The organism is Arthrobacter sp. MYb23, from assembly GCF_002979775.1.
Lineage (GTDB): Bacteria > Actinomycetota > Actinomycetes > Actinomycetales > Micrococcaceae > Arthrobacter.
The window spans coordinates 57672-111997 of sequence record NZ_PCPR01000018.1; the positions used below are offsets into that span (position 1 = coordinate 57672).

The 54326-nt window shown below is 60.0% G+C and carries 42 protein-coding genes and 1 pseudogene (1 of these 43 only partly in view); 19 read left to right on the plus strand and 24 right to left on the minus strand.

The window, feature by feature from the left end; genetic code table 11:
• From CQ020_RS17065 to CQ020_RS17115, 11 genes are all read right to left on the minus strand, one after another.
• Positions 1 to 2046 carry the 5' portion of an alpha-L-rhamnosidase gene (locus CQ020_RS17065; RefSeq protein WP_105692936.1) on the minus strand. Its footprint begins 246 nt before the window's first position, so only the first 2046 of its 2292 coding nucleotides appear in the window; its start codon is at positions 2044 to 2046; its stop codon lies off the left edge, out of view.
• A 59-nt stretch (positions 2047 to 2105) separates the two neighbouring features.
• A complete protein-coding gene (locus CQ020_RS17070; protein ID WP_105692937.1) occupies positions 2106 to 2780 on the minus strand; it encodes a TetR/AcrR family transcriptional regulator in 675 nt (224 codons plus the stop codon).
• Between the two features lie 11 nt (positions 2781 to 2791).
• On the minus strand, positions 2792 to 4090 hold the full coding sequence (locus tag CQ020_RS17075) for an MFS transporter (RefSeq protein ID WP_105692938.1): 1299 nt from the start codon (positions 4088 to 4090) through the stop codon (positions 2792 to 2794).
• A 243-nt stretch (positions 4091 to 4333) separates the two neighbouring features.
• Positions 4334 to 5674 (minus strand): MFS transporter, encoded by a 1341-nt coding sequence (locus CQ020_RS17080; protein WP_105692939.1) that lies wholly within the window; start codon positions 5672 to 5674, stop codon positions 4334 to 4336.
• Between the two features lie 2 nt (positions 5675 to 5676).
• Positions 5677 to 6903, minus strand: coding sequence for a cytochrome P450 (locus tag CQ020_RS17085; protein ID WP_105692940.1), 1227 nt, complete (start codon positions 6901 to 6903; stop codon positions 5677 to 5679).
• 29 nt (positions 6904 to 6932) lie between these two features.
• The gene (locus tag CQ020_RS17090; RefSeq protein WP_105692941.1) at positions 6933 to 7904 is read right to left on the minus strand and encodes a PDR/VanB family oxidoreductase; all 972 of its coding nucleotides are present in this window, start codon (positions 7902 to 7904) and stop codon (positions 6933 to 6935) included.
• A gap of 98 nt (positions 7905 to 8002) precedes the next feature.
• Positions 8003 to 8767, minus strand: a complete 765-nt coding sequence (locus CQ020_RS17095) for an IclR family transcriptional regulator (protein WP_105692942.1) — start codon at positions 8765 to 8767, stop codon at positions 8003 to 8005.
• A 137-nt stretch (positions 8768 to 8904) separates the two neighbouring features.
• Positions 8905 to 11502, minus strand: a complete 2598-nt coding sequence (locus tag CQ020_RS17100) for a glycoside hydrolase family 78 protein (RefSeq protein WP_105692943.1) — start codon at positions 11500 to 11502, stop codon at positions 8905 to 8907.
• Between the two features lie 49 nt (positions 11503 to 11551).
• Positions 11552 to 12382: a carbohydrate ABC transporter permease gene (locus CQ020_RS17105; protein ID WP_105692944.1), complete on the minus strand. Its 831-nt coding sequence runs from the start codon at positions 12380 to 12382 to the stop codon at positions 11552 to 11554.
• A complete protein-coding gene (locus CQ020_RS17110; RefSeq protein WP_105692945.1) occupies positions 12379 to 13308 on the minus strand; it encodes a carbohydrate ABC transporter permease in 930 nt (309 codons plus the stop codon). Before CQ020_RS17110 ends, CQ020_RS17105 begins: the two co-directional genes overlap by 4 nt.
• Positions 13309 to 13368: 60 nt before the next feature.
• Positions 13369 to 14685 (minus strand): ABC transporter substrate-binding protein, encoded by a 1317-nt coding sequence (locus CQ020_RS17115; RefSeq protein ID WP_105692946.1) that lies wholly within the window; start codon positions 14683 to 14685, stop codon positions 13369 to 13371.
• A gap of 197 nt (positions 14686 to 14882) precedes the next feature.
• On the opposite strand from CQ020_RS17115, the gene CQ020_RS17120 reads away from it, so the two are divergent.
• Entirely contained in the window at positions 14883 to 15911 is a 1029-nt protein-coding gene (locus tag CQ020_RS17120; protein WP_105692947.1) for a LacI family DNA-binding transcriptional regulator, read from the plus strand.
• Positions 15912 to 16064: 153 nt separating this feature from the next.
• Here CQ020_RS17120 and CQ020_RS17125 read toward each other — a convergent pair whose 3' ends face one another.
• The 5 genes from CQ020_RS17125 to CQ020_RS17145 form a co-directional block, all read right to left on the minus strand.
• On the minus strand, positions 16065 to 17303 hold the full coding sequence (locus CQ020_RS17125) for a M20 family metallo-hydrolase (protein WP_181151923.1): 1239 nt from the start codon (positions 17301 to 17303) through the stop codon (positions 16065 to 16067).
• Positions 17300 to 18676, minus strand: a complete 1377-nt coding sequence (gene allB / locus CQ020_RS17130; protein ID WP_146116621.1) for an allantoinase AllB — start codon at positions 18674 to 18676, stop codon at positions 17300 to 17302. The genes CQ020_RS17125 and allB overlap by 4 nt, the downstream gene beginning before the upstream one ends.
• A 19-nt stretch (positions 18677 to 18695) precedes the next feature.
• Positions 18696 to 19406, minus strand: a complete 711-nt coding sequence (locus CQ020_RS17135) for an aspartate/glutamate racemase family protein (RefSeq protein ID WP_181151924.1) — start codon at positions 19404 to 19406, stop codon at positions 18696 to 18698.
• A gap of 114 nt (positions 19407 to 19520) precedes the next feature.
• Complete coding sequence (locus CQ020_RS17140) at positions 19521 to 19724, minus strand: hypothetical protein (RefSeq protein ID WP_105692951.1); 204 nt, start codon at positions 19722 to 19724, stop codon at positions 19521 to 19523.
• A 33-nt stretch (positions 19725 to 19757) separates the two neighbouring features.
• Positions 19758 to 20966: a cytosine permease gene (locus tag CQ020_RS17145; protein ID WP_181151925.1), complete on the minus strand. Its 1209-nt coding sequence runs from the start codon at positions 20964 to 20966 to the stop codon at positions 19758 to 19760.
• Positions 20967 to 21207: 241 nt separating this feature from the next.
• Between CQ020_RS17145 and CQ020_RS17150 the strand changes: the two genes are divergently transcribed.
• The 4 genes from CQ020_RS17150 to CQ020_RS17165 are packed head-to-tail and all read left to right on the plus strand — an operon-like array spanning position 21208 to position 25287.
• Entirely contained in the window at positions 21208 to 21429 is a 222-nt protein-coding gene (locus CQ020_RS17150) for a ferredoxin (RefSeq protein ID WP_105692953.1), read from the plus strand.
• Between the two features lie 8 nt (positions 21430 to 21437).
• Entirely contained in the window at positions 21438 to 22844 is a 1407-nt protein-coding gene (locus tag CQ020_RS17155) for a cytosine permease (RefSeq protein ID WP_105692954.1), read from the plus strand.
• Positions 22841 to 24064, plus strand: a complete 1224-nt coding sequence (locus CQ020_RS17160) for a cytochrome P450 (RefSeq protein ID WP_105692955.1) — start codon at positions 22841 to 22843, stop codon at positions 24062 to 24064. The genes CQ020_RS17155 and CQ020_RS17160 overlap by 4 nt, the downstream gene beginning before the upstream one ends.
• Entirely contained in the window at positions 24064 to 25287 is a 1224-nt protein-coding gene (locus CQ020_RS17165) for an NAD(P)/FAD-dependent oxidoreductase (protein ID WP_105692956.1), read from the plus strand. The genes CQ020_RS17160 and CQ020_RS17165 overlap by 1 nt, the downstream gene beginning before the upstream one ends.
• A gap of 1 nt (position 25288) precedes the next feature.
• Here the strand turns inward: CQ020_RS17165 and CQ020_RS17170 are convergent, their stop codons facing one another.
• Positions 25289 to 26812 carry a PucR family transcriptional regulator ligand-binding domain-containing protein gene (locus tag CQ020_RS17170; RefSeq protein ID WP_181151926.1) on the minus strand — a complete coding sequence of 508 codons (1524 nt, stop codon included), beginning with the start codon at positions 26810 to 26812 and terminating at the stop codon, positions 25289 to 25291.
• A 298-nt stretch (positions 26813 to 27110) separates the two neighbouring features.
• Positions 27111 to 28052: a LysR family transcriptional regulator gene (locus tag CQ020_RS17175; protein WP_105692958.1), complete on the minus strand. Its 942-nt coding sequence runs from the start codon at positions 28050 to 28052 to the stop codon at positions 27111 to 27113.
• Positions 28053 to 28172: 120 nt separating this feature from the next.
• Here CQ020_RS17175 and CQ020_RS17180 point away from each other — a divergent pair, with 120 nt between their 5' ends.
• The 5 genes from CQ020_RS17180 to CQ020_RS17200 all read left to right on the plus strand — a co-directional run bounded on the left by CQ020_RS17180 (position 28173) and on the right by CQ020_RS17200 (position 32432).
• Positions 28173 to 29165: a DUF1852 domain-containing protein gene (locus tag CQ020_RS17180; protein WP_105692979.1), complete on the plus strand. Its 993-nt coding sequence runs from the start codon at positions 28173 to 28175 to the stop codon at positions 29163 to 29165.
• 20 nt (positions 29166 to 29185) lie between these two features.
• The gene (locus CQ020_RS17185; RefSeq protein WP_105692959.1) at positions 29186 to 30232 is read left to right on the plus strand and encodes a methionine synthase; all 1047 of its coding nucleotides are present in this window, start codon (positions 29186 to 29188) and stop codon (positions 30230 to 30232) included.
• A 2-nt stretch (positions 30233 to 30234) separates the two neighbouring features.
• Positions 30235 to 30807, plus strand: a complete 573-nt coding sequence (locus CQ020_RS17190; protein WP_105692960.1) for a flavin reductase family protein — start codon at positions 30235 to 30237, stop codon at positions 30805 to 30807.
• A 149-nt stretch (positions 30808 to 30956) separates the two neighbouring features.
• Positions 30957 to 31157: a hypothetical protein gene (locus tag CQ020_RS17195; protein WP_181151927.1), complete on the plus strand. Its 201-nt coding sequence runs from the start codon at positions 30957 to 30959 to the stop codon at positions 31155 to 31157.
• Between the two features lie 78 nt (positions 31158 to 31235).
• On the plus strand, positions 31236 to 32432 hold the full coding sequence (locus tag CQ020_RS17200) for a low temperature requirement protein A (RefSeq protein WP_105692961.1): 1197 nt from the start codon (positions 31236 to 31238) through the stop codon (positions 32430 to 32432).
• Positions 32433 to 32447: 15 nt separating this feature from the next.
• Here the strand turns inward: CQ020_RS17200 and CQ020_RS24795 are convergent, their stop codons facing one another.
• Together CQ020_RS24795 and CQ020_RS24800 are read right to left on the minus strand one after the other, a co-directional pair.
• Positions 32448 to 32702 (minus strand): IclR family transcriptional regulator C-terminal domain-containing protein, encoded by a 255-nt coding sequence (locus tag CQ020_RS24795; protein WP_374955181.1) that lies wholly within the window; start codon positions 32700 to 32702, stop codon positions 32448 to 32450.
• 185 nt (positions 32703 to 32887) lie between these two features.
• Complete coding sequence (locus tag CQ020_RS24800; protein WP_374955182.1) at positions 32888 to 33106, minus strand: helix-turn-helix domain-containing protein; 219 nt, start codon at positions 33104 to 33106, stop codon at positions 32888 to 32890.
• 1067 nt (positions 33107 to 34173) lie between these two features.
• Here CQ020_RS24800 and CQ020_RS17215 point away from each other — a divergent pair.
• The 3 genes from CQ020_RS17215 (at position 34174) to CQ020_RS24050 (ending at position 39055) form a co-directional block, all read left to right on the plus strand.
• Positions 34174 to 35703, plus strand: coding sequence for a PIN domain-containing protein (locus CQ020_RS17215; RefSeq protein WP_105692962.1), 1530 nt, complete (start codon positions 34174 to 34176; stop codon positions 35701 to 35703).
• A 1019-nt stretch (positions 35704 to 36722) separates the two neighbouring features.
• Entirely contained in the window at positions 36723 to 38240 is a 1518-nt protein-coding gene (locus CQ020_RS17220) for an AAA family ATPase (protein WP_146116622.1), read from the plus strand.
• A 20-nt stretch (positions 38241 to 38260) separates the two neighbouring features.
• Positions 38261 to 39055, plus strand: coding sequence for an HNH endonuclease (locus CQ020_RS24050; protein WP_146116623.1), 795 nt, complete (start codon positions 38261 to 38263; stop codon positions 39053 to 39055).
• A gap of 266 nt (positions 39056 to 39321) precedes the next feature.
• On the opposite strand, the gene CQ020_RS17230 is transcribed toward CQ020_RS24050, so the two are convergent.
• Entirely contained in the window at positions 39322 to 39621 is a 300-nt protein-coding gene (locus tag CQ020_RS17230) for a hypothetical protein (RefSeq protein ID WP_105692965.1), read from the minus strand.
• 614 nt (positions 39622 to 40235) lie between these two features.
• Between CQ020_RS17230 and CQ020_RS17235 the strand changes: the two genes are divergently transcribed.
• The 4 genes from CQ020_RS17235 to CQ020_RS17250 all read left to right on the plus strand — a co-directional run bounded on the left by CQ020_RS17235 (position 40236) and on the right by CQ020_RS17250 (position 49248).
• A complete protein-coding gene (locus tag CQ020_RS17235) occupies positions 40236 to 43577 on the plus strand; it encodes a TerB N-terminal domain-containing protein (protein WP_105692966.1) in 3342 nt (1113 codons plus the stop codon).
• Positions 43574 to 44971, plus strand: coding sequence for an ATP-binding protein (locus tag CQ020_RS17240; protein WP_105692967.1), 1398 nt, complete (start codon positions 43574 to 43576; stop codon positions 44969 to 44971). Before CQ020_RS17235 ends, CQ020_RS17240 begins: the two co-directional genes overlap by 4 nt.
• Entirely contained in the window at positions 44943 to 47786 is a 2844-nt protein-coding gene (locus CQ020_RS17245; RefSeq protein WP_105692968.1) for a DEAD/DEAH box helicase, read from the plus strand. Before CQ020_RS17240 ends, CQ020_RS17245 begins: the two co-directional genes overlap by 29 nt.
• Before the next feature lie 430 nt (positions 47787 to 48216).
• The gene (locus CQ020_RS17250) at positions 48217 to 49248 is read left to right on the plus strand and encodes a DUF4192 domain-containing protein (RefSeq protein ID WP_105692969.1); all 1032 of its coding nucleotides are present in this window, start codon (positions 48217 to 48219) and stop codon (positions 49246 to 49248) included.
• A 597-nt stretch (positions 49249 to 49845) separates the two neighbouring features.
• Here the strand turns inward: CQ020_RS17250 and CQ020_RS17255 are convergent.
• Positions 49846 to 50319 (minus strand): Lrp/AsnC family transcriptional regulator, encoded by a 474-nt coding sequence (locus tag CQ020_RS17255; protein WP_374955183.1) that lies wholly within the window; start codon positions 50317 to 50319, stop codon positions 49846 to 49848.
• A gap of 145 nt (positions 50320 to 50464) precedes the next feature.
• Here CQ020_RS17255 and ald point away from each other — a divergent pair, with 145 nt between their 5' ends.
• Entirely contained in the window at positions 50465 to 51580 is a 1116-nt protein-coding gene (ald, locus tag CQ020_RS17260; protein ID WP_105692971.1) for an alanine dehydrogenase, read from the plus strand.
• An 889-nt stretch (positions 51581 to 52469) separates the two neighbouring features.
• The gene (locus CQ020_RS24555; protein WP_258142015.1) at positions 52470 to 52598 is read left to right on the plus strand and encodes a hypothetical protein; all 129 of its coding nucleotides are present in this window, start codon (positions 52470 to 52472) and stop codon (positions 52596 to 52598) included.
• Between the two features lie 279 nt (positions 52599 to 52877).
• On the opposite strand, the gene CQ020_RS17270 is transcribed toward CQ020_RS24555, so the two are convergent.
• Both CQ020_RS17270 and CQ020_RS24345 read right to left on the minus strand, forming a co-directional pair.
• A complete protein-coding gene (locus CQ020_RS17270) occupies positions 52878 to 54014 on the minus strand; it encodes a bifunctional 2-methylcitrate synthase/citrate synthase (protein ID WP_105692973.1) in 1137 nt (378 codons plus the stop codon).
• 45 nt (positions 54015 to 54059) lie between these two features.
• Positions 54060 to 54326: pseudogene (locus CQ020_RS24345) on the minus strand (methylisocitrate lyase); the annotation flags it as partial.

Genomic DNA, 54326 nt, shown 5'->3' on the forward strand with positions numbered 1-54326 from the left:
GGCATAGCCGGGCTCAAGTGGCCTGATGCCGCCCACCACTTTGTGCAGCCAATCCACAACGGCGCCCAGCGCATAGTGATTGAAGCTGGTCATTTCGCCTTGATTGATTGATCCGTCCGGCAGCATTGAGTCCCAACGTTCCCAGACAGTGGTCGCCCCCATGGTTACCGGGTAGAGCCAGGAAGGGCATTGCTCCTCCAGCAGGAGGCGATACGCATCCTCAAGGTGTCCCGATTCGGAGAGCGCCCACGTGATGAAGGGAGTCCCGGCGAAACCGGTGGACACCCGGTATCCGTTGCGCGAGACGAGTTCAGCGAGGCGGTTCCCCGCAAACGTTCGTTCATCACCGCCGTCGAGCACGTCAAAGGCGATGGCCAGCGCGTAGACGGTGGTGCAGTCGCTGAGGATGGTACCGTCCGAACCAACGTAGTGAGTGTTGAAGGCGGAACGAACCCGGTCCGCGAGCGCACTGAAGTGCTTCGCGTCCTCAGTGCGCCCCAGGATCGACGCTGTTTCCGACGTGATCCGGGCAGTGCGGTAGAGGCAGGCGGTGGCGACCACACCTTTATCCGCTTTGGAGTTCCACGGCTGATCCGGTGCGGCGTCGGGATCCAGCCAGTCGCCGAACTGGAAACCTTGGTCCCACAGGCCGGTCTCGGAGAGCAAACCCTCAACCCGTCGGGTGTGGGCAGTAATTGACTCGTATTGGCGGCTGAGCACGTCCTTATCTCCGTAGGCTTCCCACAGCGCCCAGGGAACCCAAACGGCGGCTTCACTCCATAGGGCCGTGGATTCGGGTGCCGGGAATTCCTTGGGGTGTTCCTCGTACTTGAGGATGTCCGGCACGGTAAACGGGACCATCCCGTCGGCGGCTTTCTGCTCGGCCGCAAGGTCCAGGAGCCAGTCCTGCAGGAAGTCCTTGACGTCGTAAAGGTAAGCAGCGGTGGGCGCGAACACCGCGATGTCACCAGTCCAGCCAAGCCGCTCGTTGCGTTGCGGGCAATCCGTGGGCAGGTCCAGGAAGTTGCCCTTCAAGCCCCAAACGATATTCCGGTGCAGCTGGTTCACCAGTGGATTGGAGCACTCGAACGTGCCGGTCCGCTCAAGCGCGGAATGTACGACGACGGCCTCCAGAGAATCCGCTGTCAGCTCACCCGGCCAGCCGCTCACCTCGGCGTAACGGAAGCCGTGGAAGGTGAACGTTGGCTCAAAAAAGTCCTGCCCACCGGAAAGAATGATGCTGTCCGTGGCTTGGGCCGTACGCAGTGGACGGACACCAAGTTCACCGTCCTCGAGCACTTCGGCATGCCGCACAGTGACGGTCTCACCGCGTTTGCCATGCACCGTAAACCGGAGCCATCCAACCAGGTTCTGCCCAAAGTCCACGAGTGTCTTCCCGCTGGGGGACGTGAAAATATCCACGGGCTTGAGGGCTTCGGTCCGAACCACAGGCGGGCTGATCGGCTCAGTCAGGCGCGCAGTGTCAAACTCCAGAGCATGGACCCCACCCCAGGACTTCGTGTCAAAACCGTGCTTGGTCCAGGTGTCCGCGGTGAGCCTGGCGTCAATGGTCTGCCCGTTGTAAAGGTCGTTGGCAAGGGTGGCTGAGGGGCCGGACTGCCAGGACGTATCACTGCTAACGGTCTGGATGAAGCCATCGGCGTACTCGATGTCCAGCTGGCCGAAGAAGCCCAATTCAGATCCGTAAAATGCTGAGTTGCCGTTCCAGGACAAGTTGCCCCGGTACCAGCCGTTGCCAAGGGCGGCGCCGATGACATTGACGGGCTCCAGCAAGTGGGTGACGTCGTAGCTGCGGTAGCGAAGCCGCCACTCGTAGGAGCTCCAGCCCGGGCTCAAGACATCTTCGCTGACCGGACGGCCATTGATGGAGGCCTCGAAAACGCCGAAGGACGTGGCGCGAAGGATCGCCTTGACCGGTATGCCGTGGCCGCCTGCCAAGGCGAATTCCTTCCGCAGCAGCGGCGCTCCATTGAAGTCCTCGTTGGGCGCAATCATCGTCGCGGACCACGGGAGTAGTGCTGTCATGAGCTTCTTTCTCTAATGAGTGAGGAGTAGGTGGCCGGCAGGACCGGCGGGCGACGACGTCAGTCCCCGAGCCCGCGGCCGTCAGTGGTGACTGACCGCGAAAGCCGGTCAAGGTAGTTGAAGACAGTGCTGTGCAACGACGTGTTCGTTTTATCCAGGGCCCACTGGATGGTGAATCCATCCACGACTGCCAGGATTTCAGCGGCGATCTGACGCACATCCGTGCCTTCTCGAAGGGTTCCAGCAGTGATCATCGGCGCCATAAAACCGGAACTTGCGTCGACGATGCTTTTGTATCTCCGCTGGAAGTACTCGTGGGCGGGATGTTCTTCGTTGGACGATTCAGCTGCCAGCACGCTGAACATTTGAGTCAGTCCTGGCTGGCTTTCGTTGAATGCCGTTTGGGCAGCCACTTGTCCGAAGTACCTGACCGGATCATTGCCGAAGTCTTCCGCGTAGAAGGCGCTGAATGCCCGCTGGTCACGCAGTTCAAGAACTGCTGAGAGGAGTTCTTCCTTGCTGCTGAAATGGTGCATGAGACCGGCCTTGGTCAGCCCCACATCGGCAGCGATCTTTGGCATGGAAGAGTTGAAGTAACCCCACTGGGCAAAGTGCTCTATAGCCGATTCAAGGATGGCCTGGCGCCGCGCATCCGCTGCCTTGTACGGACCAGTCCGGCGAACGCGCTTGGGGCGCTCTGTGGACTTCTGGCTTACCTCGGTTTGCATCGTCATAACTTAGCCGCCTAGCCTGCCACGTTCTGCCGTGCGTCCTGGGTGACCGTCACGCCGTCGTCACCCTTAAGGAAGGTGCGCATCCGGAAGATCCAGAAGATGCCGATCAGATACGCCGCGCCGGAGGTGATGATCAGGAAGACAAAGAGCAGCGCAGGGCCTGCGGAGATGATCAGCGGGGTCACCAAGGCGGCGCCTGCAGCAACGAGGCGGGCGAAGGCGATGGTGATGCCTTGAGCTGTGCTTCGGTGGCTGGTGGGAAAGAGCTCCTGCGACCAGATCTTGTACATGGGTTCACCGGCGATCGCACCGCCAAGGGCACCCAGGACTCCCATGACCACAAGTGTCACGGCGGTGATGCCGAAGACCAGCGGCACTGCCAACCCCGCAAGGGCGAGGATGGCCGCGATGACGAACGAGCGGTGACGCTTTGAGGTATCCACGATTTTCATCATGACGAACAGGCCTGCCACGCTGAGCAGGAGGATGCCAAGGCCCAACATCGAGGCCGTGGCAACATCCGTGCCGGCTACGTTTACGAAGAGGTACGTGGAGAATTGTCCGTTGGTGTTGGCCGCGATGTTGACCAGGGCATAGAAGAGGCCGGTTGCTACGAGTGGCGCGAGAAGCTTGGGCGCAAAAAGGGCACGCAAAGAACTCAAATCCACGCGCTCGCCATCGACGGCGTCGTCGCGTACCGCGGAGCTGCGCGTTTCGGTCCACAAACGCGATTCCTTGATACCCCAGCGCAGCGCGACTGCAAGCAATGCGACAACGGCCAAGTGGCCGTAAATAATCTGCGCACCCAACATACCTGCGTTACCGAAGAAGATGCTGATGATAATGACGCCCAGAATGCCCGCCATCCAGAGCACATGGGTGAACGTCACCATCTTTCCGCGCTTATCCTCCGGCGCCGATTCGGCAATCATGGCCATCGAAACAGGGAGATCCGCACCGGCCGCGAACCCGAGCACGGCCAAACCGACATAGAGGACGGCTACGCTCGGGAAGAGCATGAGGGCCAGCGCGGCCACGATGAAAATGCTCAACGTGGCGAGGAAAACACGACGACGACCCAACCTGTCACCCAGACGCCCACCTATCAGCGCGCCGCCTGCGATCATGACTGTCAGGAGCGCTGACAGCTGCCCGATTTGACCGGGCGTAAGGCCGAGCGGTTCTTGGAGGATCACCAAGGCTGTACCTGTTCCCGCGATAGCTCCGGCGTCAACGTAGGAGGCCAGACCGGACGCGAAGGCAACCCGCCACCCATGCCGGGTGGCGACTCGTTGGTCAAGGGTATTCATGGGACTCTCCTTTGAATCACGGCATTTGTGGAGCAGAAGACTACGGATTGAATCGTTTCGATTCTGCTTTCAAAGAAGCCTAGCAAGTTAAAAACCTACCCACAAGAGGGTATTTAACTGTCGCCCATAGATATTGAATGGTTTTCTTTGCGACATTGTTGGCCCCAGGTGTGACCTCCATCCCGCAGCGCTCGACGTCGGCACTCAAGAAAGTGCCGACGTCGAACTCGTTTCGGGCTGCTTTTAGCCCACACTCACCGTCTCGCTATCCCGCTCCCCTACCGGCCTCCGGGAGGCCAGCGACCAGATCGCCGCCATCGACAAGGCCGATACCACCAACGGAATGCTGAAGAGAATGAAGACGTTCTCTGCCTTCCAGCCACCGGCCAGCAGATAGCCCACAAGAATGGGCGAAACGATCGAGACGAGGCGTCCGATGCCCACCATCCAACCGATGCCCGTTCCGCGCAGGGCGGCCGGGAACAGGGTGGGTGTGGTGGCGTAGAACCCCGCAACGTTGGCAGAAGTGACCACACCGAGAACTGCGCCGATCACGATGGCCAGTGATGTTTGGTTGAACGTCGTCCCAAAAAGTGCGTAGATCAGGGCAGAGACCAGTAGGGATCCCAGCAGCAAGTGCCGGCTGCGCAGGAAAACGGCCAGGATGCTGAAGATGAAGCAGCCGATGATGCCACCGAAGTTGACCACAAGCCCCATGGTCACGCCCAGGCTGTCGTCGCCCGATGATGTGGCAATGAGCTTGGGTGTCCACGTACTTGCGAAGTAGTAAGCGGCGATCATCAAGCCGTAGCCAGTCCACAGCAGGAGTGATTGGATGGCCATTCGTCCGGCGAGCAGGTCCCTGATTCCGCGCTGCACTTGCTGCCCCTGAGATAGGTCAGGGAGTTCGGCCAGGGCCGGCCTCCGCATTTGCAGGAGAAGGGCATTTATACGGGCCAGGGCGTTGGGCGGACGCTTGCTGACTAAGTACTCCAGCGATTCGGGGAGGAATCGCCAGGTCACCGCAAGCATGATGATGCTGGCCGCAGCCCCGACGGCGAACACAGAGCGCCAGCCAAAGTGTGGAATCAGCGGCCCGGCAATGAAGCCGCCGAGAGTCGCGCCGATGGCGAACCCTGAGGTGAACAACCCGAAAATGCTCCCGCGGCGTTTATCCGACGAGTACTCCGAGACGAACACGTTCAAGTTGGCGATCATGCCGCCAATGCCCAGGCCGGCCAGCACCCGGTAGGCCATGAGCTGGATGACGTCGCCGGCAAGGACTGAGAGGATCATGCCCGTGCTCACGAGGATCAGTGCCACCAGCATCATTCGGCGTCGGCCGATCTTGTCTGAAAATGGCGTGAGAATCAGTGAGCCAGCTGCCATGCCTACGAGACCGGAGCTGAGGAGGTAACCCAGCGTGACGGGGTCCAGGCTCCACGCTTTGGACAGTGCGGGCGCGGCATAGGCGGCCACCGCCACATCCATACCGTCAATGAGCATCAGGGCGATAGCCACCGCAACGGCCCGTACTTGGAGCCTGCTCATTGGGGATGAGCGAAGGTCTTTGAGAATGTCCATGTTTACTTCCTTGTAAAGGTGGGACTTGTCTTCACGCGCACGGGCAAGGATTCCCAAGCCCGCAGCGTGTTGTTGTGGTGCCTGCGTGTGGGGCCGCAGATTTCGATGGTTTCGATCCTTCGAGCGAGCACTTCGAGGAGGGTGGACGCTTCGAGCCGGGCAATGTGTTGGCCGACGCACTGGTGGATCCCGAAACCGAATCCCACGTGCCCGGAGGGATCCCGGTTCAGGTCGAAGGCGTCCGGATTGTCCCAGCGTCGGGGATCCCGGTTGGCTGATCCCAGGAACATGAGAATCTTCCGGCCCTCGGGGATGAGCGTCCCGCCCACCTCGATGTCCCGCGTGGTGGTCCGGAAGAAGGTCTGGACCGGTGACTCGAAGCGGACGGCTTCGTCAAAGGCCGTACGTGACAGCGCGGAGTTTTCGCGAAGCCGGGACCATTGGCCAGGGTTCGTGGCAAACGCGTAAAGAACAGCGGCCAGGCCATTAACAGTGGTGTCCACGCCGGCAGTGAGCAGCGACCGGACAATCAACGGAGCCTGCGCCTCGGTGATGTCCCCACGATCCGCGGCGGCCCAGATTTGGGCACCGAGTCCGTCCGTGGTCAGCACCTCTCGAGCACATTGAGAGGCGATCGAGGCGGACAGTTCCGGCACCCGCGGCGCACCCTTTGCCACGAGCTCGTTGGGCGGGCCAAAGGCATTGAACGCGTGGTCCCCGTACGGCAGCAGGTTCTCCCGGCCGGCTTGGGGTATGCCCACAGCATCTGGAAAGACACGAAGCGGGAAAGCCGCGGCCAGGTCCGCGACGGCGTCGAACTCCGGGCCACGGGACAGGACCTGGTCCACCAGTTCTTCCGCGTCGGCTGTCCAGGATTCCGCCAGTTTGCGGATCTCCCGGGGTCCGAGAATCTTGGTCAGCAGAGCACGTGGCGCGTCATGGTGGGGAGGATCAGCTTCGAGAAGTAGGCTCGGTGTTCGCCATGGCATTTCCTTCCGGAAGTTGCTGAGGCCCACACCGGCTGCGGACTGGAATGTTTGCCAGTCGGTCAGCGCGGCCTGCACTTCCCCGTACCGGCCCATGGCGTAGACGTCGTACTTGTTGAGATAAACCACAGGGCCGGCAGCCCGGAGTTCGGTTTGGAACGGGAGTGGATTTTCCAGGACGTCCCGGCTGAACGGGTCGACGTCAGTGCAGGGGGTTTTTGGGTCGCTGATGATGGTTGTCATGGGTGGGTCCTTCGTGAGATGTGCCGGGGCTAAACGTCAAGAACGAGGCGGTCACCGCAGGAGCGTGAGACGCAAGGAAACATGCAGTTTCCCGCTGCCCGATCCGCGTCGCCAAGAATGGAGTCGCGGTGGTCCGGTTCGCCGTCGAGGACTGTGACTTCGCAGGTTCCGCACGTGCCTTCCCTGCACGAGGTCAACATCCGCACGCCGGCTCTCTGGATCGCTTCGAGGACGCTTACCTCCGGTTGAACGGTGACGGTGAGCCCTGCGCGGGCCAGTTCGACGTCGAAAGAAGCGTCTCTGATGGGGGCGCCGTGCGACTTCGCGACGAAGTGTTCAAGGCGCAGGAGTCCGGGCGGCCAGTCAGCGCAGTGGCGTTCGACGGCGGCAAGAAGCCTCTGCGGACCGCAAACGTACACCTTCGTGTCCGCCGAAGCTGGTCCGATGAGGTCCGATGCGGTGCGGGGTCCTGCTTGGTCCTTGGGCACGATCATGACGCGATCACCATAGGCTGCGAGCTCCTCCAGGAATGCCATAGTGCGCCGTGACCGTCCAAAGTAGAGCAGCCTCCACTCCGCTCCCATCATGTGGGCCTGCTGGATCATGGGCAGCAGGGGTGTGATCCCGATGCCTCCGGCGATGAATAGGTACTTTTCGGACGGTACGAGGCGGAAATTGTTACGGGGCCCGCCAATGGCGAGGGTCATGCCCTCGGTGAGTCCATGATGGATGAAGTCAGATCCGCCGCGGCCGTCCGTCTCATGGAGGACGGCAATGCGGTAGTTGTGGGCATCCCATCGGTCTCCGCAAAGGGAGTACTGGCGGTTGATGCCGGAAGGCAGTATCACGTCTATGTGCGATCCGGGCGTCCAGTCGGGCAACCTGCGCCCTGCCGGGTGAGCCAGGTTCAGGGACACTACTCCATCTGCAACGTGCTTCTTCGCCGTGACTACCAACCTCGTCTGCAAGGCGTATGAATCGGAATTCTCTTCGGTGAACATTCGGCTCCTTTGCTCGCGTTGTTCTCCGTAAAGACTCGCTTTCAGCTGTCCGTCGCCACTATGGAATTCTCAATGGTTGAGAACACTTTTGAGGTGCGTCACCTCGGAGGCGGTGCGGGATACTCCATCGAACGGGTCACAGCTGCCGACGCAGCCTGTAGTACGGCAATGCGGGACTTCGCATTGGCGTCATTCGGCACAATGACAGCCAACGACGCCACCACGTTGCCCAAGGGATCCCTGACCGGAACGGCCGCACCGGCAGCGGCCGGGTGGAGGTGTCCCGCCAGAAAAGCGAACCCATTCCGGCGCACCTCGGCAAGGACAGACCTGAGTTGCTGCGGAGTGCTGATGGTCTGGTCGGTGAACACCTCAAGAGGCCTGGCAATAATTCGTTCCTGCTGGGCCGCCGGAGCAAAAGCCAACAGAAGAATGCCCGACGACGAAGCGTGCAAAGGCAAGCGACCCGCAACGCGGGTGTAGTTGATGACAGCCCCGGGCGCTGTCAGTCTTTCGACGAAAAGCACCTCGTCGCCCTCCATGACACCCAACTGGATATGCTGGCCGACGATCGAGTGCAGATCTTCCATGACTGGCATCGCCGCTTCTCTGAGGCTCAAGGTCGGTGAGGCACGGGAGGCCAGTTCCCACATCCGGACGCCGATCCGAACCTTCCGGTCCTCGTCGCGCTGGAGCCACCCAAACCCGCTAAGTTCTTCTAGAAGCCGTGAGGCTGTGGCGATGTGCAGCCCCGAACGGCGGGAAATCTCTGTGACGGTCAACACGGTATCACCGGGCCCGAAGGCTTCAATGATCCGGACGGCGCGGGAGAGGACAGACTCTCCACCTTGAGTGCGGGGCATGGCCCTACCCTCCGTGATTTGCAGGACCGTGTCGAGCGAGTCCTGTCATCGGACCTTCCTTAGCCGTGCTGGCCCGGAACGCTTGTGACCTGGTACCGGGCAAGGGAACTCCCCTGCCCGGCGCTTCATGTCAATCCCTAGGAAACCAGCTGCGCCGCGAATTCGTGACGGCCCGACCCAACGTCCAGCGGGTCCTGCCCTGGCAGCTCGACGCGCGCCGTCGTCCCGGTGGGAATCTCAACAACGACGGTGAGGCCGCCGTCGTCGATCCGCCACTGCACCGAAGCGGTACCGTACGGCGTCTCATGCCGGGCTGAGGCCCAGCTGAGGCCACCTCCTGGCTGCGGCTTGACGAGGATCTTGCGGTATCCGGGCTCCAAGGGTGCAAGGCCTGCGACCACTCGGTGCATCCAGTCGGCCACGGCTCCCAGGGCGTAGTGGTTGAAGGACGTCATTTCGCCGGGGTTGATGGAACCGTCCGGGAGCATCGAGTCCCAGCGCTCCCAGATGGTAGTTCCGCCCTGCCCTACGGCGTAGAGCCAGGACGGGCATTCTGTTTCCAGCAGCAGATCGTAAGCGGCGTCGATTTCACCCGACAGCGTGAGCGCGTCAGAGACCACAGGAGTGCCGGCAAAGCCTGTGCCGATCCGGTTTCCGTTCGCCCGGACCAGCTCAGCCAAACGGAAACCCGCCCGTGCTTTGGAGTCGGCATCCGGGAAGAGATCGAACACCAGCGCGAGCGCGTACGCCGTCTGCGCATCGCTGCTCATGATGCCGTCCGGGTGGATGTATTCGCGGGCAAACGCCGCGGCAACTTCGCGGGACAACGTCAGGTATCGCAACTCGTCGTCGGACTTGCCCAAAACTGCAGCCGACATCGCGAGGTGCCGGGCGGACCACGCGAAGTAGGCCGTTGCCACCAGGTGCTTGTCGGTCATGGCCTTGGTGGGATCTTCAGGCGGGGCCGTGGGGTCAAGCCAGTCGCCAAGCTGGAAGCTGCCGTTCCAGAGACGGCTCTCACCGGCCAGACGATCCTGCAAGTCCACCCAGGCCTTGGCACTTACGTACTGTGCGGCCAGGATCCCCGGATCATTGAATCGCTCATGGAGGGCCCACGGGGTCAGCACCGCTACGTCTCCCCAGACCGCACCTGGCCGGATCGGCGTCCAGTAGTTTCCGCCGGGAATGACCGGCACGTACCAGGGCACTGTGCCGTCCGGGAGCTGCTCTGCCGCCACGTCCTTGAGCCAGGATGACAGCATGCCGGAGCAGTCGTACAGGAAGCTGGCCGTGGGGGCGAACACCTGGATGTCTCCGGTCCAGCCGAGGCGTTCGTCGCGTTGCGGGCAGTCCGTGGGGATGTCCACGAAGTTCCCCTTCATGCTCCACAGCACGTTCTCATGCAGACGGTTCAGGTCCGGATTGGAGGATTCGAACCAGCCCGTACGCTCCATGTCGGTGTGGTACACCCGGGCTGTGACGTTTTCGGCGATATCCCCGCCCGTCCAGCCACTGATCTCGGCATAGCGGAAGCCGTGAATCGTGAACCGTGGCTCCCAGCGTTCTTCTCCGGACCCGGACAGGGTGTAGTGGTCTGTGGAGTCGGCTCCGCGCAGCGGACGCGTGTACAGCTCACCGTCCTGCAGTACTTCCGCGTGACGGAGGGTCACAGTGGAACCGGCATCGCCAATCACCGTGATGCGGAGCCGGCCCACCAAGTTCTGGCCAAAGTCCAGCAAGATCTTTCCCATAGGAGACGTCCACACCCTCACCGGACGGATCTCCTCGGTGCAGCGAACCGGCGGACCCTCCGGCGCCACCAACGTCCCGGGATCGCGTTCGACGCCGGTGACCGGCTCCCAGCCGGAGTCATCGAACGCCGGGCTACTCCAGCCTTTTGGCAGTTCACGGGCATCGTAGCTTTCGCCCTTGTAAAGGCTGGACACCAGGATTGGTCCAAACGATGCCTTCCAGCTTTCGTCCGTGCCCACCACGGTGACCGAGCCGTCGTCGTGCGTGATGTGCAGTTGAGCCAACAGCGCCACGTTGTTGCCGTAGAGGTTGGCGTAGCCACCCTTAAAGCCGATACGACCCCTGTACCAGCCGTCGGCGAGGAACGCGCCGATGGCGTTGTCGCCGTCGGCCACGTGCTGGGTGACGTCGTAGGTGTAGTAGCGGAGCCTCTGGCCGTAGACGGTCCAGCCCGGCGACAATGCGTCGTCGCCTACGCGCACGCCATTGATCTCCACTTCGTAGAGCCCGTGGGCCGTGACGTACAACCGTGCGGACGCTACAGGCCGGTCCACAGTGAAGCCGCTACGCAGCAGAGGCGGCCGCCGATCCGCTTCCGGATCTTCATCCCACGCTGGGGTGATGGCAGTGGCTGTCCAGTCGCCGGGCTCAAGCAGGCCGGTTTCGACGGTGGATGGCTGGCTCCAATCGCTGGGCTCCTGGTCGCCCGCACCCCAGACGCGGACGCTGACCTCGGCTCGCTGGGCGGAACCCAGCGGTGCTGCCTCCCAAGGTACGAGTACCGATTCCTTTGATTCGGTCCTTTCGCTGGTCCATTGTTCTTCAGCGGTGGTGACCGAAACTTGGTACGCCTCTTGGACCCATCCGGGTTCGGCGCTGGTTTTCCAGGAAATGCGGGGGGTTGGAAGGCCGATCCCCAGGGTGCCGCTACCGAAGGTTGGGGGCAGATGTTCGAAGGTTGCCGGGTGCACGGTGGCAGGCATAGCGGAAGTCTCCTTGATGTGGGTGTGGTGGGGCCGGTTGGTGACTGGATCAGCCCTTGACGGCACCGGCCGTCATGCCCGCGACAATCTGGCGGTTGAAGAACAGGTACATGATGAACGGCGGCACGGTGATAAGCAGGATGTTCATGAAGAGCAGGTTGTAGTTGGTGGTGAACTGGCTCTGGAAGTTGAACAAGGTGAGCTGCACCGTAGCGTTGGCGTCTCCGGGGAGGAAGTAGAGCGGGTTCTGGAAGTCGTTGAAGATGTGAACTGACTGGACCACGATCACGGTCACAATGACCGAGCGCAGGAGCGGGAAGATCACCCGGAAGAACAACCTCACGGGCCCGCAACCATCAATCACCGCGGCCTCATCCAGCTCCTTGGGAATCGAGGCAATGAACGCCCGGAATAACATGACGCAGAAGGAGAGGCCGAAAGCCACTTCAATGAGGATCAGGCCCGGCAGCGTCTTGAAGAGTCCCATGCCCTGCAACACCCAAATAGTGGGGACGATCGCCGGCGGGATGATCAGGCCGGAGAGGATCAGGAAGTTGGCCACGCCGTTCCACCGGGACTTGCGGCGCTGGAGTACCCAAGCCACCATGGCCGCAAGGATCACCAGGATGGTCACGCTGACCACCGTGAGGATGGTGCTGTTGATGAAGGCTGTGACCAGCATGAATTTCCGGGCCGAGAGGACTGCTGTGAAGTTCTCCACGAACTGAAAGTTGGTGGGCCAGGCAAAGTCCAGCTTGGCCGCTTCCTTCCGATCCTTCACGGCGGTGAGGACCATGAAGAGCAGCGGAATGATGAAGACAATGATGCTGACGGCGATGGCCAGGACACCGAGTCCATAGCGCTTGAGGGCGGTGGTCACTGTTCAACCTCCTTGCGGTTCAGGAACATGGACAGGGGCAGGACGATGGCCGTGACAATGAGGAACAGGACCACGTTTCCGGCCGTGGACAGGCCGTAGAAGCCGGCTTGGTACTGCTTATAGATGACGGACGCGATGACGTCCGAGGTGAATCCCGGGCCGCCCTTGGTCATGGCCCAGATCAGGTCGAAGGACCGGAGTCCGCCAATGAGCGAGAGGATGATGACCGTTGCGGTTGCCGGGCGGGCCAGCGGCAGCGTGATGTTGAAGAAGCTCTTGAAGGAGCTTGCCCCGTCCATCTTGGCCGCTTCAAAGTACTCCTGCGGGATGGAGACGATGCCCGCGATATAAATGACCGTGGCCAGGCCAACGCCCTTCCAGACATCCACCAAAGCTACGGAAAGCAGCGCCCACGCCGGGTCGGTGAGCCAGGCGGGCCCCTGGATACCGATGGCCGCGAGGCCCTCGTTGATCATGCCGTTACGGGGATCCATCAAGGCAGTGAAGACAATGCCGACGCCGATGCTGCTCAGCAGCACAGGAAAGAACATAACCGAGCGAAGGTAACCGCGGGCGATGATCTGGGACGTCAGCAGGACTGCCAGAAGCATCCCCAGGACGACCTTCAGGACGGAGGTGACTATCCCATAGATGAAGGTGTTGGTCAGACCCTTGATCAGCGCGGGTTCCTGGAAGAACTGAACAAAGTTATCCAGGCCAATGAACGTGAATTCGTTGAGGTTCCAGCGGGTCAGGCTGAAGAAGAACGAGACAACCGTAGGGACCAGGAACAGTGCGGTGTAAATGACCGCAGCGGGAAGGTAAAACCAGTACGGATAAGCTGACTTACCCTTGCGGCGCTTGGGGTTGGTGACCTGCGGTACTTGACGTACCGCCGTCGCCGTCGGTGCGGTGTTGAGTGTCATGAGATCTCTCCAAGGGCCGTCCGGACCGGGAAAGCCCGGACGGCTTGTAGGTTTCGGAGGTTAGTTCCAGCCAGGCAGGTTCAGCTGCTTGGCCTGCTTTTTGACGTCCTCGTCGTAGAGGGCGGCGCCGTCCTTGGCGGAGCGGATACCCGAGCCGACCTCGACGGTGATCTGTTCAAGGGCGGGACCCTTGACCGGGGACAGGAATTCCAGCGCCGGGCTGTTTTTGGCTTCATCTTCGAAGTACGGGAGCATGTCCTTCACTGCATCCGGTACATCAGAGGGCAGTTCGCAGTCTTTGACGAGGTACGGCCCGGCTGCGCCAACTGCGGCGGTTTGGGCGTCACAGCCTGCCTTGCTGGCGATGAATGCTTGGAGCTTTTTGGCTTCCTCCATGTTTTTTGAGGACTTGGGGATGTAGGTGCCGCCGGGCATCCAGACTGTTAGCTTGTTCTTGGAAGCGTCATCCCCGGGAAGCGGGAAGAGCCCCAGATCGTTGAGCTTGTCCGGGTAGGTCACTTTGATGTTGTTCAGGGCAAAGCTCAGGATGGGGTATTGCGCTCCTTCGCCGTTGATCAGCATGTCCTGTGCCTGCTGATACGTCGTGGAAGCGAAGTCCTCGTTGAACAGGCCCGCTTTGCCGGCCTCTTCGAGGTGTTCAAAGCCCTTCACCGCAGCAGCATTCGTCGCGAACTTGGCCTTATTGGCGGTGTAGTCTGCCGGGAAGTTGGGGTCCTCGGTCACCACGTTCGCGAAGTCACCCAGGACGAAAAGCTGGGAGGTCCAGGTGGTCTGGTAGGACTGGATGATCGGCGCGATACCCGCGTTCTTGATCTTCCGGCTGTTGTCCATGAACTCATCCCAGGTTTTAGGGACGGACAAACCGAGCTTTTCGTAGACCTTCTTGTTGTAGAGCACCGCTCCGGCCATGCCGGTACTGAAGGGCACGCCGTACACTTCACTGCCGGACGTCACCACGGGCTTGAAGGACTCCGTGATGTTGGACAGGTAGGGCTCGTTGGTGATGGGCTGCAGGTTCTGTTCAGGATTGATCTGCTGCAGAAGCGAGCCGGTGTTGTAGTTGAAGACATCGGCCATGTCGCCGGTGGAGAGCCGCGTCTTGACGATGTTGTCGCCGTCGCCACCCTGCGGACGGGTTTCCACCTCAACCTTGATGCCAGGATTGGCTGCAGTGAACTCTTCGGCGACCTTCTCGGCTGCGGCAACGGTGTTCTCAGCGTTGTCCACCAACCATGTAATCGTCTTTTCGTCGCCATTGGCGGTATTGCTGCCGCCACTACAACCGGTCAGAGCCAGCGCCAGGACTGTCACTCCCCCAGCCAGTGCTGCCCAGCGCTGCTTGCTCGATGCAGCCATCTTTACCTCCTCGTAAAGCCACGGACTACGTAGTTCGTGGAACGTTTCAAAACGGGCTCTTGGTGAAGCGGTGAGCCCAGCATGGATTTGTGTAGATCGGTCTACGTTTTTCTACTATAAGTCATGTCACAGCTCTTGCCAAGACTTTTTCGTAGATCAATCTACAATTACGGAGAAGGCACTAAGAGGGGATCCACATGACGGAGCAATTGAAGCGCGCCACCATCAGCGACGTCGCTGAGCACGCGGGCGTTTCGCGCGCCGCGGTCTCCAAGGTCCTGCGCAACGCATATGGGGTCAGCCCAGCCATGCGGACCAAAGTCGAGGAATCAATGGCCCTCCTCAACTACCGCCCCCTTGCCCTGGCCCGCGGGATGCGCGGTAACAGCTATACCTTGGGCGTGTTTCTGGTGGACCTGTCCAACACCTTCTTCTCAGTCCTTGCCGAGGGCATCCGCGATGTCGCAGAAGAACTTGGGTACCAAGTGCTCATTGGGCAGGCGCGACAAGGCCTCGACGCACAGCAAAAACTCATCGAGGCGATGATCGACAGACGCATGGACGGCCTGGTCCTGATCGCACCATTCGGACCGAATGATGAGCTGGAAAAGCTTGGCCGAACCATCCCCGTGGTTGTCCTGGGCCGCCACGGACCAGCGAAGTACTTTGACACCGTCGCCAGCGACGACATCGCAGGCAGCGCGCTCATCGTAGACCACCTTGTTTCACTGGGGCATGAGCGGATCTCGATGCTCGCCAACACACAGCCCGACAGTGAACCAGGCATGCCACAAACAGTCCGCCGCCACGGCTACGATCTCGCCATGGAGAAGCACGGGCTTTCACAGTGGATTGATCACGTCCCGGGGCGATGGGGAACTGAGAGCGGCTTGGAAGCCGGCCGGTCACTCGCCGCCAGGCCTCTGGCCCAACGTCCATCCGCCCTGCACGGCGGCGCCGATGTTGCCGCGCTTGGCGCCTACACTGCGTTGTTCGAAGCCGGGATCCACATACCGGACGACATGTCGATCGTAGGCTATGACAACATTCCCGCCACGGGCCTCCCCCCTATCGGCTTGAGCACCGTCGACCAGTCAGGCGTCCAGATGGGCAGACAAGCTGCGGAGCTGCTCCTCTCGAGGATCGAGGGCCGGACCGAATCCGAGCACGTCTTGGTCTCACCGCGGCTCATCGTGCGAAAGACGTCAGCCCCGCCACGACGCTAGGACACGTGGGCGCGGATAAACGCTGTATCTCAACACCAGTTCTACCGCTGGCCCCTTAAATCTTTCGCTTCGCGAGTTGGCATGGTGACCAGCAAGGGCTGTACGTTACTCCTACGCACAGCCCTTCACTCCTAGCGGCCGCTGAGCATACTCTTACCGGTCAAGTGCCTTCATTACCCGGAGGACAACCTCAGTTCCTTTGCGAAGGTCATCGAAATCGGTCCATTCTTCGGGAACGTGGCTCCGGCCAGCACGGCTTGGAACGAAAACCATTCCGACGTCCGTGACCTGGGCGATGAACATCGAGTCGTGGCCCGCCCCACTGCTGATATCCCGGTGTGTGAACTGCAAGGCCGAGGCCGCTTCGCGAACGGCGTCCACCATGGTAGGAGCCAGCTGCACCGGGCTGAGATTGAAAAATTCATCCACATCGGCAGCCACACCGGCCTGGGAGGCGACCTCGCCGACCATGACCGAGATGCGGTCGATCAGCACGCGGAGCGACTCCTCATGCGGAGAACGCAGGTCCAGTGTGAAGTCCACCTCCCCCGGGACCTGGTTGCCTCCACCGGGGGCCACTGTGAGGTGGCCAACGGTAGCCACTGTGCCATCGGCGATCTCGTTGACGAACCGGTTGACCTCCCTCACCATGAGAGCGGCGGGTACCAGCGCATCCTGGCGCAGGTGCATGGGGGTTGTGCCGGCGTGGTCGCTTCTGCCTTTGACAGCAACCCGCAATGCGCGAACGCCAACGATGGAGGTTACAACTCCGATCTCTATTTGCTCCTGCTCGAGGATCGGTCCTTGTTCAATGTGTAGTTCGATAAAAGCACGCAGGTCCGCCGCGGAGCGGGCTGCAGCCTGCAGTTCGCCCGGCTTCAAGCCGAAGGCAGTAGCCGCCTGCCTAACGGACACTCCATCCTCATCAACCAAAGAGTCCAGTTCCCTGTCGGCGACCAAACCTGCAATGGCCCGGCCGCCCAACATGCCACTGCTGAAGCGGGCCCCTTCCTCCTCCACGATCGCGATGAACTCAAATGGATGCCGATTCACGTAGCCGCTCTCCAGCATCACCCGGGCAGCCTCAAGGGCGCACACCACGCCTGCAGTGCCATCGAACATCCCGCCATTTCGGACAGAATCGAAGTGTGAACCGACCGCGATCGCAGGGAGCTGCGGATCAGTGCCTTCACGTCGGCCGATGATGTTCCCGAGAGCGTCTTCACGAACGCTCAAGGAGGCCGCTTTCATAGCCGCAATGAGCGTTTCCCGCGCGGCGGCATGCTCTGGAGTGTAGGTCAGCCGGGTAACACCGGGGCCTTCCGCCGAGAACCGGGAGAGCTCCCAGATCTCTTTCTCAATGCGCTCCGCTTGCGCTTCCTTCAGGGTCACTTCGACGCCTCGTAGTCGTGACGGGTGACGAACTGGCCGAATCCCTGCTCGACCAGAACTTCTCCCTTCTCTGCTACCACCGTTCCGCGCACCATCGTCAGAACCGGTGCACCCGTGACGGGCATCCCGTCGAACGGGCTGTACTTATGCAGGGATCGGAACTGCGACGCATCCACTTTGGTGTCAATGTCCAGATCGAGAATGAGCAGATCGGCGTCGGAACCAAGCTGTAGCGTGCCCTTCTGCGGATAGATGCCAAAGAGCTTCGCAGGTTTCTCGCACATCACCTCGACGAGGCGTTCCAAGGATAGCCTGCCTTTATTCACTCCGTTGGTCAGCATCATAGGCAGGGATGTCTCAAGGCCCAGCGCACCGTTGCCGGCTTTCCACACGTCCTTCCAGCCGGGTTCTTTGTCCTCGACAGGATGTCCGCCGTGGTCTGACCCAAGGGTGTCGATGAGCCCGTTCTTAAGTTGTTCCCATAATCTGACGTTCATCTCGGCTGAGCGGACGGGCGGCGCGACCTTCATATACGGTCCGATTCGTTCGGCGTCGTCCGTGGTGATATTCAGATACTGCGGACCCGACTCGCAGTGGACGTCCTGGCCCTCGGATTGCGCCTGATGTATCAGCTCGACCCCGTCAGGGTTGCTCACGTGAAGCACGATCAGTCGACAGCCGGCTTCTTTCTGCAGTAGTAACGCACGCTGAATGGCCTCGTTCTCCTGGAAAACTGGCTGGGATGCCTCGTAGGCGGCCATGTCCTTGCGACCAGCGGCTTTGATCTGCTTCTGGAGCGCTTGAATGATCGTTTCATTCTCGGCATGGACCACGACGACTGAACCACAGGCTGCGATCTCCTGGAAGATTTCGAACAGTTCGCCGTCGCTGACGGCGTCGAACATGCCCGGAACTGAGGCTGCCATCATTGACTTGAAGCCCACTGCGCCGGCGTCGTGCATTTTGCGGATCTCGGGCAGGTTTCCCGGCACTCCACCGCCATAGAGCGCGAAGTCAACTTTCAACCGCTGCCCCGCCTGCTTCTTCTTTTCGAGGAAGGCGTCCAAAGTGGTGGTGGGCGGGAAGGTTATCGGCATCTCGATGATGGTGGTGATGCCTCCCACGGCCGCAGACTCGGAATCGAGTTCGAAGCGGCCATACCGGTTCTTCAGATCCATGTCGATGATATGCACATGTTCATCGACCACGCCCGGCATCACGAACTTGCCACCCGCGTCAATGGTTCGGCTGGCCTCAACATCACTTGTGTCCGAGCTGATTGCGGCGACTTTGCCGTCTTTCACCAGAATGTCTGCCTCGGTGATTCCGTCGCTGGACACCATACGGCAGTTCTTAACAATTACGTCAAACACTAAGTCCCACTCCTTCTAGCTAGAGGTACTGCTTCTCTGTCGGTTTTTGATACGAGTTCGCTTTGCTGGTCTGGTAGCCCAGAGCGACCAGACTCTCGGCCACGCGGCAAGCTGCCTCGACGGGGTCGATGACAGGGACGCCGAGCTCATCGCTCAGTTGACGCGCGAACCCCACCATGCCGGCGCATCCGAGCACTATCGACTCGGCGCCGTCCTCCTGGACCGCCTCCTTGGCGGCTTGTTTGAGCGTCTCCAGTGCGGCGTGTTCGTCCTCATGGAAAGCCATCACTCCCAGGTTTGGGAGCTTGATGGAGGCGAGGCGATTCGTCGCCCCCGCTTGCCGTACCAGGTCGTGCAGGTGTTTCCTGACCCGCGGGAGGATGCTGACAACGGAGAAGGTGGCCGCGACGAACGAAGACATGTGGATTGCAGCTTCGGCAACTCCTACCACTGGCCGGTCAGTCAGCTCCTTGACCGCGTCAAGTCCAGGATCCCCGAAACATGCGATGACGTAGGCGTCAGGTGGGTTTTCCCGCTCAGCGCGCTCCACCTCTTCAAGGAGATGGAACGTGGCCAGTACTTCGTCATAGCTGCCTTCAATGACGGCGGGGCCTCTGGAGGGGTTGGTGGCAGAAATTATGGTGCCGGGCGCTACAACTTGTTGTGCTGCCTCCGCAACCGATTCAGTAAGGGCGCTAGAACTGTTGGGGTTGATCACCAGGATCCTCACGGCGTTGCCTCCTGCAGGTGAATGTTCGGGACATGCCCATGGGCCACGCACTGGTAATTTTTTGAAACGTCAAACACGCTCCACTCCTTCTGGGAAGAGATACTGCTTAGCTGGTTATCTGTCGGCTTTATTGGTGAGTGGCAAGTCCCCGTCCTCCTGTTCCAGCAGGTAGTCTTCGTTCGCGCTTTCCGCCTCGGAGAACAACGGGAACCTCTTCGCCACCCAACTCATGGCGGGAAAGTGCAAAGCCACTGCGGCAACAAGGCCGGTGATGAACATGAGGTCAGGTGTCAGGAAGGACAGGGCCAAGGCAACCACGTAGACCGCGAGCGCAACCCAGTTGAACCCGTGTCAATAGGTGTAGATGCCCTTGGTCCGATACAGGTCTTGAAGGCTGACCCTGCCCCGGCGAACCAGGAAGTAGTCGGTGATCATGATGCCTGCGAGTGGACCCAGCGCACTGGCCAGGATGTTCAGGAAGCTATTAAGCGTGTCGGCGAACTGCCATGGCATCATCAGCAAGCCGACGGCGCCTGAGACGATCACCCCTGTCTTGAAGCTGAAAGCGCGGGGGAAGGTGCTGCACAGCGTGTAAGCAGGAGACAGGAGATTGGCGGCGGGGTTGGTGGACCAGGTTGCCAGCAGAACGAATACTTGGAAAAGAATGGCCATGGGAACGGACACTTCGCCTACCACCTTGGTGATGGCGAACACCGGGTTCCACTCCCCCACCAACACCATCGACGCGGCTCCGATAAATCCGAAAATGACTGACGCCGGCACCATTCCCCACCATTGGGCCGCCGCATACTTGGCATCGGACTTGGCCCGACCTTCCCCGGACTGAGTCGGGGCGACCTTACATTCCTTCACAATGTCGTGGATGCTTACCACCACGGCAATCCATCCCCCGACGAAGATCATGACCGCCGTGGAGAACGGTAACCCCGGAGTCTCACCACCCATGTTCATGACCTCCCCGAGCGTCACTCCGGCGCCATCAAGCATCAGGTAGACCATGAACACACCCATGGCCAGCAACACTGGTGCGGCAAAGATGTTCATCCATCGGATGAAGCTGATGCCGTAGAAGGTGGTCACTACCTGCACAGCGCCGAAAATTAACACCCATAAGGTCAGGTTTGAGAACCCCGTGAGGATCCGGGTGATTTCATCAAGGGCCAGCGCTCCCAACCACGTCTGAAAGCCGAACCAGAACAAGGAGAGCAGTGCTTTAACGACGATGGGGATCAACGATCCCCTGATACCAAACGGCATCCGCGCCGCCACGGTGAAGTTGATGCCCCAGCGAATGGCCGCACTCTGAGTGAAAAACACCACTACGACGGCGATGGTACAACCCGCGGCAATGGCCACGATGACCTGCCATACCTGAAAGCTGGCCGTCAGTTGCCCCGCGGCAATGAATATGGCCACTTGGATCGCCATGGCGAACCAGATGGCAGCGAGGGAGAGCGGCCCCACGGAACGTTGAGCGTAACGCGTAGGTGCGTTCGATTCATTCAGGAGACTGCGGTCTTGCGGGTCTCTTGTCGTCATTGACATTTCTCCTTGCACGAAGAGGAAGGAAAGAGGCAGAGGCTACTTTGCCTCCCGCAACTTCACCACGCAGGCCAACTCCACCGCGATGTACATGGCATACAACTTTGCCGGGAACCTTATACGTCATGGACATGTACGCGGGTGTGACGGGAGCCATAGTGTTCCGGGTATGAGTTGGCGCGCCAGCACGGCTTGCCTAACCAGTAGATCAATCTTCACCATGAACTAAGGACAACCAATGCGCGTATTTGTTGATCAGATCAAGTGCACAGGGCACGGGGTCTGCGAGGAGCTCGCCCCCGATGCCTTCCTCATCGAGGACGACGGAATTGCTCGTGTCCTGATCGCGGAAGTGCAGGGCGCAACGCTCGCCGAAGTACAGGCTGCCTGCGCACAGTGCCCCACACAGGCCATCACGCTCGCTGAACCCGATCCCTCATCCTCCGCAGAGAACGCGTAGGTCCCGAGATGAAGGAAAGTGCAGCTTCAATCGAAGTCCAAGGCGCGAGCTTCATCCCCGATGAGCAACGATCCGGAAGACCGCGTGACCTCTTCTTCATGTTCCTTTCAGCCAACGTGACCCAGCTGTACGTTGTCATCGGCGCGACGATCATGGTGTTCGGCCTGAGCATGTGGCAGGCCGTGGTGGTCATTCTTGTGGCCAACAGTCTCATGTTCCTCATGGGCTGGTTCGCCAGTATCGGCGCCGCCTCCGGAGTGCCAACATCGATTATCACGCGAGCTCTTTTCGGCATGAGGGGCAACAAGGTCTTTGGGGCCGGCGTGGTAGTCGTTCTGTCGACCCTGGTCACCATCGTCAATCTCGTGATCGGTACCCAGGGTGGTTTGGTAGTTGCCGAGCGGCTTGGCATGCCACCTGACGTTGCCACGACAGCTATCGTCTGCGGAATCATTGTGCTGGCATCAGCGGGACTGGCTGTGTACGGCTACAACATGATGGTAAAGACCAGCGGCATGCTCACCGTCGTTATCGCTGCTGCTTTCGTTCTGCTCGGATTCTTCGTCTTCCAAAAAGTGGACCTGGCATCCTTCCAACCGGTCCCGACGGAGAATCCTGTCATCGGCTTCATCGTCGCGCTGACGTTGTGCATCGCAATGCCGCTGTCCTGGGGCAGCGCAGCAGACTTTGCCCGGCACATCCCCAGCACCACCAGGCGCAAGCCCATCGTTCTCGCCGTCGGGCTCGGCGGCATGATCCCCCTTGTCGGACTGGAACTGGTAGGCGTCCTTGCCGCCACGGCCACGGACATGTCCGAACCCGTCACCGGACTGATGAACCTCGTTCCAGACTGGTTCGGTACCGTGCTCGTCGTGGTCATCGTCATTGGTTCGATCATGAACACAGTCATGACCATCTACGGAGGAAGCCTTGCTGTCCAAGCCGCCGGGGTGCCCGTGTCCCGTGTGGTTGCAGTGACCGGGCTCGCTCTAACCGCGGCTATCGGCACGGTCTACGTGCTCTTCTTCGCGGACAGCTTCCTGAACATCCTCCAGCTAGGCCTGACGTGCTTGGGCTCAGTGGCAATGCCCCTGACAGCCATCTATCTCGTCGACAGCGTTCGCCGCAAAGGTCGCTACGACGGCGTCGCCCTGTCCGACCTCGCCCCGGGCGGTCCGTACTGGCATCGAGGCGGATTCCGCCTCTCCGGGATCTGCGCGCTGCTCGGCGGCTCAGTGGTGGCACTGCTGTCACTGAATGGGGCTTCTTACCAAGGGCCCATAGCCGCCCTGCTCGGTGGTATCGACATGTCCATCGTTTTCGGTGGGACGGTTGCCGCCGTGCTCTTTGTCGCGTTGTCCCGCCAGGAAGAACGAGCCACCTCCAACAAACTCACTGAAAGGACCCCACAATGAAAGAACCTCTTGACTTCGCGGACCCGACGCTTTATCAGAACCCTGTACCGGCCTTCAACAAGATGCGCGAGGAGCACCCCGTGTTCTGGTCCGACAGCGCCGGGAGCTGGGTCGTCAGCCGCCACGCAGACGTCGTTATGGTGCTAAACAACCTCGAGGACGCCCAGGCGAGCCTGTTCAAAATCAACGATTACGCAGAGCAATGCCCCTTTGGTAAGGGCACAGCAATCTCCCGCGGAATCGAGAATGCACTGGTCACCACGGATCTGCCCGACCACCCGCGGCTGCGCCGGCATACGGCTCCACTGCTCACACGGCGGTCCGTAGAGCGGGACTACGCTGAGACAGTCGAGAGAACTGTCATCGAGCTGTTTGAGGGCATCGAGGAAGATACCCGGTTTGACGTCCTCGACTCTATCTCGGTGCCGCTACCGTTGGCGGTGGTCACCAAGCTGATCGGCTTCGAGGCCGAAGATCCACTCCAGCTCAATCATTGGGCCGTTGATCTCACCCGATCACTGGAACCGCACCTGGACAGTGACAGCCTGGAGGCCAGCGATAAAGCAGCCACTGCACTCGAGGACTACTTGCAAACGGTGCTTCGGGACCATGCTTCCACCGCGCCAGCCGGGACCGTACTGCAGCGTTTGTCCCAAGGCATGGAAGAAGGAACGCTACTGTCCGAACAGGAAGCCGTCGTGCGCCTCATCGAACTCGTCGCCGCGGGAACCGAAACAACAACCACCATCATCCCGGCCGCCTTCGAGGCAATGACGCAATTCCCACATGTGTGGAAGGAACTCCAAGCCGATCCAAGTCTGATCCCCGCAGCCGCCGAGGAGTTCCTGCGCTTCGCCACCCCCTCTCCGTTCACAGGCCGTGTGGCCGTCAAGGACATACCCTTGGGAGAACACGTCATCCGCCCCGGAGACTCCATCCAACTGGCCATCCTGGCGGCGAACCGCGACCCCCGAGTGTTTAGCGAACCGGACGTTCTCGACATCCACCGCACACCCAATCCCCACATCACATTCGGGGGCGGGATCCATGCTTGCCTCGGCCAGCATCTCGCCCGTCTGGAACTGATCACCGTCCTGAAGCACGCGGTAAGCCGTTGGGAGTCGTTTGAGGTTGCCACCGAACAAGTGGTCCGACGCGATCGGATCGGCGTCTGGGGGTACTCCGCGTTCCCCATGACGGTGCAGATGCGGGCGGCGTGATGAGACAGACCACTGACGCCCCCGTTATCATCATCGGCGCCGGCCTTGCCGGCCTTCGGGCAGCGGAAGGCGCCAGGCGGGCTGGCTATACCGGAGCGCTCATAATGATCGGGGACGAGGAGCACCCACCCTACGACCGGCCTCCGTTGTCCAAGGACTTCATCACCGCAGCTACGCCGCCCGATGTGCTCCTTCGCGACCCCGAAGAGCTCAAAAACGAACTCAACATCGAGCTGCGCCTCGGGCAGGCTGCAGAGCAGCTGGATGTTCCCGGCAAACGCGTCCGGGTGGGTCAGGCATGGCTGAACTACTCCTCGATCATCCTGGCCACGGGCTACCGCTCCCGCACCTTCAGCACCAATCGAGAGGAGCAGAGTCTCTACCCGGTCCGCACGGTGACGGACGGGATCCGTCTTCGGGAGCGCCTCGCTTCCGGCGCCAGGCACGTGGCGATACTCGGGGCAGGTTTCATCGGTTCGGAGCTGGCGAGCTCTGCACGCTCCAAGGGCTTAAGCGTGACGATCATCAGCACGGTAAAGAAGCCACTGGCCGGGGCACTCGGTGATCAGGTGGCCGATGCCCTGGTCCAACTGCACCGCTCGAACGGTGTGGACGTAAGGCTCGGATGCAGCATCGCCGAGGTCAGCGAATCCTCCATCCAGCTCTCGGACGGAGCAATGGTCCCCGCCGACGTCGTCGCCTACGGAATTGGTGGCGAGCCAGCAACAGAATGGCTGGCAGGATCAGGCCTCGAACTCGATGGATTCGGCGTAGTGTGCGACGAATTCCTCCGGGCAGCACCCTGTGTCTACGCAGCTGGCGATATCGCATCCTGGCCCAGCAAACTCTTTGACCAGCAGCTTAGAAGCCCACACTGGACGGCCGCTTCCGAGCAAGGTGTCAGCGCGGGGCACAACGCGGTCAGTGATGCGAAAGAGCCATTCGACACAGTCCCGTACTACTGGTCCGACCTGTACGGCAAACGCCTTCAATTCGTCGGGGTGGCAACCGGGGACGAGATGATGGTGGTTCGCGACGAGCTCCCTGACGGCGGATTCCTAGCCCTCGCCCGTTCGGGTGACCGGATCTCCGCTGCCTGCGGGATCAACATGCGGCGACAGGTAGGCGTTGCCCGTCGGCACATCCGGCAGCAGTCGCCTTGGAGCATAGCCTTGGAAGATCTGGGCGTAGATCAAAACTTGCCCGTGCTTTCGAGGGTTTAGCTCAGGTGTTGGGCCTGCCCGTTGGAAGACGGTGCAGGCCCTTCGCCGTCAGAGCAAGCCATAGTTCCACCCGGGTATCCAACTGGTCCAAGGGCTGGCCGATGAGCTGTTCGATCTTCCGGAGCCTGGTGCGCACGGTGTGCCGATGGACCTGAAGGCGATCTGCGGCGGGATCGATCTGACAGTTCGCGGTCAGCCAGGCTTCGACTGTCGCCAAGAGCGCTCCACTCGGATCGGCGTTGGTGAGGGGTGCGAGGACGGCATCGCTGAACGTCTGAGCCATTTCCAGATCGGTAGCGTTGGTTAGCCAAGCCTGGGTGAAGCCACGCCGGTAGGTCACCGGGTGACCGAGGTTGCGGCTGGTCACCAGGGCGGCCACTGCTTGAGCCTGGGATGCCGCAAGTGTGCCGGGCGTCGTTAGAGCACCGATACCGGCGGCTAAGTTGGGAGCGAACCTGCGAAGGTCCTGTTCGATATCGGCGTCCGCCATGACAATTGCCTCCACCGGGCCTCCGTTTGTGTGGCGGATGAGGCCACCGCGAATCGTCAAGGAAAGATCCGCAACCAAGTCGGCCGCAGCGCCCGACCCCGGGTCGACGGCGATGCAGCGGAACTCCTCGCCGGTTAGTCCGGCGGCGCGCAGGAGGGCCTCCGCGTCGCTTTCGGATTCAGCGACCAGCACTCTTTGAAAAGCCCGGGCACGTTGGTGTCGGTCCGGCTCGCTGGACAGCCATCGACGTTCAAACTCAAGGGCAAGAATTGAGGTGAGTGCGGTGATTGCCACCGGTATTCGTGAGCCCGCTTCGCCAACGAGTACTACGAAACCACGCAGCCGGGTGGTTCCCAACGGCTGGATCTCAAGAGGGATGTCCTCGACCGTCGTCTTCATCGCGCTCCTTAAACCCTTGGGAGCCAAGACATTTGCAAGGTCGCGCAGCATCTCGTCCGTTGGCTGGGCACCGACGGTGTCGCTTGTCACGATCCGCAGGCCCAGCGGGTCGGTGACAATTGCACCTATGTTCGTAGCCGATGTCCAGGTCGCAACAATCGCTTCGAGTCCGCCACCGGAAGCGGCACTGAAAGTTAGGGCCTTGTGAAGGTCAACCAAGCGGTCAAGGGAGTGGCGCTCGTCCGCGACGAGTGCCTTGTAGACCGCGCTCGTGATGGCAATGAACGGTACGTCCTCGGGAACTCCGAAAAGAGGCAGGTCCTCCGCCGCTGCGGCTTCAGCAAGGTTTCTCGGTACCGATTGGTGGGGCAAATCGCTGCCCAGCCCGAGAGCGAGGGCGACAGCACCGCCAGCCTTGACATCCCGAACGTACGAGCGGCAATCGTCGGCCGTGATGGTATCGGGGAGCAGCAGCCCGATAGTCATCAAAATCTCCCCTCCCGCCAGCCATTCGCTGGGACGCAGCAGTTCAGAGACGTGCGCCCCCGTGACCAACGGATCAGTTTCGCGAGTCCAATGTTTCACTTGGAGCCGCAGGTCCGTGTCACCGGTCAATGCACTGAGTGTGAGGGGCATGACAGCAGAATATCGCCCTGATGTATAGAATCTTCCATCCTTGTACAGTCCTGGCATCCTTCACACGTCACAGCACCGTCCGTAAGCGTTGCGGCTCAATGCCCCCCACAACGTGGCGGCCGGGACGGCGCCGCGGCCTTGCAAGCCCGAAGTGATGTCCCCGGGCTGGATCGCCGGCGTCAGGCACCGGCCATGCCAACGACGACGACGGCGGGCAAATACGACACCTGCACCCCGCTCGGCTGCAACAACTACGTCCAATCACCGAAGCGGTAATGACCCGCCCGGTCACCTGCAGTCAGTCGAGTAGCGCTACGCCGAACTCAGCGACGACGGCCCGCAGTTCCCTGAGGTAGTGCTGCGCTTGGTCAGTGAGCGGGATGGCTGCGTGGCCGATCCAGCCGATCTCGATGCGTTCTTCAACGTCGAGCGGAATGGCGACGATCTCCGGGTCGAGCTGCCCGCTGATGATGCCCGTCGAGATCGTGTAGCCGTGGAGCCCGATCATGAGGTTGAAGATCGTGGCACGGTCAGAGACCCGGATCTCCTGCTTACTGGACATCGTGGAGAGAATCTCCTCGGCGAAGTAAAAGGAGTTGTTCGCACCTTGATCGAAGGTCAGCCGCGGCATCCCGGCGAGATCATCGAGAGTCGCACGCTCTTTTGAGGCGAGCGGGTTGTTTCGTGAAATGAAAATGTGCGGATCGGCGAGGAAAAGCGGAGTGAACGCCAGCCCCGATTCCCGGAGCAACTTGTCGATGACCTTCCGGTTGAAATCGTTCCGGTAGAGGATGCCTATCTCGCTGCGGAGCGTCCGGACATCCTCGATGATGTCCCAGGTGCGGGACTCACGGAGCGAGAACTCGTATTCAGCCACATCTGTGGCCTTGACCATCCGGACGAAGGCGTCCACCGCGAACGAGTAGTGCTGCGTTGACACACCTAACAGACGTCGCCGCGGTGGCCTGCCAAGGTATCGCTGCTCGAGAAGAGCGAACTGCTCGACGACCTGCCTCGCGTAGCCAAGGAACTCCACCCCGTCGGCGGTGAGGGTGGCCCCGCGGGCGGAGCGAACCAGAAGCGCACGGCCAACCCGGGCCTCAAGGTCCTTCATCGATGCGGACATCGTCGGCTGCGCTACGTAGAGAAGATCGGCAGCCGCGGAGATCGACCCCTCCGCTGCAACTTCTATGAAGTAGCGGAGCTGCTGCAGGGTCAATCCGCTCGAAATCTGGGCCATAGGAAAATTCTATATCAACGCATAGCAACCACTAGTTACCTGATACCCCACGGAAGGCTGCACCATAAATACATGACCTTCGGAAAGGCCGTCTCCGGCCCATCAACGGATCGGCAGCACATGGCAGACGACTTCACCTTCAGCATCACCACGACCCCCTTCGACGAGGACTACTCCCCGTCGGAAGGCTCGCGGATCACGACGAATTTCGCCAACCTGGCACGCGGCGAGCACCGCCAGGAGAACCTCCGCAACGCCTTGACCATGATCCGACGCCGCTTCAACGATCTCGCCAGCTGGGACAACCCGGACCGGGACCGTTACACGCTCGAGCTTGAGATCGTTTCCGTGCAGATTGAGTTCACTGCGGAAGGTACGGATCAGAAGTTCCCCCTGTTCGAGGTTCTCGACATCCAGATCGTCGACCAACTGAACGGGGTCCGCCACCAAGGGATCGTGGGGAACAACTTCTCCTCCTACGTCCGTGACTTCGACTTCAGCGTCGTACTGCCAGCGGCAGCAGCGGAGGCAGGCAAGCCCACCGTTCCCGAGGACTTCGGCGACCTGCACGGCAAACTGTTCCAGCAATTCCTCGACTCCCCGGCATGCCAGGAACGCTTCCCGCAGCCGCCCGTGGTGTGCATCAGCGTCTCCACGACCAAGACGTACCGGCGAACGGAGAACCATCACCCCGTCCTGGGCGTCGAGTACCAGCAGGACGAGTTCTCACTGACGGACGCGTACTTCGCAAAGATGGGGCTGCAGGTCCGCTACTTCATGCCACGCGGCAGCGTAGCGCCGCTGGCCTTCTATTTCCGCGGCGATCTGCTCAACGACTACTCCAACCTGCAGCTCATCGGCACCATCAGCACCATGGAGACGTTCCAGAAGATCTACCGCCCGGAAGTTTACAACGCGAACTCCGCCGCCGCCGTCGTCTACCAACCGAGTCTGGGAGAGCAGGATTACTCGCGGACTCAGATCGATTACGACCGCGTTGAGCGTAGTCAGCTCGCGATCACTCAGGCGAAGTACACGGAGGAACACTTCATCACGCCCCACAAGGATCTATTGGACCAGTGGACCGCCAAATACCCCGCTCTCGTCAACTGACCCACGGAGAATCGTCAATCATGAACACACTTTTGCCCACCACCGTTGTTGGAAGCCTGCCGAAACCATCGTGGCTCGCCCAGCCGGAGACTCTGTGGTCCCCGTGGAAGCTGGACGAAGATACGCTGATCGAGGGCAAGCAGGATGCGCTGCGTATTGCCATCCACGAGCAGAGCCGACGCGGTATCGACATCGTCAGCGACGGCGAACAAACCCGCCAGCACTTCGTCACCACCTTCATCGAGCATCTCAGCGGGGTCGACTTTGAACAGCGCAAAACCGTGCGCATCCGCGACCGCTACGACGCGAGCGTGCCGACCGTCGTCGGACCGGTGCGCCGCGAGCGGCCGGTATTCGTCGACGACGCGAAATTCCTCCGCGCAACCACCGACCGGCCGATCAAATGGACTCTGCCCGGTCCCATGACCATGGTGGACACTCTTTTCGATGACCACTACAAGAGCCGCGAGAAGCTGGCCTGGGAGTTCGCTGCGATCCTCAACCAGGAAGCGAAAGAGCTGGAGGCGGCCGGCGTGGACATCATCCAGTTCGACGAACCCGCGTTCAACGTCTTCCTCGACGAAGTCAAAGACTGGGGCGTGGCTGCACTGGAGCGAGCGGCAGAAGGGCTGCGCGCGGAGACCGCCGTGCATATCTGCTACGGCTACGGGATCAAGGCGAATAATGACTGGAAAGCGACACTCGGCTCACAGTGGCGGCAGTACGAGGAAACGTTCCCGCTGCTTCAGAGCTCCAGCATCGACATCATCTCGCTGGAATCCCAGAACTCCCACGTGCCCATGGACCTCATCGAGCTCCTCCGCGGCAAGAAAGTCATGCTCGGGGCTATCGACGTCGCAAGCGAGACCATCGAGACCCCGGAGGAAGTCGCGGACACCCTCCGCAAGGCCCTGCAGTTCGTCGATGCGGACAAGCTCATCCCCAGCTCCAACTGCGGCATGGCACCGTTCCCCCGCGACATCGCACTGGCAAAACTGAGTGCCCTCAGCGCAGGGACGAGAATCGTTCGCGAGGAACTCGAGCGCTCCGCACCCAAGGTGCCATAACGATGTTTCACGCCTACCCCCCAGACACTTGGCTCGGGGCTCCGAAGAAAACCTTCCCGTCCTCCCTCTCGGCCGACGAATTCAAGGCACTGTTCCGTGGCCACCCGGGAGGTGTCGCCGTCATCACGGCAGATGCCGGCGAAGGACCGGTGGCACTGACAGTATCGTCCGTGGTGTCAGTGAGTGCGGAACCTCCGTTGCTGATTTTCTCGGTATCGGCACTGTCCTCAGCGTCCGAGGTGCTTTCGCGCGCCGAAACCGTCGTGGTGCACCTGCTGGACGCGCACGACGTCCACTTGGCGAAGTTCGGTGCCACCCCCGGCGCCGACCGCTTTGACCAGACGCACCGCTGGTCCGCCCTTGCAAGCGGCGAAGCGGTGTATGACGATGTCCGCGCCTGGGTGCGCTGCGCCGTCATCAATCGCATGGAGGTGGGAACCTCCACCATCATGGCCGTTCACGCCCTGGAGTCGCGGGTGATGCGTGACATCGAAACGGGAGAACCCGGCGACGCTCTGGTCTACCACAACCGTTCATGGCACCGCCTGGGCGAGCACTCCAAGCTTGAGGGCTGAGCGCCGCGCCAACAATGCGAGGCGGCCAGCCGAACGGCTCACGACGGCGGGAGGATAACTCCCGCCGTCGTCCTCGTTAACATCGGAGCGTCCAGCAGCCCGAGTGCACGGATTGGGAGCCTGCCTTAGCCAAGGATCTGGAATGGTGCATGCTCGAGGCGATGCACCGGATCGGCCTCCCCGGAGGACGCTCTGCCTCCTTCCGGCTCACCACCCGTCCACTGGATCAAGGCCTGGCCTCAATGCCGACGGACGAGATGCTGGTGGAGCGACGCCGCTGGCACGCGGGAACCGAGCCGCTCTCCCGCGCCTGCAACCTCCTGACGTTTGTGCTGGCTCCCCTCCCTTGACTTTGTTACTGACCACAGCCACAGTTGTCGACAACAGGAGGGGGCGTCCGTCCATTCCTGGTCCAGTGAAGGATACTCATGGACCGTGCCAGGTCGCTGATGCGCTCCGCGACCTCCGGAGACCGGGTTACCCGCGTGGAACTGTTCTTCGACCTGGTCTTCGTCTTCGCGCTGTCACAGCTGTCCCATCATTTACTGGAACATCTGTCCTGGCTGGGTGCCGGGGAGACATTCGTGCTGCTTCTGGCGGTCTACAAGGTATGGGTGTACACCACTTGGTCGGCAACATTGCTAGACACTTCGCTGCGGGAAGTGCAGTGGATGCTGCTGATCGTCATGCTGGTCACGCTGTTCATGAACGCCTCCATCGACTCGTCATTTGGCGCTTTCGGCTGGCTGTTCGTTGCCTGCTATCTGGCGGTCCAGTTGGGCCGCGGTGCGTGGATACTTACGGCGGGACTGGATAAGACAACGCACAACCATTTCGTGCGCACGCTGACCTGGGGGTGTATGAGCGCGCCCTTTTGGATTGCCGGGGTCTTCTTTGATGCGGTGCCACGGCTAATGATCTGGGGTGTTGCTGCCGCGATTGACCTTCTTGGCCATATGCTGGCTCACCGATTGCCGGGCCGCAAAACCGAAGGAAGCCGGGTTCCGCTCCCGGGAGAGAGGATGTTTGAGCGGTTTGGTTTGTTCTACCTGATCGCGCTCGGCGAGACAATCCTCTCGACCGGCCTGGCAATAGCGGGGAATCTGGAGGACCCTCTGATCTTTGTCACGGGGACTGTAGGTTTGGCTGGCAGCATCGCCATCTGGTGGTGTTACTTCCATAGCCTCGAACGGGACATCCTGGACAAGCTCGCCACGGTCGATGATCATTTTCGGCCGGGCATATTGGCGGGTAACACCTTGTTGATGCTCCTGGCTGGCCTGATCCTTGTGGCTGCGGGCGATCAGCTTGTGATCAGCGATCCGTCCGCCCGTCCGGAACTGTCCACCGTGCTGCTCCTCTTTGGCGGCCCCGCCCTCTTCCTTGCCGGCCGAGGCATTTTTATCCGCCAGGTGTTGGGCCTGCGCCATCCAACTGATCTCATCGGCATCGGCACCTTGGCGGTGCTGGCAGGTTTGAGCCTTCTCCTGCCTGCCTTCGTTGCCGCTATAGGCGCATTGCTTCCCCTCATTGGCGTAGCAGTTGCCGACACCGTCATCCGTCGCCACCGAATACAAGCAGCAAATCAACTGACGACCCATCCGATGCCAGGCGATAAGTCCTGAATCCAACCTGGCAGGCTAGGGCATCTTCGGCCAGTCCCCCTGCCTCTCATACCCGAGCGCATAACTTGCCTCCTGCCCCGCTCGGGCTACCACCGACGCCAACCGAGCAACGTCGCCAGGGCCAATCCACTGGGTGGGGAACCCCAAGTCCACGGCACATGCGAGCCGTCCGGTGTGGTCGAAGACGGGGGCACTGATGGACCCGACATCCTGGTTGCGTTCACCGAAAGCGGCATAAAACCCCTGTTCCCGCGCTACAGCCGCCTGCATCCTGACTGTCACCACGGAGTGTCCGGCCTAAAGCCCTCAAGAGCGTGCTCGTCCAAAGCGTCCCGGACATACAGGCAGGCGGTCTCTCCCGTTTCGTCGCGCAGTTGCTGCAGAACCGGCTTCACCAGCCAGACCACATCCAGCCCGAACGTCTCCGGGGGTAGCCCAGCGGACCAAATCGATGCCTATCCGGTACCGGTCGCCGTCGCGGTCCCGGAACCCTCAAGGAACATGTTCTGGACCAGCCGCTGGCAGGTGCTGGACGGCAGCCCGGCTTTCCGGATGATCTGCTGCAGTGTTGGGTCCGGCTCGTCCACGGAGAAGCAGTCCAGAGTCTCCGTTACCTTATGCACGGACCAACAAGGGCGAAGCCCCGAAGCCCACGAGGGCTCCGAAAAAGTCATCGCAGACGCAGCCGACGGCAACGGACAACCCGCGCCGGGCACCAGCAGCGCAGGCGCTTTGGTCCGCACCCCTCCCTCCTAGCCACGAAGAGGTGTAGGCCAACCACGAACTACCGGACGAACCAAGAGAGAAACACATAGCCCCAGTACAGAGCCAGCGGAGGGCCCACCCAACCAGCACCCTGAACCCGCTCCCCTACAACCAAACAGGCGACCCGCGGCGCCAGGCATAGCCCGCCGCCAGTATCAGAGGACCTGACCCGCCAGAATGTACACACGTTAAAGCAAAAACCCCCTGTGACGAGGGGGTATGCCGTGCCCGAGGTGGGACTCGAACGTGATTCCAAGCCTTGAAAACACTGGGAAGTGCCGGAAACATGCGGAATCCGGGCCAATCCGGCGACTGTACGAGGCAGTCCGCGGCGGAAAGTGTGGACATTGTCCACACTTCCTTTTTGCTCGATTGAGCACCGAAAAGGTCCACTTGACGCGTCCTACGCACTCAAGGCCTGGGCCGGGAAGTCGGCCCTGCCGCCTCTGCAGATTGCCTGCTGGAAGGTACCTCTTTGGCCGCGCGCAACCTCCGGTCAGGATGAGGCCCCGACCCCCAAGGCATGGCTCCCGCCGGTCGGTAGATCAACTCAAAACGCAACGGCACTCAACCCGCCCGAACGATGAATAGCTCGACATAAATCTGCACCTCCTACACCTATTACATGGCGGAGACGACACCGAGCATCATGACAAGACCCCCCGGCCGGGCCGACGCCAGAACGTCCATTATCGGCGTTCGGTGAGGGACGTCAGTAGACGAGAAAATAGCGTATTCAACGGTGCTATTTGGTCCGATGAACGACCTGCATCTGGTTGGTCACGCCGCTGGTGCCCACTGACTGCAGATTTCCGGGTCGTTGGCGCCTGACTGGACGGGCCGGCTGCCTGCTGGCTGCTGCGCCAGGAGTCGATCCAGCTTTCCGGGACCGCGCTGGTCCGGGGCTTGCGTGAACTACTTCGCCGTCGGACCTACTGTTTCGTCGCTGCTCCCGCCCAACATGGATACTTAGACAATGCTGGTTATCATTCCGGACACGAACATTCTCGCTGCTTCCCCTTCGCTTGCGTCGCCTGCATGGCAGTCGCTGATTCAGCACCGAGAAGAATGGCAGCTTCAAATCGTTGTCCCCGATGTCGTATTGATGGAGACCGTGAACGTAGTGCGGAGGTCCTGGACAGCCGAACAAGAGAAGCTGAAAGGGCTAAAAGTAGGGGAATTTGGTCTCGGAGACGCTGCAGAGGCTCTACACGACGGTATTCAACAACACATTGATGCCTACGAAGGTGAACTACAGCGCAAGCTCGCCGATATCGGTACCCGAGTTTTTCCAATGCCGCCAGTCGATCATTTGGAGGTTGCCCGCCGTGCCTCCAATCGAACTCCGCCGTATCAAGGGGAGTCCAAAGACGGCTATAGGGATACTCTAATCTGGCTCACCGTAATGGCGGTGGCAGACGAATACTCATCTGAGCATATTTGGTTCGTCAGTGACAATACGAAGGACTTCGGACCAAAAGGTAACGACTGGACAGGACCGAACATAGGTGCCCGGACCGACTGCCCCATTCTGTTCCACCCCGGCTTGAACCAAGAACTTGCTTCACGGGGTGTAGCAAAGCGAGTAAATTTCGTGACCAACCTTCAACTCCTCGAGCAGCACATCGCTGCACTCCATGGTCCAATTTCCCCCGAGGAACTGGCTCGTCTGACCTCCGAGCTCGATTTCGCTTCCTTGAACGGCATACTCGAGATGATGCCAAAAGGTTCAAAGGTCGTCCCCTCTGAGGCGGCCCTCAACCCTAGCATCACCCAGGCTTTCCTACACCACCTCACAGTCAATGAGGCCCCTTGGAATTTCACCGATGCTGCGAGGCGAGGAGAAGGCAGGTGGACAGCCAGCTACACCGCCGACGCAAAAGTGGAGTTGACCACCTTCACAGGTGAAGGGACACCGGGCGTCGTCACCAAAGACCTACGCCTTTCAGGTTTTGTAAATATCAAACAACCTAATGAAGTGGAAAAGCTCGAAATCACTACAATGGGCTCCTTGCCCGATGATCCTGACAGGGTTTTGTGGGAGATGGATCATGATTCATTGAGGGGTGTGGCAGGGTTCTCTGGCACCTTCAACCTGCCGCCCGGCTTCCTAGACAATGTGCACTTTCAGCCTCCTTCTGGGTTCATGGAGGGGCTGAAGTTTGAGCCGCCCGCGGGGTTCATGGAAGGGCTGAAGTTTGAGCCGCCTGCGGGGTTCATGGAAGGGCTGAAGTTTGAGCCGCCCGCGGGGTTCATGGAAGGGCTGAAGTTTGAGCCGCCCGCAGGGTTCATGGAAGGGCTGAAGTTTGAGCCGCCCGCAGGGTTCATGGAAGGACTGAAGTTCCGGCTGCCACCAGGCTTCAAAACTGGGAATAGTCCTCGGAAACCTAGCTCTGATCATGGGAAGGTGGCTCAACCTGATGGAATGGAGGAAGCCGCAAACGACAAGGACGAAACTGGTGGCCCGGCGGGGCCGACTGCAGGGGAAGAGAATCCAGAATCCTGAGTGAACCGAACTGTGTCAGGCACGATTGAACCCATGACGGAAGCTACGGGACATCCTGGATTTGAGTATGGCCGCGTACTTCGGCCCGATCAGGGAATGATCGAGGAGCAGGAAAAATGCCTGCCCGACCTCCACGATGCGGCACGTTGCGGGCCGTCCGAGCATTCAGGTTGACGAAAGGCTGGTTTGCGGCGAATCCCGCGGCCAAAGGGCCCGTGCGATCGGAACGCCATTCATTGGTCGACATGAAGGAAATACCAGCCGCAGCATTTGTCCTGAGCCGCGCCATTGCACGGACCCAGAGCAGCCCTCCTGTCTTCGCGTGGTTCAGCCTAGTCGGCAAGAATTCTGTACCTGCTGCCAAATAGTTGGTAGGTTAGTACGCCCTCGACGGCGCCCCGTCTTGCCTCCCGACTCTCTGCCAATACTGGCAGATTCATTTGGAAGTCAAGAACCGCCAATGCGGAGCACAGAGATGTACCTGTCGCGTACGCGGACGGGCTACAAGGGCAGCCCCGGTTCAGTACATAGGCTGATGCGGCTGAGTAGTCGTTATCGCTTCAATGTTTGGACGACCAGGAGAGGCGGCCCCGGAACTGTTTGGTCGTTTGCCAGACGTCGCAGATTCAACCAAGGGAACGCACATTGGTCTAGCGGAGGCCTCGCCTAGACCGTCGATGATCTTCCGTCGATCCTGCAGCAGCAGGGGCAAACCGATGGGGATTAGACATAGTCCAACGCGACAGGTCTGGACATTGCTACACGTGTTGTTTCCTTCCAAAACACAGCGCTTGTCAGTTGCTCAACCTAGTCAACCCTCCGGAATCAGGGATCTTCCCCAGGCGCTGGGCAGTCTTAGCAGCAACCGTGGTACGTCTGACTGGAATGCGAAGGCAACACTGGTTGTTTCCGCTTGGCACCCCTCCGATATGCTGAAGGCGTGGTCCGGGCAGCTTCACTGAGAAGCATCTCATTGGCTGCCTATCGCATTCTCGCTCCGCCGTCTCGTTAGGGATACATTGCCTTTACTTTTCCTAGTAGATCCCTCACACGAACTTGTTGACTTCCCAGAACTGACGACCATCGTGCTGAGAACTGATTCCTGGGATGATTATGGGTTTGGCACGTCCTTTTCCATGCATGTACTTAAGGGTTCAGAAACGAAGCTCCTAGGTATAACAAAAATTGCCCGTCGAGGCATGATATCGGAAGGAACATGGGCACCGACTAGGTACACCGATGTCCCTCCAGTTTTTGAAGATCTTGGCCCTGAATATTTCTCGCTTGGCACGGATGCTGATTTCTATCGCGTGATTGTCGATGAATTTGGTTCGGCAAGAGCAACGACCATACTGCAATCTTTACGTGATCTAGCAAGCCTTCCGAATTTATTGGATGACGCACTGAAGGAAATGGCTGTGCAAAAGTCATTATTTCGCTACATTACAGTTCCTACAGTGCAAGATCAATTCGCAACAATCCTAAGTGGCGAGCTTGGTAAGTCGCGGTTTTCTATTTCATACATACTTCGGCCTGAGGATGAATCCTCTCCGCGAATGACCTTCACTGTTGACCCCGACAAAAAATTGCCAAGTAATGTGCATGCGGTAATTGGTGCGAACGGTACAGGGAAGACAACTGCACTGCGCAACATCCGATGGGCGCTCGATGACAGTGACGACAAATTGCACAAGAGTGAGCACGTTGTTCTTTCAGATCGCGACCGCATTGCCGGATTAGTTTCTGTTAGTTTCAGCCCGTTTGAAGTATTTCCGGTCAAGAATCGAAATGATCTCGATCAAGCCCGGTTTCGTGTAACAAACGTTGGCCTTTCAGCCATAACGGCACGGCCCACTACCGACACCGAAGAGGAATGGCGCGCGCAGTCCTACGCTCAGAACAAGGAATATCGGGCTCTCATAAAAGGTTGTGCCACCGACAGAGCCTCTCGGCTAGTCGAGGCAATGCGATATCTCGCCCAGGCGGATGCGGTTCTCGAGCAACACGGGATTGAAGATCTCGACGCCCTCCATGATCTGGATTTTTCGGCGCTTAGCTCTGGTCACAAGATAGTTATGCTCACTCTCGCAAGCCTCGTTTGCTACTGTGAGGAGAAGACCTTAGTTCTTATCGATGAACCTGAGTCTTTCCTGCACCCTCCGCTACTGGGTGCCTTCACGCGGGCACTCTCTTGGTTAATGACCGAGACAAATGGCTTGGCCATAATTGCGACTCACTCACCAGTCGTGCTACAAGAAGTGCCGAAGAGATGCGCGTGGAAAGTTTGGAGTGTGGGCGCCCTGAGCGAAGTTTCGGCTGTTGAAATCGAAACATTCGGCGAGAACCTTGGGTTATTAACCCGCGAGATATTCGGACTGGAACTTGATAAATCCGGCTATCACGCTCTGCTCAGAGACACCGCAAAGAAGAGCCGTAGCTATGAAGATGCTTTGGATACGCTTGGAGGGGAGCTTGGTGAAGAGGCAAAGCTACTACTTCGTTCCTTGGTGCGCCGCAATGGCCGGATGAGCCTATGATGTCTCTCGACCCTGTCCCAATGTCAGGAGCCGAAGTGCGGGCAGAGTTCGTAGCCGGGATTAGAGACAACGCACGCCGTGACCGGATCATCGCTGATGAAGACAACATCGTCGTCGAAGAGGCGGCCTTCCGGTCTCATGCTCTCTGGGGCACTGCAGGATCGCTGACTCCTAAATCATTTTCGAAGACGATTCATGAAGATATGGAATGGCTCTATAATCAGCGCCTTGTCAAGAGTGTCAAAGGTCGTTCCATATGGGAACGCATTCTTAAACTGGGGGGAGAAAAATGCCCACTGTGCCATATTGCTAAATCACGGACGCTGGATCATTCGATTCCCAAAGCGGTACATCCCCGCTTATCGGTAGAGCCAATGAATTTAGTTCCGGCGTGTCGCGACTGTAATCTCGAGAGAAACGTTGGCCGTGGAAACATGTCCTTGAGTCCGTACTTCGATAGATGGGCAGCGGACCTCCGCTGGCTCGTCGCCACCGTTCCGAACCCCCAACATCCCGAGGACCTCATCTTTGCCCCAGAGCGACACGGAGATCTCTCGGATCAACGCTGGGAGAGTCTCACCGCGTTCTTCGAAGATACCGACCTGGGAAGTCGGTACACTAACTTAGCGGTAGACGAGTTCTTTCCGCTGCGTGCTGCCCTTCGCAGCAGCTTTGGAGGACCTCCCCCCATCGACGACGTGGAAGCTGTCCTGTCGGAACGACATATAGCTTGGCGGGACCAGCTCGGCCATAATAGGTGGCAAACTGCGGCTTACGAGGCTTGGTTTCAAACGGCCCGGGTAATTCCGTGGTGAGGGACGAATGGTCGAAACCGTGCCGCGGCGCGGCGCCTATTCTGTTCAGTCCGCCGTCGCCATAGTTCGTCCGCGAGTGCAACGCGGATGCGGGACCTATAATTGCCTTCGGCCCCAGCGTGCTGGGGCGGCAACGTTCGCAGTTTGCCGCGCGCGCCCCTCGTCGAGCAGGTAGTCCCCCACCTCGTCTTACTCGAAGGACATAGCTACTCCATGTCGTACTCCGCGCCTCGTCAGGAGCACCCGAGGATCCGAGTGCAACGAGTCTAGTCGAGGAAGAAGGCGATGATCTTCTCGTCGGTGACCAGAATGGTCTCTGGAGCCACGCCAAATCCTCCTGCGAGCTCGACCGATCCTGAAAGGGCGGTCTCCACGTCCGGCGAGAAGGTCCGTTCGATTAGTCCGAGATAGGCGGCCATGCCTTGCTCTAATGTCACCATGAGTTCCTGGTACTCGATGGCAAGCTGCTCGTGGAGCACACGCTGCTCGAGGAAGTATCGTTCGATCAGGTCGGCCTCCCGCCTCGATAGTGACGATGGGAAAAGAGTATCGACTACGAGTGACAAATTTGGGCGTGCCGCCTCCCCACCCGCTCACTTTCTAAAGCGCTGCCGTCTACCTTGATCGGCGGGCAGCGCATTTTTGCAACGGAATCAGGCAGGTCTAACAGACACTTTGTCCTCACGCCCCCGGGGCTATGGCAAGTCAGCGGGTGTGACCTCCGGTTCCCCCAAGATGGAGAAAGCAAACTGTTTCAGGCCGAACGCAGGGACGTCCGTCGCAGTTTGATCACGGAGAGGCATCATGTCGCAGGTTCCATGGCAGTCCTAGTGCGGACTGTCATATTGGCACGGCAGTGCTTCACGTGGGCGAAAGACTGTATCTAAGCGCCATTCACGTGGCACATGGCGACTCTGAGGACACAGGCAGTATTGAGAAAGCCCTTAGAGCGCGACTTTCAGATGCTTGGCTCTGAGCTTGTTTCGGTTCCTATGAACGTAGACTCCGCCTGAAGACGGAACGTTGGAAGTGGAGACGTTGTTGACTTGCGAAATTGCGGCCGAGCTGCATGACGCGCCAGCGACACGTTCGTGTTCTGTTGAAGGATCAACCCGCGCTACTGCAACAATGTCATTCATTGATTCGATTGACTGCCGGCTGATTGCCGGGGGTGGGGGTAATGGTGGGGTTTTACGTTCGGAAGAGCCTGAAGGCAGGTCCATTCAGGTTTAACCTGAGCAAGTCCGGGCTTGGCGTCAGCGCCGGTGTTCCAGGTTTTCGAGTTGGTTCCGGTCCTCGTGGCAACTATGTACGTATGGGTGCCGGCGGTGTCTACTATCAGGCTTCGGTCGGTGGAACGAAGCAGCCCGGGCAGCCTTCCGGTCCCTCCATCCTTCCCGATTCAGCATCCTCAGAGGTGGTCTTTGAGGACCAACGCGGAACCAGCGTCCAGGCGCTTGCTCCTACATCCTCAGGTGACCTTGTACAGCAGCTAAACGAGGCCGGAAAACGTAAACCACTGACTCGCTGGGTCGTCATCGCAGTCGTGTTCCTGGGCCTGATCACGATGCCTTTTGGTTTCCTTGTGTGGCTGCTCGGTATTCCTGCCATCTGGTGGGTTGTTCAGCGGGACCGTGCCAAACGGTCCGTCGTGATCTTCTATGACGTCAATGACGGGCACGCCCGCCAATTTCAGGCGCTCCTTGACGCTGGAAGTATCTTGGGGCAATCCCAGAAGATCTGGCGCATTAACGAGGCCGGGGCGTTGCAGTCCGGGCACCAACAAAAGGTCAACGCAGGCGCTTCATCCTTGGTTGGACGGTCCATCGCTGGCTTCAGCCTCAACGGCCCACGGGAGCTGGTGACGAACATTGCCGTACCCGGCGTAACTGCCGATAAGACGTCAATGTATTTCCTGCCGGACCGGATCCTCCTCTCGCATAACGGCACATTTGCGGACGTCACTTATGACTCGCTGCGTATTCGTCAGCGCTCGACAAACTTCATCGAATCCCCTGGCGCGACACCTTCGGACGCGGTCCAGGTTGGATCTACGTGGCAGTACGTCAACAAAAAGGGCGGTCCGGACCGTCGGTTTAAGAGCAATCCCGTGTTGCCCATCATGAAGTACACGGAGCTGGAGCTCGACAACGCATCCGGCTTCCGGTGGGCCCTCCAAGTATCCAGCGCAGAGGCAGCATCTCGATTCGCCAGCGAACTGGAATCAGCTGCGGGCAACGAAGTCTCTATCCCCAGGCACGCCCTCGCCGCTCCAGCGGCACCTCAGCCTAATACGACGCCTTCACCGGCGGCGCACTCGCTCACCCCAGCACCTCAGGTTCAACCCGAGCCAGCTAACCACCCAGCACCGGCCGTGTCGGTTCAGCGCAAGGCACGGTGGTATGGGCCGGAAGAGTCACTGGATCTCGGCAATGGCGTCCGCATTCCTGGCATGGTCTACGCCGGTCAGGAACTCACATCCCCGCGAGGGGGCACGGAGCCGTCCTTGATCAACCCCGCGCTTCGGGTCGACTCCCGCAACCCGGACTGGGCGGGCCAATGCTTGAATTACTGGCCCTCCTATGCCGACATCACGCCGGCCGGACGAGCCGCTTACCTTTCTTGGTTGGCCCAAGGCCGCCGACTTCCGGATACACCGATCGGTTACGTTTTTCTCTTCATGTATGGGCTTGAGCGCCGGGTCCTCGTGGACATCGCCAAGCAACCAGAGTTGGCTTCCGAGCTGAGCGGTATCAAGGCTGAGATGTCGGCCCTGCTTGAAGTGTATGGGGACTCAAGTGGTTCCTTCCGATCGTACGCATCCCGCTTTATCGACGTCATCAACTTTATAATGCTGCAGGCTCAGGACGACTCGCCCAAGGTCCCGGCCTTGACCGAATCACGGTGGGACGTGCCCTTAGCTCTCCGAGCACACCTTGGCTCCTTAGCCGCCGACGGCAAGGCCATCCCCGCCGACTGGGCGATGGCCTGGGGATGGTTCCACCCTGAAGTCGCCGTTCGCACGTCGGCGACCCGCTGTACCGAAGAATTCACACAGCTTTTCCGCCTCCGTTACCAACAGCGATTCGGCGAAGGATTCACCGTCCGGGCCGGAGCATCGAAGATGCAGCTCAGTTACACCACGGCCAATTCCCAAATTGGCGGCGCCACCATGACGATGGGCGAAATCGCCGACGTCTTCAGCCAGCGTGCACCACAAAAGAAGCTCTCAGCCTTATTCGATGACGTCACCTCAGAACTGGACCCCTACAGTCGCTGGCTCGGCCGCAACACCGAGAAAGCAGGAACGCTTGCGGCAGCAGCACTCCTACCGAGGGACCTACTCGTCGAAGCGGAAGGTCCGGTAGGTGACTTCCGTACCTGGGTGACGCAAAAATTCGCAGAACACCGAAGTGTGGAACTGACCGGTCAGGATCTCTTCGAACACTGGTCCCCCAACAACGGCCAGAAACTGTCCAAGCCGGAAGCCGTCAATCTGGCGACACTTCTCGACGGCCTCGGCATAGGTCTCGAACCCGACGTACGTTTCGGCGGCACTGCCATCACTCCAGAACTCCCCGTGGTCCTCTTTCACACGGAGCCAGGGAGCCCTCATTCTCCAACACCGTCGTACAGCACTGCCCTGACCATGACGCACCTCGCCGCCGCGGTAATTGCGGCCGACGGCGACATCTCCCCAGCCGAGCTGGACCATCTGACTGCCCACATCGAATCTTCCCTGCAACTGACCTCGGCCGAACGCACTCGGCTCCACGCACATCTCCAGTGGCTCGGGGCATCAGAGGTGAAGCTCACCGGACTGACAAAACGGCTCAGCACACTCACCACAACGCAGAAAGCAGCCTTGGGAGACATGCTGGTGACCGTCGCAGCCGCTGACGGACAGATCGCGCCGAGTGAAGTGAGTACCCTCCAGAAGATCTACAAACTTCTAGACTTGGACACCGCCGTCGTCACCAGCCGCCTCCACGCAGCTATTTCCGCACCGAACCCAGCCGCAGCGGGACCGGTTACCGTGCGTCAGGCAGGAAGACCTGATCCGGGAGTTCCCACCCCCGCGCCCCTACCGCTGACTCAGGATGCGCCGCCGGCCAGCACGTACCTCCTCGACTCATCGACGATCCAAGCAAAGATGGCCGAAACCGCGGAAGTCTCTGCACTTCTTGGTGACATCTTCAGTGAGGACGATCCGGCCTCTGCCGAACAACAGGCACAACCATCCCCCGCACCAAGTCCATCCGTCTCGGCGCCAAGCAACCAGCCCAGCTCAACCATCGGGGACCTGGATGCATCTCACTCCGACCTCGTCCGCGCACTTGCCGGGGTAACGCAACCCCCCTGGGCCGACTTCGAAGACCTCTCCGCACAGCACGGTTTGCTGCCGCAAGGTGCCATGGACGCCGTTAACGAAGCAGCATTGGACGCCGCCGACGAGCCGCTCCTTGAAGGCGACGAAACCCTCACCATTAACCCGACCGCACTGCAGGAGCTCCTGGCATGACCGTCTCGCCTCAAACCACCATCCGACCACGCGAACGTGACGCGCTCCTGCAATCCCTGCGCGCCGGCGTCGTTCCCAGAATGGGACAACAACACGTACAGGTAGGACGGGTCAAGGAAGTCAAAGCACTCCTGTCCGATATCAACAGGATCAACGACGGCGGCTCGGGCAGCCGTTTCATCATCGGAGACTACGGCTCAGGTAAGACCTTCTTCCTACACGTCGTGCGATCCATCGCACTTCAGCAAAAACTAGTCACCGTCCATGCCGACCTCTCCCCCGACAGGCGCCTTCACGCAACCGGCGGCCAAGCCCGCAGTCTCTACGCCGAACTCATGCGCAACATGGCCACACGAGCCAAACCCGACGGCGGCGCCATGTCCAGCGTCGTGGAGCGATTCGTTTCGCAGGCCCTGACGGAATCCCGGGACACCGGCGTACCTGTCGAGAGCATCATCCGCAGAAGCCTGTCTGAACTCTCCGAGCTCACCGGCGGCTACGACTTCGCCGAAGTCATCGCCAAATACTGGCAAGGACACGACACCGGCAACGAACAGCTCAAGTCCGATGCTGTTCGGTGGCTGCGAGGAGAATTCGCCACCCGTACCGACGCTCGAGCAGCCCTTGGCGTCCGAACAATCATTGATGACTCCAACTTCTACGACCAACTCAAGCTTCTCGCACGCTTTGTCCGCCTGGCTGGCTTCGGGGGGATCCTCGTCTGCCTCGACGAGATGGTCAACCTTTACAAGCTGGCCAACACACAAGCTCGAAACTCCAACTACGAACAAATCCTCCGGATACTCAACGACTCCACCCAAGGCAGCGCAGCAAGCCTTGGTTTCATCTTCGGGGGAACACCCGACTTCCTGCTCGATCCCCGCCGCGGCCTCTACTCTTACTCCGCGTTGCAATCTCGCCTGGAAGAAAACAGCTACGCCATCGACGGACTCGTGGACTACTCCGGACCCGTCCTGCGCCTGGCCAGCCTGACGCCGGAAGACTTCTACGTCCTGCTGACCAAACTCCGGCATGTCCAGGCCGCCGGAGACGAATCAGCCTACCTGATCAGCGACGAAGGCATCACCCAGTACATGAACCACTGCGCTCAGCGTATCGGAGACGCGTACTTCCGAACCCCCCGGAACACGATCAAAGGCTTCCTCGACCTGCTGGCGGTGCTAGAACAAAACCCAGACCGCGCCTGGGAGGACCTCGTGACGGGCATCAACATCCAACGGGAGTCCAACCCGGACCTAGCTCCGTTGACTCCCACCACTGACCCTTCTTCCGTACCCACCCGAACCCGCGATATTCTCTCTGACCAGAACCCAGCCGACGACCGCCACACAACGAACGACACCGATGACGAGCTTTCAGTCTTCAAGCTCTAGGGCCTCAGAAGCCCACACAGCGTTTAATCGGCTCCATCGAAGTGTTCAGTCGTGGATTTGGGAACAGAAATGGGAGCATCTGCGCCCTGCCCAGGCCGAAGCGATCGACCCCATCCTCCGCGGCGATACCGACGTCATCATCAGTGCAGCTACCGCCTCAGGCAAAACAGAAGCGGCCTGGCTACCAATCTTGTCGTCCTTAGCCGCGGCTCGGGACAGCGAAACGCTGCTCAATGGGGTGAAGGCACTTTACATCTCCCCCTTAAAGGCCCTGATCAACGATCAATACGGCAGGCTCGAATCCTTGGCCGAAAAAGTGGATATGCCGATTCATCGCCGCCACGGAGACGTAGGCGACAGCGCCCGCCGTGCCCTCAAGGAATCACCCGACGGGCTCCTGCTCATTACCCCGGAATCCTTGGAAGCGATGTTTGTTATCCAAGGGACTCGCCTCCCGGTCATGCTCAGCGGGCTGCAGTACATTGTGATCGACGAATTGCACTCCTTCATCGGCACTGAACGCGGAGCGCAGCTGCAATCGCTGCTGCACCGGGTCGAGCTGGCCATCCGCAGACGGATCCCCCGCATCGGGCTCTCCGCCACACTCTCCGACGCCTCCATCGCCGCGCGCATCCTCAGACCAGGTAACGAACAAGCCGTCCACGTGATCGGAGGCCACGACGATGACGCCGCTGAGCTCCGCATGCAGCTGCGCGGGTACATCACCAGCGGCGGCGGTGTGTCCGACGGCGAAGATCCCACGGAGGTCGAACCCGACAAGCTGGCAATCGCTGACCACCTATTCCGGAACCTGCGCGGACAGGACAACCTGGTTTTCGCCAATTCTCGTGCCAATGTCGAAACCTACGCCGACCTCCTCAAAAGCATCAGCAACCGAGCACGGGTCGTGAACGAGTTCTTCCCCCACCACGGCAACCTGTCCAAGGACTTCCGCGAAAACGTTGAGTCCCGGCTACGGTCTGCCGGGACACCAACAACGGCCGTCTGTACCTCCACACTCGAGATGGGCATCGATATAGGTTCCGCCGACGCCGTAGCCCAAGTCGGCGCACCGGGTAGTGTCTCCGCGCTGCGCCAACGTCTGGGAAGGTCAGGCCGACGTGGCAAACCGGCCACCCTACGCATCTACGTATCGGAACGGCCAGTCGATCAACGGACCCCTCCCGTCGACCAACTCCGTGCCGAGTTGTTCGAAACAGTCGCCACCATCGAACTGCTGCTTGAGAAGTGGTACGAACCACCCAATACCGACGGCCTTCACCTCTCGACGCTGATTCAACAGACTCTCTCCGTGATCGCCCAACACGGCGGCGCGACGGCGGCCGACCTCTACAGCGCCCTCTGTAAGGAGGGCCCCTTCAGCCATATTGATCAACCCATGTTCATCCAGTTGCTCCGCAGCTTGGGAAACAAAGACATCATCGTGCAGTCATCCGATGGCACCCTGTTGGCCGGAACCAAGGGGGAACGGCTCATCAACCACTACAGCTTCTACAGTGCCTTCCACACAGCCGAGGAGTATCGGCTCGTATCCTCGGGCCGCACGCTCGGATCGATCCCCATAGACCAGCCGCTTGTGGAAGGCGGCCTCCTGATCTTCGCCGGACGTCGGTGGCGCATCCTTGACGTCGACATCGCTGGCAAAGTCATCAACCTGACCAAGGCCGGAGGCGGCCGGCCCCCGTCCTTCTCAGGTAGTGGCATCCTAATTGCCGACGGCATACGTCACCGGATGAAGCAGCTCTACGAAACTCGGGATGTACCCGTTTACCTCGACGAAGCGGCACGAGCGCTCTTCCAGGAAGGCCGGGCCGCATACGACAGGCTTGGCCTCCGAGAGAGCCCTCTCATCACGTGGGGCGATGACACTATCCTGTTCCCTTGGGCCGGTGACCGGACCTTGAACACACTCCATGTCCTTTTCAGCAGCGAAAACTACGAGTCAACCCTCGACGGTGTGGGAATGACGCTCCGTAAGACATCGCGTGTGCAAGCAGCTACCGCTCTCAAGTATCTGGCTGCCCTCCCCTCACCCGATCCATCTGACCTAGCGAGCAACGTCATTGTCAAAGAGCGCGACAAGCATGATGTATACCTTGACGACCAATTACTCACGCATTCCTACGCGGCCGCAGCGCTCGACGTCGAGACAGCGTGGCCACTTGTCAAACATTTGGCCGAGGCAACCACCCAATTTGCGGAAGACCTGACAAACTACCGGCCAAAATCAGTCGTCACGACGAACACCGAGCCCATGCTTGAACTAGCTGACGGCGGACCATATGCCGTGATCGATGTCGAGACAACCGGATTCTCGCCGCAGCGTGACCGCATTGTCGAAATTGCCATCGTGCATGTTAACGAACAGGGCACCGTTCAGGGCACGTGGTCAACCCTCGTCGACCCTGAGCAAGCAACCGGCCCTAGCCACGTCCACGGGATCAGTGATCACGACGTCCGCAACGCCCCACGGTTCATCGACGTACTCCCTCACATTCAGCAAAAGCTAGCCGGACGAACTGTGGTGGCACACAACGCAGCATTCGACCTGGGATTTCTCAGGTCGGAGTTCCAGCGAGCGGGAAAAATGATCCCGCACTGGCCTCTTGTCTGCACGATGCAACTGACAAAGAGCTATCACCCCGGCGAGAGCGCCTCCCTGGCAGACACCTGCAAACGACTCAATGTCGAAACAGGAAAAGCGCACACGGCGGCCGCCGATGCCCTCGCCGCGGCTGGTGTACTTTCCTCATACATCGGAAGAGACCCTAAAGTCGCAGCTCGTCGCGCCTAGCCCATGCCGGCGACCGCTGACTAACCCGAGCATCACCGATAACGGCGCATATGTCGGGACTGGACGCAGCCTCCGGGCCGACCCGGCGCAGCGACCCGCCGAAGGGTGGCACACCCCAAAATAGGGGCCGCTCTCGTCATGACGCGCCGCTCCAGCCTGCCCATGAATAGCCAGAAGCAACAACGCTGTTTGTCATTCTGATATCCCGATCATTGCTGGACGAGGCGTCCGCGAAACCAGTGCCCTAACGCGCCAGGCACGATCCGGAAACTCCGCTCGGCACTCCTGCGCTGCTTACTCATCCCGAGCTTCCGCCCCCACCCTGTCACCCTAAGTTGCACTGCGGCCCTCGTCCGGCGCACAGGTCTCCCGATCAGAACGGCACGGACCAATACCCACAGGCACAAAACAATGGCAAAGGAACAGGACAATGAATGCGCTCACCATCAAAGACCCAGCGGACCTGCTCAGTTTCATCGGACACACGCTAGGGTTCTGGCCCCAAGAGAGTCTGGTCTGCATCACCCTGGACAAAGGCAAGGTCGGAGCCACCCTCCGCATCGACCTCCCCCGCCAACCAGGAACAGAACTCCCTTACGCCCGCACCGTCAGCAGCTACCTCACCAGCGACACCAACGCGACAAGTATCGTCTTCGCGCTCTACACCTCCAGCCACTGCGAACCAGGCCAACCCAAACCGCACACAGCCACCATCGCCGCGCTCACAGGAGTCCTCGCCGAAAACGGCATCACCATCCGCGACGGAATCTTCGTCTCCGATGACGCCTACTCTCCCTACGACAGCGAACCCGGCCAGGACATCAGCCTGCCTATCAGCACCACTGAATACAGCCGCGTCAACGCCGAATTCATCTACCGCGGAAGCACCATCGAACCCACCAACCGCATCATCCTCCCGACGCCAACACACGAAGCAGGCCACGCCGCCGCCGTGGAAAGCTGCATGAACTCCATCCGGTCACAGGCACTTCATCAAGCGACACTACAAGCGAGCCAACTCTGGACGAACATGCTCGACAGCACCGGCTTCCCCACAGACGAGGACTGCACCACCCTGATCGCGAACTTCCAATTCCCTCACATCCGCGACCGGCTCATGGCAGACATCCCCGGCATCGACGAACCACCGCAACACATCCTCTTCGCCCAAACCCAGTCCGCACCCAAATGGTCGAGGGTTGAGTGGGCACAACAGCTCCTCCTCCACGCCTACACCAGAACCAGCCCACAACACGCAGCACCCATCCTCACCACCATCGGCTACATCAACTGGTGGGAAGGCCGAGGATCCAAAGCACACCAATACATGCAACTCGCCCTCGACACAGACCCCGGCTACCGCTTCGCCAGACTCACCGACCAAATGCTCGGAGCCGGCATAATCGCCGGCTGGACCACCAACAAAGACACCGCCTACAAGAACCATCTCGATATGCTCTAGACGGAAACAACGTCACATAAGTCAGGGCACCTGTGCGGGATGCGAGGCAACATGTTGACCCACGGAATGTCCATTTGTCGGCGGTCCAACAACGGGAGCGCAAGTACCTGCGAGAACTCCGGCCCGATGTGGAACCAGAGCTTGCGAAATTCGGGGCCACTTTGCGCGGCGCTGACAGTCGGAGCTGTCGCCCATCAGCCTGCCCCTGCGATGTGGCGCAATAATAGGCATTCATTCGCCTGGCTGCATTCGACAGGTCGTTGTGTTCTCGGGTGAGTTCCTCAGCAAGGGTCGTTATGGTCCTTTGGCACGGAGTTGTCGCCGCTGATGTACACCGTCGGCATCCCCTCTGTTCCGAAGACAGAGTCGATAACAGCACAGAGCGCGGCTGGCCCATATGCGCAGGCACTGCCGTGACATTCGTCTTCCGGGCCATAAGGAGGGGCAAGACTTTGAACGGCGTGTCGCTGACATTCTTCACTCCCACGGACCTTCCCCACGTGGCCCTTGACGTGGACCGGAACACTCAGTTGCCTCGGTCACGACCGCGGGACGCCCCTCAGACCTGACCGTCTAGGACGAGGCATCCTCGGGTAACTAGAGCCCGTAGGCGCTTCCGTGATCGTGTTCGAAAACGAGGTTGGTCTGGGTACCGGCGACGGCAGGATTCGAAGACAAATGGTCCAGTACGAATTGACGGATGTGCTCGGTGTTCTTGGCCGTGATGTGGATAAAAAAATCGTCGGCACCGCCGAGCACGAAGAACTGCTTGATTTCGGGAAGATCCCGTAACTCGTTTCCGAAGGCGTTCATCAGGTGACGAGCGCCAGGTCTGAGCCGCACGCTTACCAGAGCTTGGAGAGACAGGCCCATCGCATCGGGTGCGACTTCGACGGTGAACCGCTTGATCACCCCCGACTCTCTGAGCCCGTTGAGGCGGGCAAGACAGGTTGACGGCGCAAGTCCCAAGGCCTCCGACAACGACTGATTGGTTCGCCTTGAATTCTGGGACAGCAAGCCCAGAAGCTTGTGGTCGATCTCGTCCAGAGTCACCTGTTGCAGTTTCTGCAGGCCGGGCACGGTGCAATGCACCTCCAATGCGAGAATAGACCAGTTTTTCCTATTCTACCGCAGATACTGCGTCCGATAGGCGTAAATAATGTGGATTCTGTCATTCTTTTGCCAATAGGCATAAGTCTCCACAGAAAGCATGAACATGATCATCTCCGTCCCCAAGGAAATCAAGAACAACGAGTTTCGCGTCGCCATCACTGCTGCCGGCGTGCACGAATTGAAAGCAAACGGCCACCACGTGCTTGTGGAAACCGGCGCCGGCGCTGGTTCGGGCATTACCGATGAGGAGTACGCACTGGCGGGCGCCGAGATCGTCGAGACAGCAGAGGAGATCTGGGCCCGAGCCAGCATGGTGATGAAAGTTAAGGAACCAGTGGCGTCGGAATACCGCCACTTCCGCGAGGGATTGCTTCTTTTCACCTACCTTCACCTTGCCGCGGAACCCGCCCTGACTCAGGCACTTGTCGATTCCGGCGTTACGGCGATCGCGTACGAAACGGTCCAGGAAGGCCGGACGCTGCCGCTGCTCGCACCCATGTCCGAGGTAGCCGGTCGGCTCTCTGTTCAGGTCGGCGCAAGCTCCCTCATGGCACCCGCTGGTGGCAAGGGCGTCCTGCTCGGCGGCGTTCCCGGTGTTCGCCCCGCCAAGGTTGTCGTCCTCGGCGCCGGCGTTGCCGGCACCAACGCGGCCACCATGGCCATGGGTCTAGGCGCCGACGTTACCATTTTGGACATCAACATCAACCGGCTGCGCGAACTCGACGCCGACTACCAGGGCCGCCTGAAGACCGTCGCCTCCAACGCCTACGAGATCGAGAAGTCAGTCATCGACGCAGATCTCGTGATCGGCTCCGTCCTGATCCCGGGCGCCAAGGCACCCAAGCTGGTCACCAACGAGCTCGTATCCCGCATGAAGCCGGGCTCGGTCCTGGTGGACATCGCAGTGGACCAGGGCGGCTGCTTCGAGGACACGCACCCCACCACCCACCAGGAACCGACGTACAAGGTCCACAACTCGATCTTCTACTGCGTTGCCAACATGCCCGGCGCTGTCCCGAACACCTCCACATACGCACTGACCAACGTCACTCTCCGCTACGCGGTTGCCTTGGCGAACTACGGCGTCAAAGGTGCTTTCGACAGGTTCCCCGCCCTGGCAGGCGGTCTGAATGTGACGGCGGGAGAGGTAACCCACAAGTCCGTCAGCGATGCACACGGACATGACCTCGCCGGCTGGCAGGACCTCGTGACGGTTTAGGACATGGCTGTGCCTGCTCGATGGACGGCAGGCACAGCCCGCTCCAAAGGAAGGGCATGGCATCAATGGCGTTTCACCTGCACCCCAAATGGAGCCCGCTGGTTGGCCAACTGGTGATAGTGAAACTTCTGGACATAGAGATTCGCCGCGGAGTTGTCGATGCAGTCACGGATGATGAGCAAATCCTATGGCTCGACAGCGATGGCGCTGAGCCCCGCCGTCTCTTTCACCGGGCAGACGGTTTCAAAGTGTGGGTCGACTATAGGTGGGAGACCGGCAGATCCAGCCTCTGCCCTGGCGTCCAGCACCCTGCTGCACCATGAGGTGCAAAAACTCAGCTTCGCCCGGGAGCGTCGAGCTTCTGGAAGATTTGCATCATGACATTGATTTAGCAAGTGCCATTGCTCGGCTGCACTCTGAATCAGGTGAGCATGAAGCTTCGGGCGTTCTTGTCACGTGGCACGGCCCTTGGTCCTACACCCTTGAACTCAGCCACGACATTCCTCCTGGACTCCTCTACGAGTGCGTTGCCCCTTAACAACTGAACTTCTCGCCACGGTTCAGGACCGGTCTCAAAGATCGGGCCCAACTTCCTCCCTCATTGGAACCGAAAGCCCGCCACTTGGCGGTTTCTTCCCGTCGCCCGACGGTCACCAACGGGAGATGTCGGGCGGCCTGCTGGTGTCACGGGCGCCGTCCGAGGGGCCGGAAAATGATCTAGGGACAATAGTGACAGTGACGTCGCCTGACCGTGCCCCAACGCGGAGGTCGGCCCACCTCTACCATTTGACCCGGAAGTGGCGGTTGCTCTGTCAGTTTCTTTATCTGCTTCTGCCTCCTGATGGCGTCCCCCGAATCCATCCATTCTCTGCGGTGGGGAATGGCCGGAATGGAACTGCCTTCCAACAAGGTCCTGGCCCGAGAAGGCGTCTTCGATGTGCACGAGCGGACGGTGCCCGGCCCGGTCGCGGACGCCCTCGGCGTGTGTACACGATCCACGGTGGGGGCATGGTCCTAGGCAACGCAAGAGCGAGCTTCCGTAGGTACTGGAATGGATGGAGAAAAACTGGAACACCCTCTAGATCGGGCGACCCTGCGGAAAAGCGGTTGAGATCCCGCCCTTGCTGCTATAGGCCTAGAGCGTAATCCTGTTCGGGATTACTCTAACTGGGGCAGAACTCGGGCCCGCCATGGCAGAGTACCAGGCGGAGGCGGGGCACCGGAACGTTGCGATAGGTGATGATCCGGGTGACCATCGGGTGCCCCACCGCCAGTTTAGGGGTTGAGTGGTGCCAATTCAGATGGAGCGCTGCTCTGCACCGTTGTAGGAGCTCAATGGTCGGATGAGGGAGTTGGATGCTAGCTGTTCCATGATGTGGGCGGTCCAGCCTGTGATTCGACTGGCGACGAAGATCGGGGTGAAGGTTGGGGTGTCGAAGCCCATGAGGTGGTACGTGGGTCCGGCAGGGTAGTCGAGGTTGGGCTTGATGGCCTTTGCCTCACCCATGGCCTGCTCCAAGCCGTTGTACAGCCCAAGGAGTTCTGGCCGTCCGTAGTGGGCGATCATCTTGTCCAGGGCGGCCTTCATGGTGGGTACCCGGGAGTCGCCGTGTTTGTAGACGCGGTGCCCGAAGCCCATGACCTTCTTCTTCTGCGCCAGGGCGTCTTCCATCCACGTCTTCGCCCGGGATGCAGCTTCCTCCAAGGATTCTTCGCTGCGGATGCCGATTTCGTCGAACGTGTGCATCACGGCCTCATTGGCGCCGCCGTGCAGCGGGCCCTTGAGGGCACCGATCGCTGCGGTGACAGCCGAGTGGAGGTCCGAGAGCGTGGACGTAACCACGCGAGCCGTAAACGTCGAAGCGTTGAAGGAATGCTCTGCGTAAAGGATCATCGAGACGTTGAAAGCCTCCACCACCTCGTCCACGGGGTCTTCCCCGAAGGTCATCCAGAGGAAGTTCGCCGAATAGTCCAGGTCTTCGCGAGGTTCGACGACGTCCAAGCCCCGGCGGCGGCGCTGGTCATAGGCCACGACGGCGGGCATGGCAGCCCACAGATCTACGGCCTTCTTCATGTTTGCTGCGGGTGAGGAATCTTCAGCCAGTTCATGCCGGGCGCCCAGCACTGAAACTGCAGTCCGGCACACGTCCATCGGATGAGCGGCGAGTGGCAGTGAATCTATGATGCTCTTGACCACCGGATCCAAGGCGCGACCAGAGCGCTCACGGACACTGAACTCGGCCAGCTGCCATTTGTCAGGCAGTTCGCCGTTCCACAGCAGATAGGCCACTTCCTCGAAGCTGCATTTGGCGGCGAGTTCCTGGACCGGGTACCCGCGGTAGAGCAGTGAGTTGGTGTCCGGGTTGACCTTCGAGACGGCGGTGTAGTCCACCACGACGCCGGCAAGGCCTTTTCGGATATCTGTTTCAGCCATATTGGAACTCCTTCGTTCTTATTCGTGATTCGGAGACTCAGACGTTTAGCGGACGCCAGGGACCTGGAAGTTGAAGACACTAGAATCGAACTGGTTGTAGGCCTCATAGTCGACTAGTTCGTAAAGGCGTGAACGCGTAAGCATCTGAGGAACCCGAACCTCCTGAGTGCCCAAGCTTTTCAATGTGTTCAAGACCTCTGCGGCGGCCCCCATAGCGCTACGCAAGAGGGTGACCGGGTAGATGACCATGTTCACGCCGACGGTTTGAAGCTGGTCCACGGTGAAGAGGTCGCTTTTGCCGAACTCGGTCAT

Excerpts from the sequence above, each read along its gene's own strand:
- CQ020_RS17070 (WP_105692937.1), bottom strand. The coding sequence starts at position 2,780 with ATGACGATGCAAACCGAGGTAAGCCAGAAGTCCACAGAGCGCCCCAAG.
- CQ020_RS17075 (WP_105692938.1), bottom strand. The coding sequence starts at position 4,090 with ATGAATACCCTTGACCAACGAGTCGCCACCCGGCATGGGTGGCGGGTT.
- CQ020_RS17080 (WP_105692939.1), bottom strand. The coding sequence starts at position 5,674 with ATGGACATTCTCAAAGACCTTCGCTCATCCCCAATGAGCAGGCTCCAA.
- CQ020_RS17085 (WP_105692940.1), bottom strand. The coding sequence starts at position 6,903 with ATGACAACCATCATCAGCGACCCAAAAACCCCCTGCACTGACGTCGAC.
- CQ020_RS17090 (WP_105692941.1), bottom strand. The coding sequence starts at position 7,904 with ATGTTCACCGAAGAGAATTCCGATTCATACGCCTTGCAGACGAGGTTG.
- CQ020_RS17095 (WP_105692942.1), bottom strand. The coding sequence starts at position 8,767 with ATGCCCCGCACTCAAGGTGGAGAGTCTGTCCTCTCCCGCGCCGTCCGG.
- CQ020_RS17100 (WP_105692943.1), bottom strand. The coding sequence starts at position 11,502 with ATGCCTGCCACCGTGCACCCGGCAACCTTCGAACATCTGCCCCCAACC.
- CQ020_RS17110 (WP_105692945.1), bottom strand. The coding sequence starts at position 13,308 with ATGACACTCAACACCGCACCGACGGCGACGGCGGTACGTCAAGTACCG.
- CQ020_RS17115 (WP_105692946.1), bottom strand. The coding sequence starts at position 14,685 with ATGGCTGCATCGAGCAAGCAGCGCTGGGCAGCACTGGCTGGGGGAGTG.
- CQ020_RS17120 (WP_105692947.1), top strand. The coding sequence starts at position 14,883 with ATGACGGAGCAATTGAAGCGCGCCACCATCAGCGACGTCGCTGAGCAC.
- CQ020_RS17145 (WP_181151925.1), bottom strand. The coding sequence starts at position 20,966 with ATGACGACAAGAGACCCGCAAGACCGCAGTCTCCTGAATGAATCGAAC.
- CQ020_RS17150 (WP_105692953.1), top strand. The coding sequence starts at position 21,208 with ATGCGCGTATTTGTTGATCAGATCAAGTGCACAGGGCACGGGGTCTGC.
- CQ020_RS17155 (WP_105692954.1), top strand. The coding sequence starts at position 21,438 with ATGAAGGAAAGTGCAGCTTCAATCGAAGTCCAAGGCGCGAGCTTCATC.
- CQ020_RS17160 (WP_105692955.1), top strand. The coding sequence starts at position 22,841 with ATGAAAGAACCTCTTGACTTCGCGGACCCGACGCTTTATCAGAACCCT.
- CQ020_RS17165 (WP_105692956.1), top strand. The coding sequence starts at position 24,064 with ATGAGACAGACCACTGACGCCCCCGTTATCATCATCGGCGCCGGCCTT.
- CQ020_RS17170 (WP_181151926.1), bottom strand. The coding sequence starts at position 26,812 with ATGCCCCTCACACTCAGTGCATTGACCGGTGACACGGACCTGCGGCTC.
- CQ020_RS17175 (WP_105692958.1), bottom strand. The coding sequence starts at position 28,052 with ATGGCCCAGATTTCGAGCGGATTGACCCTGCAGCAGCTCCGCTACTTC.
- CQ020_RS17180 (WP_105692979.1), top strand. The coding sequence starts at position 28,173 with ATGGCAGACGACTTCACCTTCAGCATCACCACGACCCCCTTCGACGAG.
- CQ020_RS17185 (WP_105692959.1), top strand. The coding sequence starts at position 29,186 with ATGAACACACTTTTGCCCACCACCGTTGTTGGAAGCCTGCCGAAACCA.
- CQ020_RS17190 (WP_105692960.1), top strand. The coding sequence starts at position 30,235 with ATGTTTCACGCCTACCCCCCAGACACTTGGCTCGGGGCTCCGAAGAAA.
- CQ020_RS17195 (WP_181151927.1), top strand. The coding sequence starts at position 30,957 with ATGCTCGAGGCGATGCACCGGATCGGCCTCCCCGGAGGACGCTCTGCC.
- CQ020_RS17200 (WP_105692961.1), top strand. The coding sequence starts at position 31,236 with ATGGACCGTGCCAGGTCGCTGATGCGCTCCGCGACCTCCGGAGACCGG.
- CQ020_RS24795 (WP_374955181.1), bottom strand. The coding sequence starts at position 32,702 with ATGCAGGCGGCTGTAGCGCGGGAACAGGGGTTTTATGCCGCTTTCGGT.
- CQ020_RS24800 (WP_374955182.1), bottom strand. The coding sequence starts at position 33,106 with ATGACTTTTTCGGAGCCCTCGTGGGCTTCGGGGCTTCGCCCTTGTTGG.
- CQ020_RS17215 (WP_105692962.1), top strand. The coding sequence starts at position 34,174 with ATGCTGGTTATCATTCCGGACACGAACATTCTCGCTGCTTCCCCTTCG.
- CQ020_RS24050 (WP_146116623.1), top strand. The coding sequence starts at position 38,261 with ATGTCAGGAGCCGAAGTGCGGGCAGAGTTCGTAGCCGGGATTAGAGAC.
- CQ020_RS17235 (WP_105692966.1), top strand. The coding sequence starts at position 40,236 with ATGGTGGGGTTTTACGTTCGGAAGAGCCTGAAGGCAGGTCCATTCAGG.
- CQ020_RS17240 (WP_105692967.1), top strand. The coding sequence starts at position 43,574 with ATGACCGTCTCGCCTCAAACCACCATCCGACCACGCGAACGTGACGCG.
- CQ020_RS17245 (WP_105692968.1), top strand. The coding sequence starts at position 44,943 with ATGACGAGCTTTCAGTCTTCAAGCTCTAGGGCCTCAGAAGCCCACACA.
- CQ020_RS17250 (WP_105692969.1), top strand. The coding sequence starts at position 48,217 with ATGAATGCGCTCACCATCAAAGACCCAGCGGACCTGCTCAGTTTCATC.
- ald (WP_105692971.1), top strand. The coding sequence starts at position 50,465 with ATGATCATCTCCGTCCCCAAGGAAATCAAGAACAACGAGTTTCGCGTC.
- CQ020_RS24555 (WP_258142015.1), top strand. The coding sequence starts at position 52,470 with ATGGAACTGCCTTCCAACAAGGTCCTGGCCCGAGAAGGCGTCTTCGAT.
- CQ020_RS17270 (WP_105692973.1), bottom strand. The coding sequence starts at position 54,014 with ATGGCTGAAACAGATATCCGAAAAGGCCTTGCCGGCGTCGTGGTGGAC.